The following is a 56,693-nucleotide window of genomic DNA, read 5'->3' as shown; positions in this document are numbered from 1 at the left end:
TTCTTGCCCCAGAAATGCAGCATGAAACGGCGAGTAAGCGTGTGACTTCCCGTTTTACTCGTTCTCATTACAAACACTTCAACTTGAATGACGATTTCTCGCAAGCTATCTTCAATCGTTATCTCGAACTGCTCGACTACAACCGCAATATCTTTACTCAGAGCGATATTGATTCCTTTCATACGTGGTCGACACAACTTGATGATCAACTCAAGGCTGGCAATAACCAAATTGCATTTGATGTTTATAACTTATCAATGCAAAAGCGCTTTGAGCGTTTTCAATATGCGCTTTCTCTGCTCGACAAAGAAATTACATTTGAAGCCGATGAATCGATGGAACTTGATCGCTCAAAAGCAGCTTGGCCGAAAGATAAAACCGAGCTCGATAAGTTATGGCAGCAACGTGTCAAATATGATGCACTGAACTTAAAGCTTACGGGTAAAGAGTGGCCGGAAATTAAAGAAACGCTAGGCAAGCGTTATAATAACGCGATCAAACGTCTGTCTCAGACCCACAGCGAAGATGTATTTCAGCTTTATATGAATGCTTTTGCGCGTGAAGTTGATCCGCATACTAGTTATCTCTCTCCACGTAATGCCGAGCAGTTCCAATCAGAAATGAATCTTTCATTGGAAGGGATTGGTGCTGTACTGCAAATGACCGACGACTACACCATCATTCGTTCGTTAGTTGCGGGTGGTCCTGCCTCAAATAGCAAGCAGTTGGGTGAAGGCGATCGTATCATTGGTGTGGGCCAAGATGGCAAAGAGATGGTTGATGTTATCGGCTGGCGTCTAGATGATGTCGTACAACTGATCAAAGGCCCGAAAGGCACTAAGGTGAAGTTGCAAGTTTTGCCGGAAGGTAAAGACGCTAAAAGTCACGTTGTCACTATTGTTCGAGACAAAATTCGTTTAGAAGATCGAGCGGTTAAATCAAAAATCATCGAGAAAAATGGCAAGAAAATCGGCGTGCTTGAAGTCCCTAGCTTCTATGTCGGTTTAGCGCAAGACACGGACAAATTGCTGACTGAACTGAAGCAGAAAAAAGTGGATGGCGTGATCGTCGATTTGCGTAATAACGGTGGGGGTGCATTAACGGAAGCGACGGCATTATCCGGCTTATTTATTGAAAGCGGCCCGGTTGTACAAGTTCGCGATAGCTATGGACGAGTAAACGTTAATAGTGACACTGATGGAAAAATCAGTTATCAGGGTCCTATGACGGTATTGGTGAATCGCTACAGCGCATCAGCCTCAGAAATTTTTGCAGCGGCAATGCAAGATTATGGACGAGCGATCATTGTTGGCGAAAACTCATTCGGTAAGGGAACGGTTCAACAGCATCGCTCGTTGAATCATATCTACGACTTGTTTGATAAAGAATTAGGCTACGTTCAATATACGATTCAGAAATTTTATCGCATTGATGGTGGTAGTACGCAGAATAAAGGTGTTGTGCCTGATATTGCGTTACCCACTGCGATTGAAGCAAAAGATACCGGTGAGAGCGTTGAACCTAATGCACTTCCTTGGGATCAAATTGAGCGAGCTAAATACGACAAGTTACAAGCTAATGAAAAACTGATTGCTAAGTTATCTGCACAGCATCAAGCTCGTATTGCCAACGATATGGAGTTCGGCTTCATTAACGAGGATATTGCAAAGTATAAAGCGGAGAAAGATGACAACACAATTTCTCTCAATGAATCTGTGCGTAAGCAAGAAAGTGACAAGGCAGATGAATTGCGTTTGGCGCGGATTAACATGCGACAAGCCGCCAACGGTTTGAAGCCCTATAAAACCTTGCAAGATGTGCCTAAAGATTATGAAACTCCAGATGTTTATTTAGAAGAAGCAGTGGCGATCACTGTTGATATGCTAAATTAGCAACCAGTATCAATGAAAAGCGAGCCTTAGTGCTCGCTTTTTTGATCTTATTTAAACCAAATAAATAACGTGATACAGATCAAACATTTCGCTTTATCGTACAACCGGTTCTAAGCTTAAGAAAAAAGCGAGGAGCGTGTTATGAAATGGATAAGCATCATTTTTACCTGCATTGTTCTTATCAGCACCAGTGCGGCACAAAGTCAAAGTAGTGGTACGCAGACTCATCAAGACTTAACTCAGTTTGATCTCCCTTTTTTACTTGGTGATTGGTACCTACTTAACCCCAATCCTGACACTTCTTCCGATGATTTTCGTTCTATTAAACTGACCTTGGAATCGAATTATCGTTTCAAGATCGATATTCAAAAGAAAAATTATAATGTGGAGCACTGGGAAGGTGAATTTGACGCCAGCGATAACAGCTTGATTTTGGGGCTTAATTCATCGCAACCTCAAGTTTATCAATACCAAGTGAACCACAACATGCTCAACTTAAACGGCATTATGTTCACTAAAGCTTTACCAAATGCGTTGGCAGGGGTGTGGTCTAGCAAACGGATATTTGGTGAAGATGCGATAGCAACCGACATTAACCAACTTGATCTCGTTTTACAGCCGGATTTTGTATTTATGTTCAGAGTAAGTGGTGCTAATGGTAACGAATCGATCCATAAAGGGGTGTACTACACAGAAGGTGATCATTTGGTGCTCCTTTATGAAGACGGAGAACATGATACCCGCTATACGCTTGTTAGCGATATGTTAACTTTAGAAGTGGAGAATGGTTCCATGTCGGCTGTTTTAGCGCGAGTAAATCCGTAGTCTTGCAATCTTCTATCATAAGAAAGGTAATGAGTGAAATCTGTTGATATATGGGTAAATTGTCAGCGAAATAACGGGGTATTTGTCTTAAATGCCTCGTTTTTCGGTTTGAGGGGTTGTTATTAATGATAACAAGCCTTAGATCTATAGCCATCTTACTGAATGTTTATCAAAAACGTCACATTTCACTCCGTCAACAAGGATTACGACATGGCTCATACACCCCAAGCCAAGTATCGCAAAGATTATCAATCTCCATCACATACCATTACGGATCTCGAATTAACATTCGATCTCTTTGATACCAACACCACAGTGACTGCCGTTTCTCACGTTAAGCAGCAAAAAGAGAATAACCAATTGGTGCTGGATGGTGAAAACCTTGAGCTGAAATCGCTCAAAGTGAATGGCACCGAATGGCAAGATTTTCAGCTGCTTGAAAGCGGGCTCTCGATCTCATCATTACCTCAAGAGTTTGAATTGGAGATCGTGACACTGATTAACCCTGAAGCGAATACCGCACTAGAAGGGTTATACAAATCGGGTGGTGCGTTCTGTACTCAGTGTGAAGCAGAAGGTTTCCGTCGCATCACTTATTTCCTCGATCGTCCAGACGTTCTTGCAAAATACACAACGACCGTGATTGCTGACAAAAAAGATTACCCATTTTTATTAAGTAACGGTAACCGTATCGAACATGGCGATCTTACAGAAGGGCGTCATTGGGTGAAGTGGCAAGATCCACATCCGAAACCTGCTTACTTATTTGCTCTCGTTGCGGGTGATTTTGACGTATTACGTGATCAATATAAAACCAAGTCCGGCCGTGATGTTGCCCTCGAGATTTTTGTTGATAAAGGTAACCTCGACCGAGCTTCTCATGCGATGACATCACTTATCAACGCAATGAAGTGGGACGAAGAACGCTTCGGCTTAGAGTATGATCTCGACATCTACATGATCGTTGCCGTTGACTTTTTCAACATGGGTGCGATGGAGAATAAAGGGCTCAACATTTTTAACTCTAAGTTTGTGCTAGCCAATGAAAAAACCGCTACCGATACTGATTATTTAGGTATTGAAGCGGTGATTGGCCACGAATATTTCCATAACTGGACTGGTAACCGCGTCACTTGTCGTGATTGGTTCCAATTAAGCTTAAAAGAAGGCCTAACGGTATTCCGTGACCAAGAATTTTCGTCTGATTTAGGGTCGAGAGCCGTGAATCGCATTAATAATGTGCGCATTATTCGCGGGCCACAATTTGCTGAAGATGCCAGCCCAATGTCACACCCAATTCGTCCCGATAAAGTGATAGAAATGAATAACTTCTATACATTAACTGTCTATGAAAAAGGCAGTGAAGTGATTCGTATGATGCATACGTTATTGGGTGAAACGAATTTCCAAAAAGGGATGAAGCTCTATTTTGAGCGTCATGACGGCACTGCCGCTACCTGCGAAGATTTCGTAGCAGCGATGGAAGATGCTTCTGGCGTCGATCTTACCCAATTCCGTTTATGGTATAGCCAATCTGGTACACCGATTGTTTCAGTGAGCACTGAATATGACGCACAACAGAAAACCTATGCCTTAACCGTAGAGCAAACAACCGAACCAACGCACGAGCAAAAAGAGAAAGCAGCGCTGCATATTCCTTTTGATGTTGAGTTATACACCGCTCATGGTGATGTAATTGAGTTACAGTGTAACGGAAAGCGAATCTCTAATGTACTGAACGTAACACAGGCTAAGCAGACCTTCGTGTTTGAAAATGTGCCAGAGAAACCGATCCCTTCCTTGTTGCGCGAATTTTCAGCACCAGTGAAACTGGAGTATGACTACAGTGATGATGAGCTGATCTTCTTGATGGTCAATGCTCGTAACGAATTTGCTCGCTGGGATGCAGGCCAAATGTTGTTAGCCAAATATATCCGTAGCAATGTGTTTGGAGTGCAGTCGGGTAAGGCGGCGGATTTGCCTGAATCGGTAGTTGATGCATTCCGTGGTGTGTTACTGAGTGAGGCTCTAGAGCCTGCTTTTATTGCGGAAATGCTCTCATTACCTAGCCATAATGAGGTTTCAGGTTGGTATAAACGTGTGGATGTTGATGCAATAGCGACCGTACTTAAAGCGATGAAAGTACAGCTTGCTAACGCATTGCAAGACGAGCTCAATGCGGTTTACCACAGTTTAAAACAGACAGAATACAGCATTGAACACAGTGCAATTGGTGAACGAGCATTGCGCAATACTTGCCTTGCTTATTTAGCTTATACCGACCAAGGCAATGACTTGGTGCTGGCTCAGTATCACAGTGCCAACAACATGACTGACACCATCGCCGCTATGAGCGCTGCGAATAGTGCGCAGCTTATGTGCCGTCAAGCACTGATGGATGATTACAGCAATAAATGGAAACACGATGGATTGGTGATGGATAAATGGTTTGCACTGCAAGGGACTAACCCCGCGCCAAGTGTTTTGGATACCATTCAACAAACCATGAAACATGAAGCATTTAGCTTAAAAAATCCAAATCGTACTCGCAGTTTAATTGGTTCATTCCTCAGCGCAAACCCAGTTAATTTCCATGCAAAATCGGGTGAGGGATACCGTTTTGTAGGGCAGATACTGCGTGAACTCAATAATAGTAACCCCCAAGTTGCGTCGCGTTTAATTGATCCTTTACTTAAATTCAGGCTCTACGATGAAACTCGTCAAGCAATGATGAAATCGGAGTTGGAGACTTTGAAGTCAATGGATAATTTAGCTCGGGATCTCTTTGAAAAAGTAACAAAAGCGCTCGAATCTTAAGGATCTTAACTCTACTAAGAGCGAGGTGACAGATAGGTCTCCTCGCTCTATTTTGGTTAACGGCTATGAAGCAATACTATTTTACTCTCAATATTTCTTATCAAACTTACTTAGCGCACTATTCTGGCGTAGCAAGCTCTGTACAAGTCTACACAGATCAAGGTTTACGCCTTCAGCTACCCGCGTCTCGATTTCGTCCATTTCTTAGCCAAATTGGAGTAAAAGGTCGATTTCGGCTGACAACTGACCAAAATAACAAGTTTGTAAAGTTAGAAACTCTGTGAGCTGCTGATTTTCTAGATATTTAAATAGGAATCTTAATCACATTCTCAAACATTTCACCTCAGACCTGCCCTAAAACTGTTAACTATTTGTCAATAAAGCTTTTACAATAAAGCAAGCATTACCAATGGTAAGCGCTATGCTTACCGCATACCCTACAAAAATAATAATCTTGGAGTCTACTATGACTGCGCGTGAAACTTTAGTGCCAGTTCTGCTTGAAAAAGTGTACAAACTGATTCAAGACAAACTCGATCTTGCTCATCAACCGCTCGTGACCCAACTTGCTCAACATCTATTTAGTAACATTTCGAAAGATGATCTGACTGAACGTAATGAATCTGACTTATATGGTGCGATAGTTAGCCTATGGCACCATATTAACGAGAAAAACCCAGAGGAGCGCTCAGTGCGGGTATTTAACCCGACAGTAAGCCGCCAAGGTTGGCAGTCAACGCACACGATTGTTGAAATAGTAATCCCTGATAGTCCGTTTCTTGTGGACTCCATTAAAATGGCGCTCAGCCGTTTGGATTTATCGTCACACCTCATGCTCAATGGTCCAACGCAAATCTCGCGCACCGATAACGGTGTTATTACTTCGGTAAACCAAGGTGAGGGTGTTCTGCAATCTCTTTTTCATATTGAAGTCGACCGCCTTAGCAGCAAAGAAGCGATGACACAGTTGAAAAATGAGTTGCTTAGTATTCTGAGCGATACAGCTTTAGTGGTGCAAGACTGGCAACCAATGTCAGAAAAACTGGTGCAAGTGATTGCGCAATTAGAGACACAAAAAGAGTTCATTCCTGTAGAAAGTGATCGTTACGAAGAAACCATCAAATTCTTAAAGTGGATGGGAAATCATAATTTCACTTTCATGGGGTACAAAGAATACGACCTCGTGACAGTCGAAGGCGATACTGAACTGAGACCAACAGCAGAAAAAGGGCTGGGTTTATTTTCTGATTCAAAACGTGTGCGCAGCGTAAAATTATCTGACTTTCCTGATTCCGCGCGCCTTGAAGCCAAAAAGCCTTTTTTATTGATTGTCACTAAAGGCAATACCCAATCACGTATCCACCGCCCAGCTTATACCGATTATATCGGCGTTAAAAAGTTCGACAAGGCAGGTAAAGTGATCGGTGAACATCGTTTCACTGGTCTATATACCTCGGCGGTATATAACCAAAGTGTCGAAACTATTCCGCTGATCCGCGAAAAAGTAGAACGTATCCTAAAAGCCAGCGGTTATCGTGCAGGCTCGTATTCCTATAAAGCGCTGCACAATATTCTAGAAAACTATCCTCGTGATGAGTTACTGCAAGCACGTGAAGAAGAGATGTTAGAAGTTGGGATGGGCGTAGTGCAAATGCAAGATAGGGATTTGCTGCGTCTGTTTGTTCGTAAAGACCCGTTTGGTCGTTTCTTCAGTTGCATGGTCTATGTGACCAAAGAGCGCTATAACACCGAGCTTCGCCGCCAAACGCAACGAATTTTCAAACAGTACTTTGGTTGTGAGCAAGATGTTGAGTTCACCACTTATTTTTCAGAAAGCCCATTGGCAAGAACACACTACATCGTACGTGTTGATAATAACAATATGGATGTCGATGTAAAAACGGTAGAGCAGAATTTAATGGAAGCATCATCAACTTGGGATGATCGTTTATCAGATGCGATCGTAGCAAACTTTGGAGAGAGTAAAGGACTGCCATTATCGAAAGAATACATGCGCGCATTCCCTCGTTCTTACAAAGAAGACATGATGCCGGGTTCAGCGGTGGATGATATCCAGCGATTGGAAGCCTTAGATGAAGAGCACAAACTCGGCATGTTGTTCTATCGCCCACAAGAAGAAGCGGCCGATTCAAAAGCGGTGCGCTTAAAACTCTATCACCGTGACGAGCCAATCCATCTTTCTGATGTGATGCCGATGTTGGAAAACTTAGGGCTGAGGGTGATCGGAGAGTCACCTTATGAAGTACGCAAGTTAAATGGACAAACGTATTGGATCTTAGATTTCTCAATGCTGCATAAGAGCGATAAGAGTGTCGATCTTCGAGAAGCGAGAGATCGTTTTCAACAAGCATTTGCGGCTATTTGGGCTGGTGAATTAGAGAGTGATGGCTTCAACCGACTAGTACTCGGTGCTTCATTAACGGGGCGCGAAGTATCGATTCTTCGTGCTTATGCGCGTTACATGCGCCAAGTGGGTTTCCCATTCAGTCAACAATATATTGAAGATACACTCAGCCATTATCCAGATGTAGCAAAAGGGCTGGTGGAACTATTCTTAAAGCGGTTTGATCCTAAACACAAAGGGGCTCAAAAAGGGCAAACGGATCTTATTAACGCTATTACTGAAGAGTTAGATCGTGTTGATAGCTTGGATGATGATCGTATTATTCGTCGTTATATGGAGATGATCAGTGCAACGATCCGTACTAACTACTTCCAGCTGGATGAAAACAATCAGATCAAACCTTGGCTTTCTTTAAAAATGAAACCGAAAGAGATTTCTGAAATTCCAGCTCCTGTGCCGGCTTTCGAAATCTTCGTTTATGCGCCTGATATTGAAGGTGTTCATTTACGTGGTGGTAAAATAGCACGTGGCGGATTACGTTGGTCTGATCGCCAAGAAGATTTCCGTACCGAGATTCTAGGGTTAGTGAAAGCGCAACAGGTAAAAAATACCGTTATTGTTCCTGTGGGAGCAAAAGGTGGTTTTGTGTGTAAGAAACAGCACATGTTTACCACGCGTGATGAGATCTTTGCCGAGGGACAACGCTGCTATAAACGTTTTATTCGTGCATTACTCGATGTTTCCGACAATATTATTGAAGGCGAAGTCGTTCCACCTAAAAATGTCGTTCGTCATGATGAAGATGACCCTTACTTAGTTGTAGCCGCGGATAAAGGGACAGCAACATTTTCCGATTTGGCTAACTCAGTGTCAGCAGAATACAATTTCTGGCTAGGTGACGCTTTTGCTTCTGGTGGTTCAAATGGTTACGACCATAAAGCCATGGGGATTACAGCAAAAGGGGGATGGGAGTCAGTCAAGCGCCACTTCCGTGAGATGGGCATTAACTGCCAAACCACAGATTTCACAGCGATTGGCATCGGCGATATGGCTGGAGATGTGTTCGGTAATGGGATGCTGCTGTCTAAACACATCTGTTTGCAAGCAGCGTTTAACCATTTGCATATTTTCATCGATCCAACACCAAATTCAGCAAAAAGTTGGGAAGAGCGCAATCGCTTATTCAACACGCCACGATCTAGCTGGGAAGATTACAACGCAAAGTTGATCTCAAAAGGTGGTGGCATCTTCTCTCGCAAAGCGAAATCGATCACCTTAACGCCTGAAATTCAAAAAATGATCGGCACTAAGAAGGCTTCTGTTGCGCCTAATGAGCTGATTAAAATGATTTTGAAAATGGAAGTGGATCTTCTGTGGAACGGAGGCATCGGCACCTATGTTAAATCATCGAAAGAGAGCCATTCTGATGTAGGTGACCGTGCTAACGATGCTCTAAGAATTGATGGACGCGATCTTCGTACAAAAGTGATCGGTGAAGGTGGTAACTTAGGTATGACTCAACTTGGACGTGTTGAGTATGCATTAACTGGTGGTCGTGTTAATACCGACTTTGTTGATAACGTTGGCGGCGTCGATTGCTCGGATAATGAAGTTAATATTAAGATCTTCTTGAATGGCTTGGTGGCGAATGGTGATCTTACCGTCAAACAACGTAATCAGATCTTAGAGTCGATGGAAGACGAAGTAGGAGGCATCGTTATTGAAGATGCTTACGCTCAATCTGAAGCTATTTCTGTCACTGAGCAACAGGGTGTATCGTTAGTTAAAGAGCAAATTCGTTTCATCCATGCTATGGAAAAAGCAGGGCACCTTGACCGAGCATTGGAATATATTCCAGATGATGAAACTTTGCTTGAGCGTGAGAAGCAGGGATTTGCATTAACCCGTCCGGAGCTATCGGTATTAGTGGCATACGGCAAAATGGTGTTGAAAGAGGAATTGGCTTGTGAAGAGATTTCACACGATGAATTCCATTCACAGCAGTTGATCAACTATTTCCCTACTGAGTTACGTCGTAACTATTCTCAGCACATGCAACAGCATCCACTTCGTGCAGAGATCATTGCTACGGCTCTGGCCAATCAGATGGTGAACGAAATGGGATGTAATTTCGTGACCCGTCTGCAAGAAGAGACTGGTGCGAATGTTGTCGATATTGCCAATGCTTACACTGCGGCAAGAGAAATCTATGGTTTAGGCCGTGTTCTTGAGCAGGTTCGTTTACTCGACAATAAAGCAGAAGCCGATGCACAGTACGATGTGATTTTCTTAGTACGCCGAACCTTACGCCGCTTATCTCGTTGGTTGCTGCGTAATCGTTCAGGCAAACAATCGGCCAAAGATTTGATTGCGCTTTATCAAACTGACGTCAATGCCGTTTCCGCTGAACTAGATAATATGCTCGTTGCTGAAGAGGTTGCAGAGCATAATGCCATGGCTCAAGTCTGGATTGATAAAGGCATTAACTCAGAACTGGCGAATTACGTTGCTCGTTTATCAAGCCTGTACTCAGCACTGGATATATCTACAGTGGCACGTGATAAAGGTAAGACTGTTGCTCAGACAGCTAAGCTTTACTTTAACTTAGGTGATCGTTTATCACTGCACTGGTTCTTAAAACAGATTAACGGTCAAGCGGTGGATAACAATTGGCAAGCACTAGCTCGCGCTGCATTCCGTGAAGATTTAGACTGGCAGCAGCGTCAACTCACTGCGCAAGTATTGAATTGTACTTGTGCACCAGAAGAACTCGATGTAATGAAAGCACTGGATGAATGGATTGCTAGTAATGAAGTATCCTTAATGCGCTGGGAGAGTATCCTCAACGAATTTAAAGTTGGTGCAGTACATGAATTTGCAAAATTCTCAGTAGCATTAAGAGAATTAGTACTTTTAAATTTGAATTGTGCGGCAAATGAGTAAATAATAATGCCCCGTTTATACGGGGCTTTTTATTTCGGAGGCACAATGCTCTACCGCTTAGCCAGGACTGGCTTTTTTCAACTTGATGCCGAAAAGGCACATGATCTCGCCATTGAAAACTTTAAACGTTTCACAGGCACTCCTCTTGATCTCTTCTATCGTCAACACTTACCCAATCGCCCAGTCGAATGCATGGGTTTAACTTTTAGAAACCCTGTAGGTTTGGCCGCTGGCCTAGATAAAAATGGGGAATGCATAGAAGCTTTTGGTGCAATGGGGTTTGGTTTTGTCGAAGTTGGTACCGTGACTCCACGTCCTCAATCTGGTAACGATAAACCGCGTTTATTCCGTTTGATCCAAGCGGAAGGTATTATCAATCGAATGGGCTTTAACAACTTAGGTGTCGACAACCTGGTTGAGAACGTTAAGAAAGCTAAATATGACGGCATTATCGGTATCAACATTGGAAAGAATAAAGATACACCGATTGAAAATGGGGCAGATGACTATCTTATTTGTATGGAGAAAGTTTACCCATATGCTGGTTACATAGCAGTGAACATTTCATCCCCCAACACTCCTGGGTTACGAACGTTACAATATGGTGAGGCATTGGATGATTTGCTTGCCGTACTGAAAGCGAAGCAATCTGAATTGGCTAAGCTGCATAATAAATACGTTCCGTTAACATTAAAGATCGCTCCCGATCTTTCTGATGACGAACTTAAACAAATTTGCCAATCGTTACTCAAGCATAATATTGATGGCGTTATCGCGACTAATACCACATTGGATCGGTCGCTGGTGGAAGGTATGAAATTCGCGAATGAAGCGGGTGGGTTAAGTGGCCGTCCTGTTCAATCAAGAAGTACTGAAGTGATTAAGTGCTTGTACCAAGAGTTGGGTGATAAGCTGCCCATTATTGGAGTGGGTGGTATTGATTCTTGTATCGCTGCAAAAGAAAAAATGTTGGCGGGCGCGAAACTAGTACAAGTCTATTCAGGATTCATTTACCACGGCCCAGGCTTAGTGAGAGATATTGTCAAGAACCTGTAAATAAGTGCGATTTAAAGGTATTTACTCAGAAAAATAAAAAGTGACTGGGTCAAAGTAAGAGGGAATGAGTTATTCATTTCCTCTTTTTTTTTATATTTCTGTTCTTAAAATTACATTCACTAGCTGGCAAAGGTAATTAAGCGTTTTACCTAATAGTTTGATAATTCATTAAAATTAGAGAGTGGAACGATGCTTAAACCAAGTGACAAATGGAGTTGGTATTATTCAGATAGCGAAAGCTGCCTGATGTTGTACCTTGGTGATGAGATGGTTTTTAAGACCAATCTTTACCGTAATCTGCTCGTCGATTGTGCTTTTGCTGAGAATCATTTTTCAGTCGATGATGCGAGTGCTTTCCAAACCTACAAAGAGCAAATTGCCTATTTAGGTTTAAGTGAGCCAAGACAAGCCGAATTAGCACTCTATTGTGTTGCCGCTAAGCGTTTTCATAAACCTGTCCAGCCTAAAAGTTGGTTTTTTGATCATCAAGGCTACGGTTTTGAACCGAGTGAAGGTGACATTGTTCGGTTGGTCAACGGCTACAGCCAAGGTTATTTCATCGTACTTGAGGTAGGGGACTGCGCTAGTCTTTGCGCCTTAGTCGATTTGGATGCGTTCATACTGAATGGTTCCAAACAGCTGGAATTCGGACAGGTCATTAAGGTTATGCATGACCGTATGGCTTGCGCCAATCATATTTTTCTCGAAGAGCACGTTGCTCTTGTGAGTTAACTTTTCCCTAATAGCACAACGTTTCGTTCCTTTGTTTCATTTCCCATCGGCTTAATAGCCGATTTTTTTTGCCTAGAGCTTTTCCCCAACTCAATCCTATCCGTCTGAATTCGATCTTAAATGTGAGATTTGTTCAGGATTCTGATGTTTTTTTCTTTAAAAGTGACGTTATAAACAGTGTCTACATTGCTAGAAATGGCCGACATATTCCCATTTTTAGCTCATTTGTAATTAATTTACACTGCAAAAATCAATCTGGTATAGTCCAATTTTGCAGTGAATAAATACTCACTTATCCCGTAGACCTTGCTATATCTAGTGAGATGTTTTTGCAATGCTCGAAGCTTGTCTATTTGTAAAATTGGCGAGTAGTTAAGCAATTGAATGGTTGAGAAGGTGAAAGAGACACTTTGTTTTACTCAAGCGTGGGATTGTCAGGTATAATGCGTGGTCATTTTTATCAGTAAAAGAGCAGTATGAACCAATATCTAGCGGTTACCTCAAACGGTCTTGAGAACCTATTAGTTGAAGAACTAACCAAATTAGGGATTACGGACGCAAAACCCGTGCAGGCCGGGGTAAAATTTAAAGCGTCGAAAGAGCAGATTTATCGCTGTTGTTTGTGGAGCCGTCTAGCATCAAGATTTGTTCGCGTCCTCTCTGAATTTACCTGCCAAAATGATATGGATCTTTACTTGTCAGCAAGTTCAGTGAGCTGGGTTAATCATTTTCATAGTTCGAAAAAGTTTGTTGTCGACTTCAACGGCACAAATAACGAAATCCGCAACAGTCAGTACGGCGCGATGAAAGTAAAGGATGCGGTTGTCGACTGTTTCACCAAAAAGAACTTACCGCGCCCTTCGATCGATAAAGATCATGCAGATCTTCGTATCCATGTACGCTTGCATAAAGATAAAGCCATTTTAGGGATTGATATGGTGGGCGGTGGTTTACATCAGCGCGGTTACCGTACCGAAGCGGGGCGAGCACCACTTCGTGAAACATTAGCAGCGGCTATTATTTTGCGTAGTGGATGGAGTGAAACGAAGCCACTGCTCGACCCAATGTGTGGTTCTGGTACTTTGCTCATTGAGGCGGCCATGATGGCTGCTGGTATGGCCCCTAGTCTCAAGCGTCCAAAGTGGAGTTTCGAAGCTTTAGAGGATTTTGATGCAGAACTATGGGCGCAAATAAAATCAGAGGCCAATGTTCAAGCAAGACGTGGTGTCAAGAAAGTTGACTGTAAGTTCTTTGGTTTTGATAACGATGCACGAGTGCTGCAAACCGCGAAAGATAACGCTCGCCGCGCAGGGGTTGAAGAACTGATTACCTTCCAGCTAGGTGATGCGGCACTGATCAAACGTCCTGAAGGGTTTGAGGATGGTGTAGTTATCTGTAATCCACCCTATGGTGAACGTTTAGGTACACATCCTGGTTTGATTGCTTTATACACGGCATTTGGTGGGCAATTAAAGGCTGAATTTGGCGGTTGCCAAGCGTCGATTTTCTCAAGCTCTGACGAATTACTCAGTTGTTTGCGTATGCGCGCTGAAAAGCAGTTTAAGTTAAATAACGGTGCGTTACCTTGTCACCAAAAGAACTACTCAATTTCATTGCGCACGGTAGAGCCGGGAGCGTCTATTTCTCAAGAATCGGTGATTGCTCCTGATTTTTCGAATCGTTTAAAGAAAAATATTGCGAAAATTGGTAAGTGGGCGAAACGTGAATCACTCGATTGCTATCGTATTTATGACGCTGATTTGCCTGAATACAATGTTGCGATCGATGTTTATCTCGACCACCTAGTGATCCAAGAATACGCCGCACCTAAGGATATTCCAGAAGAAAAGGCGAAACGCCGTTTAACAGATATCATTCGTGCCGCGATTCAAGTCACCGGAACAGAAGCAAATAAAGTGGTACTCAAAGTTCGTGAAAAACAGAAAGGGCGCTCTCAATATCAAAAATTAGGGCAAATTTCTGAGACAATGGAAGTGAACGAGTATGGCGTTAAACTGATTGTCAATTTACATGATTATCTCGATACGGGTTTATTCCTTGATCATAAATTGACGCGTCGTCGCTTAGGGCAAATGGCAAAGGGTAAAGACTTCCTCAATCTATTTGCTTACACTGGCTCTGCAACCGTTCATGCCGCTTGCGGTGGAGCAAAATCAACCATGACGGTTGATATGTCTAAAACCTATTTAGAATGGGCTAAAGACAACTTAAAGCTCAACGGTCAAGTTGGACACCAGCATCGCTTTGAACAAGCCGACTGTGTGCAATGGCTAGAGACTGCAAAAGAACAATTTGATTTGATATTTATCGATCCGCCGACATTCTCAAATTCCAAACGTATGGAACACACATTTGATGTACAACGCGATCATATTAAGTTGATGGAAAATTTAAAACGTATCCTACGTCCAGAAGGTACGATTGTGTTTTCAAACAATAAACGACATTTTAAAATGGATTTAGAAGCGCTAGCTGAGCTTGGTTTAGTTGCTCAAAATATTTCAGCGCAAACATTGCCACTGGATTTTGAACGCAATAAGCAGATCCACAACTGCTGGACCATTTCCCATGCACGCAGTGAATAGGGAATGAAGTTGTTCACGCTTTACAGTACTGAAGGATGCCATCTCTGTGAGATGGCATTTCAGCTTGTTCAGCAGGCAAACATTGCTGAACAAGTACAACTTGTTGATATTGCATTTGATGATGCGCTCTTCTCTCGTTACGGGGTCACCATTCCGGTTCTTAAATACCAAGAATCCGAACTGAGCTGGCCCTTTGACCAACAAACATTACTTCATTGGTTAGAAAATAATGGCATTAATTACCATCCATAACGGTCAATTAGCATTTGGGGACCACCCATTACTCGATCATGCAGATTTCGCATTGCAAGAAAATGAACGAGTTTGTCTCGTCGGCCGGAACGGTGCAGGCAAGTCGACTATGATGAAAGTTCTTGCGAGAGAAATCATCATGGACGACGGAAAAATGCAGATAGAACAAGATGTTGTTGTTTCTCGATTAGAACAAGATCCGCCTAGAGATGAAGCCGGCACCGTTTTTGATTATGTTGCTGGTGGATTAGCGGAAGTTGGTGAGTATCTAAAGATCTATCAAGATCTTTTGGATCTCATCGTTGTCGATCCAAGTGAAAGTAATATCAATAAGTTATCTCGCATTCAAGAGCAGCTAGAGCATACAGGGGCATGGCGTTTTGAAGAACGTATTCAAAATGTTCTGGCGGCGTTGAAACTGGATGGCCACACCAAACTAACGGATTTATCCGGTGGATGGCAGCGTAAAGCGGCTCTTGCAAGAGCACTAGTGTGTGATCCTGATGTCCTTTTGCTTGATGAACCGACTAACCACCTTGATGTAACCACCATCGAATGGCTCGAAGGCTTTTTGAAAGATTTTAGAGGCTCGATCATCTTTGTATCGCATGACCGGACGTTCATCCACTCAATGGCGACACGCATTGTTGATCTTGACCGCGGTAAACTCAGCTCGTTTCCTGGTGATTATGATCAGTACCTTGTCGCCAAGGAAGAAGCCTTGCGCGTAGAAGAGATGCAAAATGCCGAGTTTGATAAGAAATTGGCCCAAGAAGAAGTTTGGATTCGCCAAGGCATCAAAGCGCGTCGTACTCGTAACGAAGGGCGTGTAAGAGCACTCAAGAAGCTAAGAGAAGAGCGTAATGATCGCCGTGAGGTACAGGGCAAAGCAAACTTGCAAATCGATGACGCTGCGCGTTCAGGAAAAATTGTCTTCGAAGCGAAGGATATTAGCTATAGCATTGATGGCAAAAACATTGTCTCGAACTTCAGTTTCAATATCATGCGTGGTGATCGCATTGCACTTATTGGCCCTAACGGATGCGGTAAAAGTACGCTGCTGAAACTGCTGTTGGGTGATTTACAACCTCAGAGTGGCAAATTACATTGCGGTACCAAACTTGAAGTTGCTTATTTTGATCAGTACCGTGAGATCCTCGATCCTGAGAAGTCGGTAATTGACAACTTAGCTGACGGAAAACAAGAAGTGATGGTGGCTGGGCGCCCACGGCACGCATTAAGCTACTTACAAGATTTCTTGTTTGCCCCTAAACGTGCGAGAACGCCAGTAAAAGCGCTATCTGGTGGTGAGAAAAACAGACTGTTGCTTGCTCGTATTTTCCTCAAACCGAATAATTTATTGATTTTAGATGAACCAACCAACGATTTAGATATCGAAACTTTGGAACTTTTAGAAGATTTGCTTGCCAATTACCAAGGCACATTGCTGCTTGTCAGCCACGATCGTCAATTTGTTGATAATACTGTAACAACGAGTTGGATTTTTGAAGGCGATGGCAAAATTGAAGAATTTGTTGGAGGCTATCACGATGCTCAGCAACAAAGAGCTCAGGTTTTGCAGTCACGAGTTGCTGAAAATGTCAGCAATAAAGAAAAAGTGGTTGAGGAAACTCTCAAAACAGCGCCAATTAAGACAAAACCTAAAAAGTTATCTTATAAACTGCAGCGAGAAATGGATGAGTTGCCCGCAATGTTAGAGCAACTTGAGAATGATATTGAAATGCTTCAACAGCAAGTGAACGATCCTGAGTTTTTCATGCAATCAGCAGACAAAACACAGCCCGTTTTAGATAAGTTAACTGCGAAAGACCAGGAGCTTGAAATTGCTTTCGAGCGCTGGGAAGAGCTCGAAGCAATGCAACAGGAAAGTTAGAGATTATTAATGAGTAGTAAAACATTTAAAATCACCGTAATTGCGGCCAGTATTCTGGCTGCCACTCAAGCTCATGCTGCACTTTACCAAATTGTAGAAGTGACACCCGGTAACTTAGTCGCTAATGAATATTATGGAAGGGCAATACAAAAAGATAACCTTTCAGCAAATCCTCTTGGATGTTTTACGGCCGGAAATAGCTGTAATGCTTTTGCGCTCGGTGGCGATACGCTCAATGGTTCTGATGGCATTTCCTATCGTGATGAAGTGCCATTCAAAATGGATAATCGTTTTGTTTATCAGGATATTGATGATCTCAAAAACTATTGCTCTAACGAACTCGGTTATTCTACTTGTGAGGCATGGGCTGATAAGCAATGGCATGGTTTTGAGTACAACAATGTTGAAACTGGCGGTTTGAAACGTGAGCGTGATGCTTGGGATAATGGTAGTTATCTACAAAATGCAGCGGCCTTTGTTAATTCATCGCAAGTTGTTTTGACTTTTGGCTCTATTGCAAATACTCAGAATACCGTTTTAACTGGGTTAGACGGTACTTCTGCTTTTGGTATTACGAGCAGCGGTTACACACAGTCTGGAAGTAATTACGCTCTAGGCTACCGTCAACGTGGTTTTTATAATGGCAATATTTTAAATCCACCAACAGACACCACAATTGTCAAAGACACAAATAATAAAATTGTTGAAAAAATGGGCCGGACGTTCGCTTATGATGTATTCAGTGATGGTACTCATAAGTTTGTGGTTGGTAGTTCATCAGTTAGCCCTTATTTAACGGGTAATGGTGATGATGATAACAAAGACTACAATGGCGATGTTAACACTTGTGTGAGTGATGGTCTCGATCCACAGTTAACTCGTCAGTGTCAAAATTTTGCATTTGCAACGCAAGCTTATATGTGGGATACAGCATCTACATCGACGGGTTACCGCGTAACAGGGTGGGTCGGTGATGTTGAAGCAAACCGTAGCGGATACTCTGCACAAGCAAGTGTAAGAGGCGCTGCTATTCCTACATCTGGCAGTTACGCTAACAAGCCGGTTATGGCTGGTTTTAATACCTATCGCGATGATAATGTGTTTAGAATGCAAGCAACAGTATTCTATCCTAATGCAAGTTACGACGTAACAACCCCTAAGCATGATATGTGGAGTAGTAAGGTTATTACTGGTACAGAACTGAAAGTGGATGGAGATGTGATTTACTCTAACTCATTAGCGACAGATATTAATAACCATTTAATCGTGATCGGTGAAACAAAACGCAAAGGCGATAAACCTGAAAGCGGCGCAGCAGCAAACCGTATTTTCGTGGCAGATGCTAATAGCGGAACACCTGTAGCTAACTATCTATCAGGTGGAATTTTCTTTACTGGTGCTGGCGGTGAAGCGAAAGCGATCAACAATTTCAATGAAATTGTCGGTCAAATCGATGCAGAAAAAGGTCGTGAAGATGGAGGCAAACAACGTCGTCATCGTGGCTTTATCTATCCTTTCAACGGTACAGGGAGTAATGCAGCAAGAATGGCATTATTCCAGAACCAAGGTTGGTGGCTAGATGATCTAACCAACGGTGGGGCTTACTCACAACATAATAACCAGTTCCGTATTTTTGAAGCCTCAGATATCAACGATGATGGTGTGATTGCAGCAAGTGCATTTAAATGTACTGGTGGCTATGACGATTTCTCCCATAACTCATACTGTACTTCTGGAGGTGAAAGCGTTGTCGCGATTAAACTGATCCCGATTGCTGCCGCGGCGGCTAGCGATATTGAAATCCGTAGCACGGCACTTCCACCCGTTGAACGTAAAGGCGGTAGTATGGGGTGGATTACTCTGACACTACTTGCTCTCTTTAGGTTCCGCAGAAAATAATTAAATAGTGTAAAGAATGGCGCAAGTTCACAATTTAGAATCTGCGCCTTTTTTGTAACTTGAGAAAGTCGAATTTTTGAGCAATTCTTAATTGTGGCGTAACAGATATGCCATGTAGATTTAATAGTTGTATGTAAGACACAAGTTACTGTATGAGGACTACACTATGATGAAGAGACAAAAGCGTGATCGCCTTGAAAGAGCACAGTCTCATGGGTATAAAGCTGGCTTAAACGGACGTTCCGTAGAGGCTTGCCCTTATCAACAAACGGACGCTCGTTCATATTGGCTAGGTGGTTGGCGCGATGCCAGAGATGACAAACAAGCTGGTCTCTACAAATAAACTCCCACATACATGCAAAAGGATTTAAGCCCCGGAAGGGGCTTTTTAGTATTCAAGCCACACTAAAGCACTATAACTAAGTATTTTTGATGAGAAAAAGCGACTCTATGAGTCGCTTATGAATAGTTTAACGTCATTAAAAAGCAGAAGTATCTTGGAAAAGACCTACTTTTAAGTCCTTTGCAACGTAAATCTCTTTGCCATCGACAAGAACGCGACCATCAGCTAGGCCCATTACAAGTTTACGGTTAACAACCCGTTTCATCGTGATTTCGTAAGTTACTTTTTTTGCTGTTGGTAGGATCTGACCTGTGAACTTAACTTCACCAACACCTAATGCCCGGCCTTTTCCTTTGCCACCAACCCAGCCAAGGAAGAAACCAACCAATTGCCACATCGCATCTAAACCTAAACAGCCAGGCATTACAGGATCGCCAGGGAAATGGCAATCGAAGAACCATAGATCAGGAGTAATATCTAACTCAGCAAGAATAAGGCCTTTACCATACTCGCCCTCGGTTTCTGACATTTTGGTGATGCGGTCCATCATCAACATATTTGGCGCTGGCAATTGAGGGTAGCCAGGCCCAAAAAGCTCACCTTGGTTAGAGGCTAGTAAGTCTTCACGATTATATGAATCTCGTTTATTCTGCATTATCAGTTACTCCAATTTTTGATAGGGTGCATATTAGGGAACACGTGTACGCTAAACAACTCCGATCAGTGCTACACAAACCAGTTTTTAATGCGCTCTGCAATACTGTGTGATTGGTCATGCCTTTCAAAGTTTTCAATACGTTGAGCAATTTTATTAATGATGCTTTCTTCGTCATCGCCTCTGAATGACGCACCCATAAGGATCGGTACGGCTTCATCAACTGTAGCGACTGGCCAAATATGAAATTCATCATTTTTAATGCTATTGACTACATCTTTATGAAGCGCAAGATGTTTTAGATTTGTTCTTGGTAGAATGACGCCTTGTCCACCCGTGAATCCCTGATGCTTACACACATGGTAGAAGCCTTCAATTTTTTCGTTTAGCCCGCCAACAGCTTGGACTCGCCCGAATTGATCAACCGCACCTGTCACAGCGATTTGTTGGTTAATGGGATGTTCAGATAAAGCGCTTACTAAAGAACATAACTCGGCTAGTGATGCACTGTCGCCATCCACTTCGCTGTATGATTGTTCGAAGACAACCGAAGCAGAATAGGGAAGCGGTGCGTCAAGGTTCATTGAACTGCTTACAAAGGCTTGCATTATCATCATGCCTTTTGCATGCAAATTACCACCGAGCTCGGCTTTGCGTTCGACATCGGTAATATCACCGTCACCAAAGTGCACAACGCATGAAATACGAGCTGGTTCACCATAGGAAAGAGGATGGCCAGCAACATCGATCACCGTTAATCCATTAACTTGGCCGACTTGTTCGCCTTGAGTTTCAATAATGACTTGTCCATCAAGTATGTCGTCGAGTGCTCGTTGCTGCAGATAAGACTCTCGATAATAGCGTTTGTCTAAGGCACTTTCGATATGAGATTTAGTAATCGGATACTGATTTGACTCTAAGGCCGCTTCTTCTATGAGTGTTCTGTGCCATATTACACATAACGGTGTGTAATGTTGATCTTCCGTGAAACGGGCACCTGCGGTCATAAGAGCAGGAATGGCATCTTCAGTCAGTGTAGGGAGTTGGTATTCTTCAGATATCCAACGTAAATAAGCGAGATAGGTCAATATCGACTGTTCATCAATTTTCAGGTCCAACTCTAATTCGGTGTAGAAACAAAAGCTTGAGCGGACGTCTGCATCCAAATAGTCGACATCGGCTAACTGGTTCCTATCACCTAAAATGATCAGTTTGACCTCATATCTTTTAGAGATTGGTGAGGGGTGTGGTGATTTAGCATCACAATTAATGGGGCTTACATCTTCGCCTAATACTGCCGCTTTTAATAATGGCCACATTTTAGGATTAGCCAACAGCATATTAGCGGAGATCAGAAGATAACCACCATTGGCTTTATCCAATAAACCAGGAATTTCGCTGGTGATAAGCCCATTTTCAGCGCGGTATTGGCCAAAGATAGTCTCCATATCGAGGGACTCCGTACAAATAACGTGCGAGTTTGGCTTTATTACTTGAAGTTTTTGACTGACTAATTGACGATAGATTGAGTTATCTGGCGCGTTGATCAACATCACTCGTGTAAAACCTTTCAATTGAACAAACTGCTGAATAGCGGTTGCTAGTCTGGGCTGTGTGTCGAGTAATGTTACCGGAGATAGACTAGGGTACTGAGCTAGTTGCGAGTGGAATTGATCATACTGAGGTGTGACTGAACGCCAAATATTTTGAGTCATTGAAATCTAGTGTTTATTAAAAGAAGCCAGATTATATAGAAAAATAGCAATGTCTAACAGCTCCATTATTATGCTTGATCTTGTTCGCTTTTTTGAATCCAAAAATTGAACTCTGAACGATGGTGGGTTACGCTGTCACCCTAACTTGGCATGGATTTTACGTTATGAAATATCAACAGCTTGAAAATTTGGAATCGGGTTGGAAGTGGCAATACTTAATTAATAAGTGGAAGGATGGCGAAACAATCACTCGTTATGTAGACAAAAGTGAAGCTCTAGCTGCAATTGAACAGTTAAAAAAAATAGAGCATGAACCCAATCTGGTTCTTGGGTGGATTGATCAGCACATGTCACTTGAACTGAGTAATAAACTCAAGCAAGCAATTAGAGCCAAACGCAAACGCCACTTTAATGCCGAGCAACTACACACCAGAAAGAAATCTATCGATCTCGATTATCGAGTGTGGGAAAAACTATCATATCGAGCCAATGAGCTTGGTTGCACTTTGTCTGACGCGATTGAATACCTGTTAAGTGAAGCATCTCGTAGCGAAAAAGCGAGTAGAACCGTCTCAAGTTTAAAAGAAGATTTAAGTAAATTACTGTCTGAATAAGAAAGGAGATAAAAATGTTGTATGTCATTCTGGCTGCTGCTGCAGTTATCTTTTGGTTAGTCGCTGTTGATCGGCCTATATTGAGAGTTAAATTCAAAGATGGTGTCGTAGCACAAGTTAAAGGTCATTTCCCTCCAAGTTTTAAACATAATGTGACTGAGATTGCTGAAAAGACAGATTTGAGCGGCGAACTGAAAGTTTACCAGCAGAGAACGGGTGTTAAGTTGGTTTTTTCTAAAGACGTACCTAAAAAAATTCAACAGCGTATTCGCAATGTTTTTCCTCATCAGGGATTTCATACAAAAGAGCAACGAACCAAGAAGTCACATTGAGTCTGCCATTCTTAAGTTACAGATTGTTTTCATTAAAAAACGAACATCGTCGAAACGATTAACTTTACACATCGTCCATTTATAACTCGCTGATATCATGATGGAAGTCTCTGTAAAGGTTCTCGACGATGAAAAAAATCTGTGTAGTTATCATTTCGTTAGTGATAGTAGTTTTCTGTTCAAAGGGTTATGCCGACGATTCAGAAAGTAATCCTGTCGCGAAATCAATAAAACAGCAAACGCTGAAAGCTCTTAAAAAATATAGATCTAAGCTTGATGGATATTGTGACGTGATGATCGAAATGAAGCATGTTCAAAGTTATGCAGAAATTGTAGGCGTTGGGACAAACGGTGATTACCAAATCTGCGCGAAAGCAAAATCTAAAATCAAGATAGGCAAAAAATTTAAATATAAAGTTCCAGAGAAATACATACGGATACAAATCAATGCAGCAGAGTTATGAGTAAGGTGTGATTTCACTGTGAAGTGGAAATTTGGATGTATGGTTTCAATTGCTATGATGGTTTATAAATCAAAGTGCGTATTATTTTGGCTTATGTGAAATCAATTTCTCTACTGAGTCAATAATCAGTATGCATTAAATAGACAGTATTTTAAGTACATCACAAACAACTAATATATATAAAACGCGATACTTAATGTCTATTGTCACCAAAACCCATGAAAAATATGATTTTTGTTCCATTAATGAAAATGAGAACAAGATCACATGAAAAAATCAGTCAGGGACGAACTTTACTGCCACGACCTTTATAAAAACCAAATTATCGACATTATGCTGTGGCATTTTGACGATCACAAAGAGGCAGCGGAATACTTCGGAGTTCACCCTAATACCGTTAAGAACTGGCAGAAAAACCACTCTTGGCCGCTTTCGGTTGTCCGTTTGCTTTTGATTAAGCATAGGGGCTATTTGCCAACGGGTAAGGCTTGGAGGGGCTTTAAAATACGTGGGGATGTGCTGTTTACGCCGTCAGGTCGCCAGTTGTCTGCGTATGACCTTCAGGAACTCGATATTCGTATGGAAATCGGCTCGAATGTGATCGAGTTCAGACGTAAAAAAAAGAGGTTTGTGACGAGTAGGCGCAAACGTAGCCGGGCTTTGATTCGGCCAACCTAAAAAGCGGCCCATCTTGATTCCTGTTACACTTATCAAAATCTTGATTTATGTTACAACAAACAAAGCCCACATGATGTGGGCTTTTGAGTCAGTGCAGTTGTTATTTGCGCTTGGTGGGCTTTTTCTTGGCTTTTAGAATGGTGCCGCCTTTGCCCCAACGGTAACCCTTTTTTAGTGTTCCGTTCGCTTTGAGTGCTTCTTTTTTAGTTGCCATCTTTTTTCTTTCCTTGTTCTAACAGTGTGATTCGTAGGTTGTGATTGGTTGTTACTTTGGTTAGCTGCCACGCTAGCCACAAACTTATGATTGTGTCGGGCGTGATTGTCCATCCTGATAAGAAGGTAAAGTCCATTATTTACCTCTGAATTTGTGTGAGAAAAATTCGAGTAGGTAACGCAGCATTGAGCGCATTCCGAGCGTGTCGATGACGATTGCCCCGATGACATACCAATACGGCTCTGGTATTTGCTGCAAGCTTTGGAAGCCTGCGTGAACGTATTGCGCGTAATCGGGTATGAAACACAAGATAATGGGGATGAAGAAGATGAATAGAAATTCGTCTTTGTAGCCGCGCTCTTTGATGCTTAGCTCATCGAGGTTCGCGGCTTTTTCATCACCTGATTGTAAGCGTTCCATTTGTTTGTCGTGGCTCGCTTGTTTCATTTCGTCTTGTCGTTTTAGCTCGTTGGCTTTGTTTTGGTTATGTTGTTTGTAGGCGTCGATTCCACCTGTTACCAAACTGACGATTGCACCTATCATATTGTTTCCTCTGTGAGAGGGCGTCCTACTAGGTGACGGTACTGTACTTTCATTGGTCGCCCTTTGGTGCCAAAGAGTTTGTACAGTAGGGGCTGATAGTCGCCTATTTTCCAGAATACGCGCTCCGCTTCTTGGGTTAGGGTGTAATCCCAATTGAGGTGGTGTTCTTGGATGACTAGGGGCGTCAGCTCTACGGGTTTATGGCCGTTCATGGCGGCTGTTATGTCACTGAGTAAATCGCCTGCGGGTTTAGTCGCGTCTTTGGCCGCATTGTCTAGGGTTTCGACGGCTTTGGCTGCAAAGGTGCGAACGATGAAGTAAATGACCGTGATAGCGATAAGGGCTATCACGGCTGTGCGGTTGATGTTGATTGAGCTAATCATGGATACATGCTCTTTTTCAGCTCAATGTGTGGACCATCTTTGATGGATGTCCAATCACCACCCCACACGATGGGAATATCTAACTGGTTGGCCGCCTGCTTAAAGGCATCTGCTACGGCTTTGTAGTATTTCCATTCCCATGTGCCTTTGCCATTTTCGTCATAAACCATGAAGTCGACGGCGTGGCCTGTTTGGTGGCGACTCTTCGCGTTTATTCCGTCAGCATTGCTTTTGCCTGACGCGAATAGGGCGCGCTGTTCTTCTGCCGAACGCACGCCACTGGTAATGGCGAAATCATACGGCGATAGAAGTAAGGCGAGGCTAACGACATTTTTAAGGTCTTCATGAACCCCTGCCATTTTCGCTTTACTTCGCGCTGATAACGCCCATTTGCTTAATGTTTTGTTGTCTCGCATAAGAAAAATCCCTATTAGTGCGAAAAGAATTAAGATCAAGTGGATTGGTTTCATAGTTAGGCCGTTGGCATTTCTATGATGTCAGCAGGTTCGATTAGGCCTTGTTCCTCGGCCTTGTCGATTCCCCATTGAAACCAAAAGCGGTGACCACGGGGAACTGTCCACTGAGCACCCGTTTTGGGGTGGTTTGCGATAACTGCGGTTTTTTCTTGGTTTTCGTATTTCATTGGTCAAAGTCCTTACGGTCGGGCGTCTAGGGTTAGGTTATCAACAAAAATAGCCGTGTCGGACTTAACCAATTGAATCCCTCTTATGTTTGACGTTACCCCTACAGCACCGTTAATCCCTGAAAATGACAAAGCGGGTACTTTGTGAAACTCCCTTATAAATACATTGTGAACCGTATTACCTGAGTACTCAGATATGTAGGTGTGAAATCGTCCTGAATATTTAAAATAAAAAGGTAAACATGGAAACAATTCATCGCTCGATTGTTGATAAACAGGCTTAACCTGACTATCCGCGGCCAAAATGCGGCTGAATTTTGAGTTTAAGCCACTGATTTCAATCTCAATATATTCACCCACACCTGCAGCGTTTTTATCGGCGACACCATTTACCTTGATGACGGGCGAGCCGCTAATCACGTCTAGGTTTGTGCGAATAAGGCGATCACTTTCTAGCGTGTTGGGGATGAGTTGCAGTATGGAGCCACTGACTAAACGGAAACCGTCTGGCTCAATGTAAACCTCACAACCTGCTGGGCCTGCTTTCCATCCATCACAGAAATAATCGCCTGCTGCAATGACACCGTCCGGCTCGTTTGCTTGGTTGATTTTGCCCCGTGGGTTGATCAACAAGTTTTCAGCTATCGCATGACGTGGGGGAACGTAACCAAATTGCATTACAATTCCTCCCCAACGTAGAGCACATCACCAACCGTTCCGACCAACGTCACCAGATTGGAAGCGGGGAACGGCACAACTGCACCCGCTGCCACGCGCAAGAAACCTTGCACGACAATTTCACCTTGATTGGTTTCCGGTGCTTGCAGAATTAAGCCTTTGCGTCCTGCTTTGGCTGCAATGGTTTTATTTGCCACATCAAAAGAGACCTCAGGCAATCCGTTGATGACAGTGTCTTTACTTTCCACGGTCTGAACGGCTGGCAAGTTGTTCACTTCAAACTGAGTTGGAAAATTACTCACTTCAAATGAAGCAGGAAAATTACTCACCTGAAACGAAGCAGGGAAGTTACCAACATTGACCGACTGATTTAGGGCAATACTCATTGCAGGCATCGAGTTGATGTCTACGGGCATTTGTATTGCTACCGGAAGCGTTAGACTGGTTGATGCAATATTGATGGACGAACCAACCCCCGCAGATGCGGCGGTAAAGGCGTCAAAACCTGCTTCAATTTCCACGCTGTTGTTCGCGCTCGATGTGTTGTACACATCCAAACGTGTGAACTGCTTAGTGGGGTCATTTCGGCCAATATCGTAGGTTTCACCAAAACCAAGTTTGATTTGGTCGTTGCTTGGATAGAAAGTGATAAGAACGGGCGCGCTACACGCCCGAATATAGACATAGCGGCCCTCTATCTCCATTGATATGCGCTTGTGCGGCAAAATCAAAGACATTAGTTTGAACTCCTAAATAGTGAACCGATAACCACCACAACGATAACAATCGTAATGGCAGTTAATACCCCTTTGAGCATGGTCTTACTGGCTTCGGCAATTTCGGCTTGTCCACCTGTTTGCACGTTCTTAGCCAGTTGGCCGATTGCTTCAATTTGTTCGCGGTTTTGCTCGGCTTGCTGCAATGTCAAATCATTGAGGCTTTGCATGTGCTTATCCGTCAAATCACTGACTGCACCCAAAGATTCACCGATAACATTCTCACCAAACGCAAGTGAACCGGTTAACGCCATATCCGCAAAAGAGAGCGATTCCTTGCCCAACTCAAAGGCCGCATTAATGGCCCCGTGGTCAGTGGTGGTAACGGTGTTCCCGTTGCCCATAATCGCCACGCCTTCGTTATCACCTTGCAACGCATAGTTGTTGGTATTGACAACGGTGGAGTTGCTACTGGCACTAGATGAACTACTGCGCCCCATGCTCACCCCCTACAGCCATACGATAGACACGCTCACTTTCGCGAAACGGTAGGCCCATCAAACCGACAAGGGCAGGGCGTTGCGTATGGAAGCGTATCGAGTAACACCCGATTTGCTCCGCTTGCTCAACCACGCGCTGTGACGTTTCTTTTAGCCCCTCACCAACCGCCGCAACGACAACCATTTCAAGCCCGTTGACATCACGCTCGATACGAACCACATAAAGCGTATTTTTGATTTGCCAGATGTGGGACAAACCGCGCTTGATTTCGCCCAAAACCGCCTTGGAATACTCACCAAGGGCAGGCGTTAACTGCTGCGCCATTTCTGGGCTATATTCTTTATTTACGATTTCGAGTTGCATAGAAAAACGCCCCAATTATGAGCAAGGTGACGATGACGACGGCGACACCTAGCCCTGTGGTATTGGTCTCGTTACGGCTCCCAATACCACCGAAATTCATAGAGCCTTGCGAGTTGGAAGAGCCAGATTGTGCTGGCCCTGCGCCAGCACTGATTCCCCCTGCACCGCCTGAGATACCGCCTAGTAGTCCCAACATAGTTACTTACCTCGGCTTAGCGACATGACCAACACGGATAAGATGATCACAAACGTCAGCCCGATAACGCCCCAACCCCAAACAGGCACACCGCCATATTTTTGGTTAGGTAGGGCGACCAAGGTTTCACCGTTGGACTGTTGGCCTTTGACGGGTTCAGCTTCACGAAAATCGTTAGGGTCGCCCGTGTTTTGAGGCACGTTTGACATGTAATCCCATTTTGATTTTTCGGTTTCGTTTTTTGATTTTTCAATCTCAACGTAAGCCCCTAGGCCATCTTTGATAAAATCAGTCCAAGACATGTGCGCCCCCTTATGCTGTAGGCAGAGGCTTAACCATCCGCACGCCTTCAATCAATACAGGGAAATCCCCCGCATTGGTCTTTTTCACGCGATAGACAAGGTCACCACCTGGGGCGTATTGATGGAACACACCGAGCGCACCAAAACCCTGCTGAACTGGGTCAAACACAAACGTGTCCGCAATTGGAGTACGTTTAAAGCGTTGCAAATCTTCGTTGAAGTCTGCCGCTGTGCCTTTGGTGTAAGTCGTACCGTCGATTTTGATTTCTAGCTCTTCAATATCTGCGCCGGACATAAAGATGCGGCGTACAAAGAAATCAGATTCCGATGGAACCGAAATATCGTTGTAACCACCGCGCGCGGCTTTCATTGACGTAGAAATGATCTCAGGTAAGAAATAACGCTCTGGTTGTGCTGGCATCGTTAACGCGCTAGCGGTCAGAACGGGGGAGGCCACGCCTGCTTTGAGTTTGACGTAGCATTTCCATGTATCGGTGATTTTGGTCACCATCTCGCCAAGGAATTGCCCTTCAAGGCTTGTCATTGACGGGTCACCGAAATAGATACAAATGCGGTTGTCATTCCAGTGGATGCCTGCTTCAGTCGCTAAGTCTTTTAGCTCTTGAGGCGTCACAAAGATATGAGGCTTACCGTTCAGCTTGAACTGGATGTATTCAATATCGGTTAAGTTCAAGTTGTGGCCGATTTCCACCATGTAGTAAGTCGGGCCAACGGGGATGGTTAGGATAGCTTCCTTACCTGCGAGAACGTTGTCCCAACGGTCAATACTCTGGCGGCGTGGAAGTTGGTTAGACATCAGTGCACGAATGGCGGCTTTTAACTGTGACATTAGATACCTGCCTTATCTGTGATTTTCTTGACTGAGCTATTTTTCTTAGCAAAGCCAATCGCAACGAGAACAATAACGACGACTAACGCCGTACCGCCCCATGCTTTTAGGTTTTTCTTATTCACGTTTGAATCCTCTGTTTGTGAATAGTGGGAGAGCCTTAACCCTAACTAAACAGCACCGGAACTCGTCAACGACAGGAACAAAAAAGCACCGGAATGTCCGGTGCTTTTGGTGGTCAATGGAAAGCAATTAGCCGTAGTTCACACCGACAAAACGCCCCCAATCATCAATACGTTTGATTTTACCGCCTACCCGTAGCTGCGGTGTTCCCTCGCGCCAGATGTCTGATTTAGCGCCATTGAAATCAATTTTACCGGAGCACACAACGCCACTACCGGAACGCCACTGGAAGAACTGGAGCTTTTCGCGTGGAATGAGATCAATATCAACGCCCAACTTACGCGAAATATAAACCGCATCATCATCAGTGTTGTGCATACACACATGGATAAATGAGCAGTTATTCATGACTGACTTATCCACTTCTTGGCCGCGCTGTACCGTTGCCAGAATAAGCGGCTCATACGCTAAGCCCTGATTCACCAAACGGCCCCATGCGCCTGCGGCTTTTGCGGTGCCCGTTACGGCGGCTAACTCTTCGCAAATAATCACACAGGGAGCCTGACGGTTAAAGTTAAATGCCACTTCGCAAAACAGCTCAAACATTTTCGGGTCAGAATGAATGAACGCAATGCGGCCGTCTCCGGTAGTGCTTCGAGCCGCTTCCAGAAACTCTTCCGGTGAAGTGCAGGCAGTAAAGCCCATTTGAAAGGCGTATTCGCCTTTTGGATCCCATCCAATCACACGCTTACGCTTTTCCGCTATGCGCTTAATCAGTACCGATTTACCGGAACGTGACACGCCTATGGCTAGAATCATTTGTCCATCATTACGCTGCATCTTCTTGGTGCTCCTGTGTTGGCCCTTGCTCGGTGGCTTGCTGTTTGGCGGTGTACTCTTCCATTATCTTTCCACCCAAACCCCACGCCGCAAACGCAAGGCTGATATACATGCCGTTTTCAGAAAGGAACTGCGGTAAACCGCCTTTAGGGTAGTGGTGCATAATGACCGGAGATAACGCCTCGACGAACTCATCAATTGCATCGTCACAGGCAGTCAGCCCGACCATTTTACGCACCGCCATTTTACTGAGCTTCGACACGCTTTGATTCGTCGCCACAATGCCGTGGCGCAAAAGCTCCGGTGTCACTTCGGGGTCATCTTTCCATTTCTCAAGTGTGGCAAGCTCAATATCAACCTCTTGCATCCTTGATAATGTTTCCGGTGATGCAATGCGTTCCGGCTGCATGGTTTCCGGTACTTGCTCCGGTGCTCCGTCTTCGTCAAAGGCATCATCATTGGCCGCGACCAATTTATACTTAACCGCTATTTGAGCGTACTCACGCTCCACCGTTTCCGGTGATATATCGACTTGATTCATGGCTTAATCCGCATCCATAAGTGTTGTAAAACCAGTTTTTAAGGGCTTTTTTTCCGGTGGGTTTCCGGTGCTCTCGATTTGCTCGCAGGTGCCTAGAATAGGCAGCTCCTCCGGTGCTTTTGCCGCATCCACCATCGCTTTTAACATCGCTTGGCCGGAACGAGTTTGATAAGAGAGCACACCGCAGTGTTCGCAGTTCATATCAAGGGCCGTTCTTGCGCCGCCACGCGATCGAATTTCCGCCACATTCGCGCAAGTTGGGCAGGCCACCTTAACCAATACCTTAGCCATTCGCGCCCCCTTCCAAACCTTGGTGCAAGTGCTGATTGACAAGCTGCTGCGCCAATTCCAGATGCAACTGCTCAAAGCTTTTGCGAAAGCTGCGTTCTTGGGCGCGTAGCTCTAGGTATTGCGGCATCACGCTAAACGTCTCCATCAGCCCGTCTAAATCGGGCATATCGGCCATAGGGTTAAATTTGGCTAACATGCCTTTCTTTTTCGGTTGGAGTGCCTCTACTCCGGCTAACATGCCTTTCTCTAAGGCTTCCATTTGGTCAAACAGTGCATCAAGGTGCTGTTTGCACTTGTGTAGCTCAATATAGATAACTTGAATGCTTTTCGTCGGTGCGGTTCCTTACTGAACGAATACGGGGTCATTGGCGGCGGCCAACGGAATAAAGTGATCGAGTATTTGAGCGTTAAGGGCATGTTGTTCATGCGCAAGTTGACCAGCAATGCGAACAAAGCTGCAAAGCTGCGGAAGTGGGATAGGTTGGGTAATATTGGGGTGCGTGACCGCATGACGGCACAACGCTAGCTTATTCAGCTGCTTTTGGTGCGGTTTTAGACTAGCCATAGCTTGTTTTCCTTAACTGACGTTTTAGAAACAAGCCGAGAAGTGTTCTGAATCTATCGGGTTAAATAGTATACGGGGTTGAGGGTGCTTTCAATGCAGGGATGTTAAAAAGGTCGCATAAGCGACCTAATGACTTATTTGGTGAAAAAGGACACCAATTTAGCAATGCCTACGCCAGCTAGGCCAACAAGATAGATGATACTGATAGTATTGGATAATGATTTAGCATCTATGGTTCCATCGGCCACTTTGACCATCATATCCGCCCACGTATCCAAATTAGTGGTAAGTTTTTCTGCAATATCATCAGGAAGAGGGATGTTATTAACTTGAAGAATCGCCACCATAGAGACAAAAGCTGTGCGCTTATTGCCATCGTTGAAGGCATGGCCGCGGGCAATAGCAACGGCATAATGTGCCGCCAAATCAAACGGCGTAGTAATGTCATTGCTGTAAGAATAAATACTTTTCACGCGACCAATAACGGCCTCAACCTTATCAGCATGAGTACCATGAAGCCCGGGTTCGTTGGCAAGGATGTCATCATGAATTTCAATGACATCCTCCACCTCTAGAAAGAGTAGCTCACTCATCGGTCAGCTAACTCTTTGATTGTTTTCTCATGCACTTTCAATACTTTTTTAACCGCTTTACGAACGGCCGCTTTAGGTGCACGAGTGAAGATAACTTCTTCGTTTTTGCTTTCTTCGATTGCTTTCTCAAGCTCTTTTCTTAATGCGTTGGACATGATTATGACCTCCAATAGCGATATGCTCACCTAAAAACAAATGGTGTTTACCATGTATACATAATTATAGCGACATAAGCATTAAAAAAAACTCATAGCGAGCATAAGTACTTAGCTTTTTCACCCCTCTTAAATCGCACCCCTTACCTTGCTAAGCCATCGCGAAGCGATATAAACGACCTATATCCTCAAAGCGTTTGTTGAAGCCATTCGACCGTGTTGGAGTGCTTCAGCGCAATAAGGCCGCAGCTCGCTTGCGAGCTAGATAGGCCGCTTCATTTATCCCCATAATCCCCGATTTTGAGGGGATTAACTATAAGTTCTTTTGAATTGATTAATTAAGAGAAAAGGTAATGCGCTATTTACCCCGAGGTATGCAATAAACCCCAAAACTCCCTATGCATTAACAAATAATAACGACACCGCGACAGGGGCGACCTGTGGATATTTTTGGCGTAATTGGGGCGTATCTGTGGGTTAAAACGACTTGAACACAGTTCATTGGTCAATAAATAGACAGGGTTTTGCTTGGGGGTTCGCGTTCGGCTCCGGAGCTAACCGGATGAGGAAGAAACTAAGCGGAGAATCCGCAGGATTTGAGCCGCGCATTGACCATACGGTCAAGTTCGCGATCATTTAATAGGAGGTGTTCACCGCGCTTTTTCATGCGGTTAAAGATGATTTGAACGGCTCTTGAGCGGTCTGTAATCTTAGCAATCGTGCGCTTTAAACAGCCCTGAGAGATGTTTTTAACTCGACGCTCTATTGTGCCTTCCCAAAGCGTATTACGCACCGTCAACAGACGTTCGTGCAGGCTCCACCCCGTATCCGCATACGCTTTCTCATCAGCGTCTTTAAACGCTTTTTCAAGCTTCATGCCTGCGGTTGGCCCTGCCAGATAACCGAAATCGTCCTCAACCTTGTAAACTTGGTTGTAGGGCAATCCCTCATCATCAAAAACAAGTCCGGCTTTCTTATCCGTTGGCTCTTTATCACCTGAGAACGCAGGGGAAATCACGCGCATTTTAACCAGCAATTCGAGCAAACGAGAGACGGTTGATTGGTCAACGCCTATCACTTCGGCTATTTGGCCCTGAGTGCCATTACTTGAAAACGTGCGCGTTTCAAGGCACACATTGGCGGCAATCCAAAGACAAAGACTATTGAAGTTATTGCGGCGGTTTTGTTTTACGAATGTTTCAATGCCATGCTCTTTCTTTAGGCGATTGATAATAGACGGGTGGGAGAGTGCGCCATGCTTCATGAATACACGGAATACATCAGATTTACCCTTGTGTAGATAAGGCTGCTTACCATTGGCCACCGCTTTTGCAGCGACCTTGTTATACTTGGTAATCAGTTCGATGTAATCCGGCTTGCTCATGGTAAGTTATGCCGCCTCAATTAAGCATTTGATGCGGTAAAGCTCATTCAACGCGCCACGGTAATAGTTTGCGGCCATATCTTTGGCGTGATGAGGTAATGATGTGTTTGATTTATCTTCAGCGCTTTGGCTTTCTAGAGCGGTAGTACGCTTGTCTAGAATCTCAATGATTTGCTGTTTTGATAGGTTTGGTTTTGGCATGGTAATAATCCTTTTCTAGTCAAGAAATCCCCGTCCAACTTATCGCCATCTATCAAGGGGGGCGTCCCTTAACACCGTCAACGTGTTCGACTCACTCGGGTGTATAAGGGACAATTCTTGATAGATGTCGGAACCATCTCGGCTTGGACGTAGTCATTTAAGATCATTTACTAATTGCTGTCACTAGTTAGACTGACACGCAACACATCATCTATGCTAGCAAAAGGAGGTAGAAAACATGATAACTACTGTAGACCTATTAAACCGTTTAAGAGTTGAAAAACAGTTACTTAGCGACAGGCACGTAGCAAGATATTTAGATATATCGGCTGCTAGTGTTAATAGATGGCGCAACGGCGGCACAATGAGCGACGAACACGCTGTAATTATTGCCGATATGTTGGAGTTAGATGTTGATTTTGTTCTGTTAGCAATCATTGCAGAACGATCTAAAAATAATCGTGCAATTCATGCTTTAGAGCGACTAACTGAAGATAGGAAAATTGCTTAAAATTGGTAGGCAAAAAGTAAAGGTAACTTATTGATTAAGCTGTGAAAGTTGCCTTTCTTTTTTGCCTGTCTTGGTGCGCATTATGTATATTATGTTAAATTGCAAATGATCATATTTTAGTGTACGAATATTTCTTTCCTCTTTTCTATCTATCCTCATGACATTAAACATAATCAGTATTTACCATAAAATACCTAATAGCTAGTCTGATAATCGAAGATTTCATTCTAGTTATTATTTATGCTGAGCAATCCAAGAACCAGATTGGGTTCATGTTTTATTTTTGTAAGAGTTTATATCGAGGATCTTTTTCCAATTATCTTGAAAGTTATAGGTTTATTGGGTGAATTTGGTTGGATTATCCAGTGGTCGGAATGTTGAATAAGTGTTCCATTTGTATGTATTTTTAGTTCAGGAATTCGTGGCCCAATTATGTATTGATTTGGGTTTTTATCATCTTTAATCACTATAATTTCCTGTTCATTTACAAATACAGAACAATTTGGTGTTGGAGTGCAGCTTGTCATGTCGACGTTTTGATAAGAAAAAGTCCTCCAGAAAAAAGCGACCAAAAGAATGAGTAATGTGATTAGTATTTGAGCAAACCTGTGTTTTGTAAGCTTTTCTGAAGCCATGATGCTTCCTTCCTCGTGTAACAAACTTCAAAGTTTTGAAATAAAAGGCCAAATCCTGAACAACTGTAAGGTTACTACTCTGTCATTGAATTGTTAATTGCAGTATAGTTGACGGTTGAAAATGCCACTTTTTTTTAAAGTCAGCAATAGATAGTAACGTTCTGATAAAGCAGTATTTCTATTGTGGATTTGGGGGGCATTACGACATGTGTCGTGTTGGAAGTAAAGTGTAGTTAATTAGAAATTGGAAGCATGCAAATGAGCCAAGAAAAGCAGCTTGAACAAAACTACAACTATACAGTTGTTCGGCAATTTACCTTAGTGACTATTCTCTGGGGTATTGTTGGTATGGCTGTAGGTGTTTTGATTGCCGCTCAATTAGTTTGGCCACAGCTAAACTTTGATACGCCGTGGTTGACGTACAGTCGCTTACGTCCTCTGCATACTAATGCGGTTATTTTTGCGTTTGGTACAAGTGCCCTCTTTGCAACATCTTATTATGTTGTTCAGCGTACTTGTCAAACTCGTCTATTTGGTGGTCCTCTTGTGCCCTTCACCTTTTGGGGATGGCAAGCCATTATTTTATCTGCAGCAATAACTTTACCTTTGGGTTATACCTCCGGTAAAGAATACGCGGAATTAGAATGGCCAATTGATATCGCCATTGCTCTTGTATGGGTATCTTATGCGATAGTGTTTTTTGGAACACTCGTCAAACGTAAGACGGCACATATCTATGTGGCAAACTGGTTCTTCGGAGCTTTTATCCTTACTGTTGCTGTATTACATATTGTAAATAGCATGGCAATCCCTGTTTCTATGGGTAAATCGTATTCAGTTTACGCTGGGGCGGTGGATGCTATGGTTCAGTGGTGGTATGGTCATAATGCGGTGGGTTTCCTGCTTACTGCCGGCTTCCTTGGTATGATGTATTACTTTGTACCAAAACAAGCTGAACGCCCTGTTTATTCATACCGTTTATCGATTGTTCACTTTTGGGCTTTGATCTCTCTTTACATTTGGGCTGGTCCGCACCATTTACACTACACTGCTCTGCCTGACTGGACTCAGTCACTTGGCATGGTGATGTCGTTGGTGTTGTTTGCTCCTTCATGGGGCGGGATGATTAACGGGATTATGACGTTATCTGGTGCTTGGCATAAACTGCGCTATGACCCAATCTTACGATTCCTCATCGTTTCATTGTCATTCTACGGAATGTCTACGTTTGAAGGACCAATGATGTCGATTAAGACAGTTAACGCACTGTCACACTACACCGACTGGACTATTGGTCACGTGCATTCTGGAGCTCTAGGTTGGGTGGCAATGGTGTCGATTGGTTCGGTATACCATTTAATCCCTCGCCTATTTAACCAAGAGCGTATGTACTCTGTTGGTCTAATCAATGCTCACTTCTGGTTAGCGACTATTGGTACGGTGCTCTACATCGTTGCGATGTGGATTTCAGGTGTTATGCAGGGCCTGATGTGGCGTGCTGTTAACTCTGACGGTACGTTAACGTACAGTTTTGTTGAGTCTGTCCAAGCCTCTTACCCATTCTATACCGTTCGATTCATTGGTGGATTTATCTTCTTAGCAGGTATGTTCCTGATGGCTTACAACACGTATAAAACGGTTTTTGCACCAGATAATAGCTTAAAAGCTATTCCTCAACCGGCATAAGGAGATGAAAGAATGAGTTCTAATAATCGCCATGAAATCATCGAACGTAATGTCGGTTTACTGGCTATTTTCATTATTTTTGCCATCAGTTGGGGAGCCTTGGTTGAAATCACGCCATTGATTTTCCAAAAGCAAACTACTGAGCCTGTTGAAAATCTTAAGCCCTACACTGCGCTGCAACTTGAAGGCCGTGATATCTATATTCGCGAAGGTTGTAACGTTTGCCATAGCCAAATGATTCGCCCATTCCGTTCCGAAACGGAGCGTTATGGTCATTATTCGGTGGCTGGTGAAAGTGTTTGGGAGCATCCATTTGTGTGGGGTTCGAAGCGGACTGGGCCTGATTTGGCTCGTGTTGGTGGTCGTTATTCTGATGAATGGCATCGAGTTCACTTGACTAATCCTCGCGAACTGGTTCCTGAATCAAACATGCCCGGTTTTCCTTGGCTAGCAAAAAATGTGTTGGACGGCAAGCTTACGCAAAGCAAACTTGAATTATTCCGTAATCAGTTTGGTGTGCCGTATACCGATGAACAAATCGCGAATGCAGCAAAAGATGTCGAAGGGAAATCAGAAATGGATGCAATCATTTCTTATCTTCAATCTCTTGGTCACGCAATGAAGTAAGGGGTAGTTATGGATATCGGTACTATTCACAGTATTTGGACCATAGTGCTGTTCGTCTGTTTTATAGGCGTAGTGTGGTGGGCCTATGGCAAAAACCGTAAAGCTCGTTTCGATGAAGCGGCTAACCTCATTTTTGCCGATGAACAGCCCAAATCCTCTAAGGAACAAGGAGTGACTAAACAATGACGACATTTTGGAGTCTATGGGTCATCATCATTACGGTGGGAACTTTGCTGGGCTGTGCGATTCTGCTCGTTTGGTGTTTAAAAGACAAAATGGGAGTGGAAGAAGGCTCGGATATGGGCCATGAATACGATGGTATTCGTGAGCTCAACAACCCTCTGCCTAAATGGTGGACCTATCTTTTTATTAGTACGTTTATTTTTGCCGCTATCTATCTGACCCTCTATCCTGGGTTAGGTAGTTTTAAGGGCGTACTTGGTTGGCAAAGTTCAGATCAAACCATTCGCTCTCTTGATGAGTCCAAAGCCTCGATTGCAAATGCGCAAAACAATAAAGTGTTAGTACAGTATGCAAAAGAGTTAGATGACGCAAACACCTACTTTGGTGAAGCATTTAAACGCTTAGCTTATACTGGCGGCGGTTCGGATTTACGCCCTATTCCTGAAATTGCAGCAGATTCTGATGCATTGAAGGTTGGTCAGCGTTTATTCTTACAAAACTGCTCTCAGTGTCATGGTTCTGACGCTCGTGGTCAAAAAGGCTTTCCGAATCTAACCGATAATGCTTGGTTATATGGTGGTGAACCAGAAGCGATTGTGACCACTATCCGACATGGTCGTATTGGACAAATGCCAGCTTGGAAAGATGTCCTCGGTGAGCAAGGTGTGAAGGAAGTGGTGAGTTATACCCTAAGCCTTTCTGGGCGTTCTGTGAACGTTCGAGAAGCGGAAGCAGGTAAAGCTCGCTTCGTCGTTTGCGCCGCTTGTCATGGTACGGATGGTAAAGGTAACCCTGCGTTTGGAGCACCTGATCTTACTGATAACGATTGGTTATTTGGTGACTCAAGAGCCGATGTTACTCAAACGGTCATGCATGGCCGATCAGGTGTTATGCCTGCTTGGAATGACATTCTCGGTGAAGATAAAGTTCAACTGGTTGCTGCTTACGTGTGGAGTTTAAGCAATACAGAGAACTAATTGCACAACAAAGGCAGCTCTTTATTAGGGCTGTCTTTCTTCTCTTTTTAATAAGCCTTCTTTATTTTGTTGTTGAGAACTTTTTTATGGTAACTCCTTGGTATAAACAATTCTGGCCGTGGTTTCTGATCATCTTACCGTTAACTGTGGTGATATGGACGATTGCAACGGTTATCGTCTTTTCTCAGAATTCAGTGTCATTGGTGACAGAGGATTACTACAAAAAAGGCAAAGGCATTAATATTGATCTATCAAAAATTAACGAAGCGAAAGCATTAAAGCTCAGCTCGGAAGTCTACTCTGAGGGTAATGATATTATCTTCAAATTTAATAAAGGTGAGCTTGAACACTACCCCGCGATTAAAATGATGTTTGCTCATCGGACACTGCCAGACCGTGATTTCACACAACTTGTCGCATCGGATGCACAAGGTATATATCGCATTACTCTGCCTGCCCCGTTACAAGGCCCTTGGTTCATCGAACTCACTCCTCACAATGAGGAGTGGTTAATCCAAGGTCGAGTAACGTTTCCAATGCCAACTTCTACTCAATTAATGAATTAAACTATGTGCAAAGCGTGTTACCACTGTGGTGAAGATGTACCAGCCAACACGGATTATAAAGTTGATATTCTAGGTGAAAGCAGAGATATGTGTTGTCCCGGTTGTGAAACCGTGGCTAAAACCATTGTAGAGAGTGGCCTAGTATCTTATTACCAATACCGAACAACCACTGCAGATAAAGTGGAGCTTGTGCCAGAGCAGCTCAAAGCACTCATTCATTATGATAATGATGATGTACAAGCAGAGTTCGTTCGTAACGACAACGAAACGTCCGAAGTGACGTTATCGTTAGAAGGTGTTTCCTGTGCGGCTTGTGCTTGGTTAATTGAAAAACAACTCTCTCATAAAAATGGGGTAATTTCGATAAGGGTCAATACCACTACCAACCGTGCTTTACTCAGTTGGGATAAGACACAAACACGACTCAGTGAATTACTCTCCACTATTCATAAATTAGGTTATAAGGCTGCCCCTTTTGAAGCAGACGCACATGAGGCAGCCTACCATCAATCAATGAAGCAATATCTTTATCGCTTGGGTATTGCAGGCCTAGCCACCATGCAAGTGATGATGCTTGCTGTGGCGCTCTATCTTGAGGTCTTCGGTGATCTTGATTCTGAGTTTCGCAATTATTTTCGTTGGGTTAGCTTGATCTTTGCAACCCCCGTACTTTTATACTCTGCCCTTCCCTTTTACCTCAATGCTTGGCGAAGCATTAGAGGCAGAACATTAGGTATGGATGTCCCTGTTTCTATTGCTCTTATTTTTGCGTACGTTGCGAGTCTGATAGCGACAGTGACTGAACAAGGCGAAGTCTTTTTTGAATCCATTTCAATGTTTACCTTTTTCTTATTGGTTGGACGATTTTTAGAGATGCGGGCGCGTAGAAAAGCCGCGGCGGCTAGCGGCAATTTACTGAAATTGATCCCTGCGGTTGCAACTACGTTGGATGGCAGTCAAGTGCCTGTAAAAACTCTAGCTCTTGGTGATCGAATTCGCGTGTTGCCTGGAGAACACGTCCCTGCTGATGGTCGAGTGTTGAATGGGCGTATTCATATTAATGAATCAATGTTGACCGGTGAATCAGTACCAGTTGTCAAAACAGTCGGTGATGCTGTTTTTGCTGGTACATTAAATGGCGATGAATCTTTCGAGTTGGAAGTCACTGCATCTAAAGCGGATTCCGTTATTTCCAATATTGTTAGACTGCAAGATGAAGCTCAAATGTCTAAGCCTAAGATTGCAGAAATTGCTGATATTGTCGCGAGATATTTTGTGGCTGTAATTTTGATTATTGCAGCAGCCACTTGGTTTTATTGGCACCAGACAAAACCTGAAGATGCATTTTGGATCATGTTAGCGGTCTTAGTGGCAACCTGCCCGTGCGCGCTTTCTCTTGCCACCCCCACAGCCATCACTTGCGCTACATCACGAATGGGTGACTTTGGTATTTTATTGAGAAAAAACCATGTCTTTGAAACACTTTGCAAAGTTAACCATTTGATTATTGATAAAACGGGAACGTTGACCCGTGGTGATATCGAAATTAGTGACGTTGAGTTGCATGGTGATATAGACGAAAACCATTGTTTGGCGCTAGCCGCTGCTTTGGAGCATCATGCCAATCACCCCATTGCCAGAGCGTTTGCGCAATATCGTAATGACGAGTTTCGTGTTGAGCATGTGCAGAATATGATTGGGTCTGGTATTCAAGGTAAATATTTAGGCGGCGATGTTCGTATCGGCAGCGCCGAATTTGTTTTGAACGACATCAGTGACGATCGAGCAAATCGTATTTGTCTGTCGCTCAACGGGCAACACATTGCGACCTTCACGTACCGCGATCCTATCCGTAGTGAAGCGAAACAATTTATCGATCGTTTCCATCAGGAAGGAATTAAGATCACGCTATTAACGGGTGACTCTCAACTTAATGCACAAAGTGTGGCCGCCGAAATGGACATCGATATTGTCGTATCGAATGCCAAACCAGAAGATAAACTGAGTTACTTAAAGTCGTTACCAGATGATGATATCACCATGATGATTGGCGATGGCATTAATGATGCGCCAACGCTTGCTGGTGCGCACTTATCAGTCGCTATGGGTGGTGGAACCGATGTCGCAAAAGCATCCGCTGATATGGTTTTACTTGGTGATAAACTCGACAGATTATTGGAAGCCAGAAGCTTAGCGTTAAAAGCTCGCAAAATCATTCGGGAAAATTTAGCGTGGTCACTTGGATACAATATTATTGTTTTGCCACTCGCCGTTGCGGGGCTGGTTGCTCCTTACATTGCCGTTGTGGGCATGTCGGCGAGTTCGATTATTGTGGTATCTAATTCTCTTCGACTACTCAAAAAGAGGGATAAGTAGATGGAAAGTCTTTATATATTGATCCCCATAGCGATCGTTTTGGTTACGATCGCCGTCATCATCTTTTTATGGGCAGTAAAGAGCGAACAGTTTGAAGATTTAGAACGCCAAGGACACAATATTTTGTTTGATGAAGATGAACTTACCTCATCAAAAGAAGAGAAAAAATGACCGCAGATTGGATTGGTGCTTTCTTTATCGGTTTACTTGGAGCTGGCCACTGTATGGGAATGTGTGGCGGAATTGCTTCTCTTTTGACCTTAGGTGAAAAACGCAGTGATCGACTCCCAATACTGCTTGTTTTTTACAACCTTGGGCGTATTGCCAGCTATATGCTGTTTGGCGGTTTATTAGGAGGCCTCGCCGCCTCGCTATCCGAATTCTCTACACTTAATCATGCGTTGATTTGGTTGAGGCTCATTGCGGCAGGCCTAATGATTGTACTTGGATTATATGTTGGGCGTTGGTGGTTTGGTCTGTTGAAGCTGGAGAAGGTTGGGCAAAAAATCTGGAGTTTTATTTCGCCTTTTGGGCAATCATTGCTCCCGCTTAGGAAAACGTGGTTCGCTCTCCCTTTTGGGTTTATCTGGGGATGGTTACCTTGTGGGCTAGTTTACTCGGTACTGACTTGGTCTGTGGTGTCCGGTAGTGCGCTGTCTGGGGCACTGGTTATGACCTCTTTTGGTTTGGGAACCTTACCTGCGATGCTTCTTGTTGGTTACGGAGCGACCCGTTTGAAGAACATTCAACAATCATTCATATTTCGTCATTTTGCTGCGATTTTTATCATACTCTATGGTCTATACACGGGTTATGGAGCAGTGAGTATTTTATCATCTACGTGGTAGCTGTCTGATTTATGGCATCTTTTTTCGCTATCCTTTAGGGGTAATGGGTGCTAAAATATTGATGTACATCAAAAAGTGAAAGGTTGTTATGATTTCTGATAAGCCAGCGGCAAAGCGCATTCAATCTGGTGGTTGTGCAATTCACTGTCAAGATTGCAGCATTAGCCAGCTTTGTATTCCTTTTACTCTCAATGAATCTGAACTTGATCAACTTGATCAAATTATTGAGCGTAAAAAACCTATCCAAAAGGGCCAAGAGCTATTTAAAGCTGGTGACGACCTTAAGTCTCTCTACGCTATTCGCTCAGGTACAATTAAAAGTTATACCATTACTGAGCAAGGTGATGAACAAATCACTGCGTTTCATTTAGCGGGTGATTTAGTTGGTTTTGACGCGATCACTGATGATTCTCATCCTAGCTTTGCTCAGGCTCTAGAAACATCAATGGTATGCGAAATACCCTACGAAATTCTTGATGATCTTTCGGGTAAAATGCCTAAGTTACGTCAACAAATTATGCGCTTGATGAGTAATGAAATTAAGGGCGACCAAGAGATGATTCTTCTGCTATCTAAAAAGAATGCAGAAGAAAGATTGGCGGCTTTTCTTTATAACTTGTCGACTCGTTTCTCTCAGCGCGGCTTTAGCCCTAGAGAGTTTCGTCTGACAATGACTCGTGGTGATATCGGTAACTACCTTGGTCTTACTGTTGAAACGATCAGTCGTCTACTCGGCCGTTTTCAGAAGTCTGAAATCCTTAGCGTTAAAGGCAAATACATCACAATCCTTGACCATGACCAACTGATGGAACTGGCAGGCGTATCTAAAGAAACTAAGTAACTTCAATGAGGTAGCTCTTAAATGAGCTACGTCATACTTCTGTTAAAAACTCTCTTTTTTTCTAAAATTCTCGCTGGTTATGAGCTAAAGTAACTCTAACGCCCTCCTCCATAATTAAGGAGTCGATATGAGTATTTATAGCAAGATTCTGGTGGTTGCTGACATCAACCACGATGAACAACCCGCCCTTGCCAGAGCCATACAGTTAGCGCAGCAAAGCACGTCTTCTAGCCACATTACATTTTTTCTATCTATTTATGATTTCTCTTATGACATGACGTCGATGCTCTCTGTTGATGAACGTGATGCTATGCGACGTGGTGTTATCCATCAGCGCGAGCAATGGATGAGGAAAGTAGCTGAATCGTATATTGATAGTTCGATTCAATTTGAAGTAAAAGTGGTGTGGCATAACCGCCCTTATGAAGCGATTATTGCTGAGATATTTTACGGAGAACATGACATTCTGATCAAAGGGACGCGCAAGCATGATGTCCTGGAATCCGTTATTTTTACACCGACAGATTGGCACTTATTGCGTAAATGCCCAACTCCAGTGCTATTGGTTAAAAATTCAGATTGGCCACAGAATGCGAATATAATCGCTTCGGTACATGTGGGGTCAGAAAATCCGGCTCATATTGATTTAAATGATTGCATGGTTGAACAACTAAAAAGCCTCACCACTCGTTTAGGTGCGACGCCTTATCTGGTGAATTCATACCCTATTACGCCTGCGAATATTACCATTGAGTTGCCCGAGTTTGATCCAATGACCTACACTGATGCTGTTCGTGGTCACCACTTGATGGCAATGAAAGCATTGCGACAAAAGCATGGTATAGATGAATCGCAAACACTTGTAGAGCAAGGCTTGCCTGAAGACGTCATTCCTCAAGCTGCTGAAAAGCTCAATGCGGCGATGGTTATTCTTGGTACGACGGGGCGTACAGGGTTATCTGCGGTATTTATTGGCAACACGGCAGAACAAGTCATTGATAAAATTAACTGTGATGTTTTAGCATTAAAGCCGCATGGCTACGTGAGCCCTTTAGATCCTAAAACCTCTATTTAAAATAGCCTGATCTATCATCGATCCCCCTTGTCATAGGCGAGGGGGATTTTTTATCTTCCTTACTTGTTAGATCTGGCATCTGCGCTATTTATCCGTATCATACGCACTCTATTTTGTTTTAAAGATTAAAGACCAGACACTGATGACTGAGCAAATTCAAGAGCGCACCAAAGCTCAACAATATAATTTCAATAAACTTCAGAAGCGTATCCGTCGTAATACGGGTCAAGCCATTGCTGACTTTAATATGATTGAAGATGGCGACCGTATTATGGTATGTCTTTCTGGCGGTAAAGATAGCTTTACCATGCTGGATATTCTAATGAGCCTTCAGAAAAGTGCCCCTGTTAGCTTTGAGCTTATTGCCGTGAATCTTGATCAAAAACAGCCCGGATTTCCTGAACACATTCTGCCGCAGTACTTAGAGCAGCTAGGCGTTGAATATAAAATTGTCGAAGAAGACACGTATTCTATTGTTCAAGATAAGATCCCTGAAGGGAAAACCACCTGCTCACTTTGTTCACGCTTACGCCGCGGCATTTTGTACCGTACAGCCAAAGAACTCGGTGCGACGAAAATTGCGTTAGGCCATCACCGTGACGACATTCTAGAAACGCTATTTTTGAACATGTTTTATGGTGGAAAGATCAAAGGAATGCCACCTAAACTTGTGTCTGATAACGGTGAACATGTGGTAATTCGCCCTCTAGCCTACTGTCGTGAAAAAGACATTATCAAATATGCGAACATGCGAGAGTATCCGATTATTCCATGTAATCTATGTGGCTCTCAGCCAAACATGCAACGTCAAAACATTAAGCAAATGCTAAATGGCTGGGATAAACAGTTCCCTGGGCGCATCGAGACCATGTTTAGTGCAATGCAAAATGTAGTGCCTAGCCATTTGGCTGATTTCAAGTTGTTTGACTTTAAGTCGATTAACCGTGATTCAGGCGTTATTAATGGTGGCGACATTGGTTTTGATAAAGAAGAGATGCCAATCCTAGCGCTCGAAGATGAGGATAGCGTGATGGAGTTTGATCCTAGTTTGAAGTTGGATGTCACCAATCTTTGATATTCCTACAAAGATAAAACGAGTAAGGGCTGCGAATGCAGCCCTATTGATATTAGCCCAACATGTCTAATGTTTCGCTTTGGGAAGATAAGGTAACACGCGAACCGTTTCTTGTGGTAACTGCATCGATCCACCTTCACCCAGTTGACTGAGATCCACTTGGGCTTTGCCATTTTCTATGTTAATGGTTTCGCCGTTACTCAACTGAATGGCCGAATTCAAATTATTGGCAAATTCGAGTGTGACACCAGAAACATCGGGTGTGAACCAACTCGCAAACATCCCGCCGAGCTCTTCCAGTAATTTTTGCATCTGAGGTAATAAGATGGCGACCTGTTGGTAAGATATTTCTCCTTTGAACTGTTCTTTTGCCATAACAACAGTCGAAAAGTCACAACGCATATCTTGAGGAGTATCGACAAACACTAACGGATTCGCTTGCCGTAAATGATCGTCTAAAGGAAGTAGTAGTTCGTGGTTGCTACTGACTTTCAACGCTTCATAGTGCTTTTCTTTTTCCATCCAAGCCTTCTCTATTGGGCAGAGCTGCTTGGTATTGGCATTAAGGAAATAATAAGCGACTTTGACATTGGGGTACTCTTCTTTCACGTTATTTTTCATTGCTGAAAACAACTTGGAGTATGTAAACATATACTCTTGAGCGTTAACGGGAAATGCGTTAGCAAAGCATAACGTTGTCAGTAATAAGGTAAGCGTTCTTTTTTTCATTATTATTCTGTCCAGAAAGGCTGATTGTGACGCATCATAGATTGAAGATCTTGCACATAAGCTTCTCCGCGCTCTGAGTATTTCAGTAAGCCATTAGTCATCTCCATGGCACTGTCGGCACTCAATAAATCGGCATTATTTTTTCTTAATCGAAAACGAATCTCTCGTAAATCATGATAAGCGGAGTTGCGGTTAACATTCATGAAGTAACCGTGGATTGACTCTTGAACAGAACCAAAACTCGCCACTTCGTGAGTCATACCTTCCACTCGTTGCAAAGGTACCAACCCACACCCTACACTGTAACACCATTGACCGAAATAGTTGTTTCCTTCAGTTGCAAAGCGAGAGGTTCCCCAAGCCGATTCATTCGCTGCCTGGGTCAAGACTAACGCTTCGGGTAAAACGTCAACTCGATGCAGCATGTTTTCTAGCCATGCGCTAGTGATGCCTTCTGCAGGAATCGGTACTTCATATCGCTTAGAGAGTTTTTGCGCCTCACTATAGTCACTTTTGGCTATCTGATTGCTTAGATGATGTTGTGCAATCCTCTCTAATATTTCACGCTCTCGCAAAACACGTAAATTTTCCCAAGCTATCCCTGGTTTTAAGAAAGAAAAAAAAGCATGCTTTTTCTCATTCACATCATCGATGGCTGAGAAGTCAGGCGCTTTTCCAACAGCTCTAGCACCTTGCAAAGATGGAATGTCGCTTTTGTAAGTCGTCTCAGTTGAGGTTTGCTTGACGTAATAAACGCTGCAGCTCACAACCACGAGCGAGATGGCGGTAAGTAAGATTATTTTACGCATTGAACACCTGAGAATTTGGATTATTGTCGGATTGATTAGTCGCTATGATCTTTAGTTTGATGCCAAACATATTGCGATAAATAATCCCTTTAGCATGGAAGAAGAAAGGTAATACAAAAATGAAACCTATCCCATAAAAGAGCGCGGCGGCAACGAACATCAGCATGATCACGGAATAAATCACGGCAATAGGAACGATTTTTTTATTGACTGCGCGTAAGGATAATAGCAGTGATTGCATAGGTGGAACCCGTTTTTCGCAGATCAATAAGATGGATTGGCTAAACGCAATACTCAAATACATTGATAGCAATGGGAAAATCATTCCTGCTACACCTTGCAGTAATAAGCTGAATAGCGTTGCTAAAATCACTGGGATGGTGAACTGTAATCCCTTACCCATATGTCTTGGCTGTGTTCTTAACCCAGCGACATGACTCATCGCCATTAAGCTCACGCCAGCATAAATAGGTGCACTAACGACCTCATAGCTAAAATTAGCCACAAAAATAGCTTGTACAATATTGCCTGTGAAAGCTTCTGGTGTTTCTAACGCATCCAAGATTAGTGATGGATCACCCAGTTGCAATTTTAAAGCAATATAGAAGATCGCAAGCTGCACAAATAAAAGAATCACGATGGAAGGAGAAAAGGAGATAAATTGCTTGATCGTACAATCCCATGCCTCTTTGAGCACGGCGTTGACTTTTAGCTCGTAATCTCCCTTGAGCGCATGCTCTACACTACCGCCTAAATTGAAATCTTTTTCAATATCATTATTCATAAAATGTCCTAGGCAACGGAAAAGCAAGTTGCCTGTATTTGGGTCACAAAGTTATTGTCATTATACTGCAATACACTCTAGTCCAAAATCAGAAGCCTAAACTGATCTTGCATTATTATGTGTTTGGTTGATAATTAACCACTTGAAAGCATTGAACAGTTAGTTAGTTCTGTATGGTAATCAATCTTTACTGCTACCTACAAAACTTTTTCTGTATCAATATAAGAAAACGCTTTGAATTCACTCTTTTGGTGATTATGATGCGCGCCTCAATTGTGTATAGCGACAGGTCGTAAGATAGGCATCCCTATAGACCAAGGTGGGAGAAAAACAGACGTTGAACGTAAAAAAATCAGTAGGAAAACCAGTAGTTCGTCTTTCTGGTATCAGTAAAAGTTTCGATGGTAAGGAAATCATTGGCAACCTAAACCTTGATGTTAATCATGGCGAATTCTTAACGATACTTGGTCCTTCTGGCTGTGGTAAAACAACAGTACTAAGAATGATTGCAGGTTTTGAAACCGCAGATCAAGGTTCAATTACTCTTGATAATCAAGATGTTACAAGAGTTCCTGCTGAACAGAGACACGTTAACACCGTCTTTCAAAGCTATGCACTTTTCCCACATATGACAGTATTTGAAAATGTCGCGTTTGGTTTGCGTATGCAAAAAGTGCCAACGACGGACATTGAACCCCGTGTGATGGAAGCACTGCGGATGGTACGTCTCGACGCGATGGCCCAGCGTAAACCAAGTCAACTTTCTGGTGGTCAACAACAACGTATCGCTATCGCGCGTGCCGTTGTTAATAAACCTAAGGTTCTGTTGCTAGACGAATCTTTATCCGCTCTTGACTATAAACTGCGTAAGCAGATGCAAATGGAGCTTAAGCAGCTTCAACGTCAGCTTGGGATCACCTTTATCTTCGTTACGCACGATCAAGAAGAAGCCTTATCAATGTCGGATCGCATTATTGTTATGCGTGAAGGGAAAATTGAGCAAGATGGCTCTCCACGTGAAATTTACGAAGACCCTAAAAACCTATTTGTTGCTCGCTTCATCGGTGAGATCAACGTATTTAATGCTGAAACGATTGAACGAATTGACGATAAGCGTATTCGTGCACATATCGAAGGTGTTGAAGCGGTGGTTTACCACGATCAAAATGTACAACCCGGACACAAACTACAAGTTTTGCTGCGTCCTGAAGATCTTCGCATCGAAGAGATTAAAGAGTCAGAAGAAAAAGGCATTGTTGGGCACGTGACAGAACGTACCTACAAAGGCATGACTCTAGAATCTGTAGTCGAATTGGAAGAATCAGGCATGCGCGTGACGGTTAGCGAATTTTTTAACGAAGATGATCCTGATGTGGACCATTCTCTCGGCCAGAAAGTCGCTATCACTTGGGTTGAAAGCTGGGAGGTAGTACTCGATGATGAGCAAGAAGCTTAATCTTCAAAATGCTATTATCACATTGATTGTTGGGTGGTTAGTGCTGTTTGTGCTAATCCCTAACGTTATGATCATTGGTACTAGCTTTTTGACTCGCGATGAAGCCAACTTAATTGAAATGACCTTCACGCTTGATAACTATACACGCCTATTGGATCCACTTTACGCCAAAGTGCTCATGCACTCTTTCTATATGGCAATTGTGGCTACCCTTCTCTGCTTGGTTATTGGTTATCCATTTGCCTACATTGTCGCAAAAATGCCACAAAAATGGCGTCCAATTATGCTGTTTTTGGTGATTGTTCCTTTTTGGACGAACTCTCTTATTCGTACCTACGGATTAAAAATAGTTCTGGGCACGCAAGGCATCTTAAACCAAGCTTTAATGGCTTTAGACATCATAGACAAACCACTGCGTATTATGTACACCGAGACAGCGGTAATGATTGGCTTGGTTTACATCTTGCTGCCTTTTATGATTCTTCCGCTCTATTCTGCTATTGAAAAATTGGACGATACCTACATTGAAGCCGCGCGAGATCTAGGGGCAAATAAGCTTCAAACTTTGCTCAAGGTAGTATTGCCATTGACCATGCCGGGTATCATCGGGGGCTGCTTATTGGTGTTACTGCCAGCATTAGGTATGTTCTACATTGCTGACTTACTCGGTGGCGCGAAAAACCTGCTGATTGGTAACGTGATTAAGAGCCAAGTATTGAATGCTCGTGATTGGCCATTCGGCGCCGCGACCAGCATTGCCTTGACTCTGGCGATGGCTGTAATGCTTTATGCATACTATCGTGCTGGTAAGTTATTGAATAAGAAAGTGGAGCTAGACTAATGGGCAAAACAGTTAGATTTAGCTTTATGAGTTTAGTGTATGTATTTCTATACCTACCGATCATAGTGCTGATTGTAAACTCATTTAATGACAACAAATTTGGTATTAAATGGGGCGGTTTCACTACGAAGTGGTACCACGCTCTAGTTGCAAACGACAGCTTAGTTCAGGCCGCATGGCACTCGCTGAATGTAGCGGTTTTTTCAGCCACAGCAGCGACGCTGATTGGCAGTTTAACTGCTGTAGCCCTTTTTCGTTATCAATTTAAAGGTAAACGTGCAGTTAATGGTATGTTGTTTGTTGTGATGATGTCCCCAGATATTGTCATGGCAATTTCGCTACTTGCGCTATTCTTAGTGTTAGGTGCTCAGCTAGGTTTTCTTACTTTGTTGATTGCACACATTACATTCTGCTTACCTTTCGTTGTTGTGACTGTTTACAGTCGCCTCAACGGATTTGATGTAAAGATGCTCGAAGCTGCCAAAGATCTCGGTGCTGGCGAATGGGTGATTTTGACCAAAATCATTTTGCCATTAGCGAAACCGGCGGTTGCGGCTGGTTGGTTGCTGAGCTTCACACTGTCATTAGATGATGTGATCATTAGCTCGTTTGTAACCGGCCCTACTTACGAGATTTTACCATTGAAGATTTATTCTATGGTTAAAGTTGGCATTTCCCCAGAAGTTAACGCTCTGGCGACCGTGATGTTAGTTGTCTCATTGGCTCTAGTAATCACATCACAGTTGTTAGCAAGGGAAAAAGTGAAGTAGAATCGACATCTTGTAATACATTACACGAAACAGAATGACAAATCGTCATTCTGTTTTTCTATCTAACGCCTAAAAATAGGCAACGTTTGGTTTGGAGCTAACGTCAATGAAAAAATGGGCTACTCTATTAGCTGGTAGTGCATGTGCGCTTTCTTTGTTCTCTGGAGCAGTAACAGCGGATGAAAACAAGGAACTAGTATTCATGAACTGGGGGCCGTACATTAACAGTGGTCTTCTAGAGCAGTTTACGAAAGAGACCGGCATCAAGGTCATTTATTCAACTTATGAATCGAATGAAACCCTGTATGCAAAGCTAAAAACTCACAACCAAGGTTATGATCTTGTTGTTCCATCCACCTACTTCGTTTCTAAAATGCGCGATGAAGGTATGTTACAAAAGATTGATAAGTCTAAATTAAGCAACTTTAAAAACCTTGATAACAACTATTTGAATAAACCTTACGATCCAAATAATGATTATTCAATTCCACACGTGGTTGCTATCACTGGGCTTGCGGTTAATACCGATATGTATGATCCCAATGATTTCCAAAGCTGGGGTGACCTATGGAACCCAGAGTTGAAAGGCCAGCTAATGTTGATGGATGATACTCGTGAGGTATTCCACATTGCCCTTCGTAAGTTAGGTTACTCAGGTAACACTACGGATGAAAAGCAAATTGATGAGGCCTACGCTGAGCTGCAAAAACTAATGCCCAATGTATTGGTATTTAACTCAGATAACCCTGCCGCTCCTTACCTCTCTGGTGAAGTTGGCTTAGGTATGCTTTGGAATGGCTCTGCAGCAGCGGCGCAAAAAGAAGGCTTGCCAATTAAGCTTGTTTTCCCTAAAGAAGGCGGTATTGGTTGGGTTGACAACTTTGCTATCAGTTCTGGTGCCAAAAACGTAGAAGCCGCACATATGATGATCGACTTCTTGCTACGTCCAGAAATTGCAGAACAAATTTCTCGCGACACGGGTTATTTAACTGGCGTGAAAGCGTCTAATGAGAAATTTAAAGACAGCCCTGCTCTTTTCCCATCTCAAGATGATTTAGATCGTGTTGAATGGCAATCTGCCGTTGGTGAAAAAACTGTGCAGTATGAAGATTACTTTATGAAGTTAAAAGCGGGTCAATAATTCCGCAAAAAGTATGAAATAGGCAGCACTAGCTGCCTATTTTCGTTAAAACTGGTATACTTTGCACTTTCGTATCACGCACCCTTGCCTAGTTAAGCTTTGGCACCGACTAAAATGGAAACGTAATGAAAAGCACACTGTATGCTGGCGCTATTTGCGCAGCAACTCTATTCACTACGCCTGCAATGGCTGCAGATCAAGAGCTTTATTTTTACAACTGGTCTGAATATATCCCCCACGACGTTCTCGAAGATTTCACCAAAGAGACAGGAATTAAAGTCATTTACTCAACCTATGAGTCTAATGAAAGCATGTATGCCAAGTTAAAGACTCAAGGTTCCGGCTACGATCTTGTCGTGCCATCCACCTACTTTGTTTCTAAAATGCGTAAAGAAGGCATGTTGCAGGAGATTGACCACGCTAAGCTTTCTCATTTTGCTGATCTTGATTCTAACTATCTCAATAAATCGTTCGACCCAAACAACAAATTTTCTATCCCTTATATCTGGGGCGCAACGGGGATTGGTATTAATACCGATATGCTTGATAAATCACTGATCAAAAACTGGGGCGACTTATGGGATGCCAAGTGGGAAGGTCAGTTGATGATGATGGACGATGCTCGTGAGGTGTTCCATATTGCACTGAGTAAGCTTGGTTACTCACCTAATACGACGGATCCTGACGAAATTAAAGCGGCCTATGAAGAGCTTAAAAAACTGATTCCAAACGTGTTAGTGTTCAACTCCGACTTTCCCGCAAACCCTTTTTTAGCGGGTGAAGTTTCTTTAGGTATGTTATGGAATGGCTCGGCGTATATGGCCCGCCAAGAAGGTGCTTCAATTGACATTATTTGGCCAGAAAAAGGCGCGATTTTCTGGATGGATAGCATATCCATTCCGGCCGGAGCCAAAAACGTTGATGCGGCTCATAAGATGATTGATTTCTTATTGCGCCCTGAGAATGCAGCAAAAATCGCATTAGAAATTGGTTACCCAACTCCCGTTAAAACAGCCTATTCACTGTTACCCAAATCTTTCGCCAATGATCCTAATATCTTCCCTCCACAATCTGTTATGGACAGCGGGTTTTGGCAAGATGAGGTGGGAGAAGCGAATGTGTTGTACGACGAATACTTCCAGAAGCTCAAAGTAAATAATTGATCATATTCAATGTTTAGATAACACGCCTACTCTAGGCGTGTTTCTTTTTTGGCATTTCTAACCCTAATATCTCTTCCACTAACCGCGGAACTTCAATACTGGCTTTACCGTAGCGTTTTTCCTCAAACTCACTTTCAACGGCACTCGGTTCTAAGTTGATCTCAATGGTGTGCGCACCATGCATTCTGGCATCATGAACAAAGCCTGCAGCAGGATAAACAACGCCCGATGTACCGATAGAGATAAAAAGATCAGCCGTCTCGAGTGCTGAATAAATATCGCCCATGCGCAGTGGCATTTCGCCAAACCAAACAATATGAGGTCGCATTTGAGCTGGAATTTGACAGCAATGACAAAGCTCTCCGCTCAGAATGTCGTCTTTATGCTCTATTACTTGGTTAGAAACGCTGCAGCGTGCTTTAAGCAGCTCACCGTGCATATGAATCACCTGTTTGCTACCCCCCCGCTCATGAAGGTTATCGATATTCTGCGTAATAATCGTTACGTTTCCCTCTAGCTCTTGCTCTAATTTACCAAGCGCGATGTGGGCGGCATTAGGTTGTATTGATTCAGATTGGAGTTTTCGACGACGCTGATTATAGAAATCCTGTACGAGATCGGGATCACGTGCGAAACCTTCAGGGGTCGCGACATCCTCTATTTTATGGTTTTCCCATAACCCATCTTGAGCACGAAATGTTTTGATGCCTGATTCCGCTGAAATGCCTGCCCCCGTGAGGATCACGATATTCTTGTAAGGGAAATTCATACTATGTCCTTATTGCACGCTTTTTTGCTAGCTTAGCACCGATGCAATAACAACAGTAGTTTTGAGGGTTAGACCATAGTATAAAATGGCCATTGATTGCTTATTTTCTGTGACATAAACCGAGCTATGAAATAGACCGAAGTACCCCGCGACTTCGGTCTATATGTAATCAATCTTCGTTAATGGCGGAGATTTTATGAATAGCCAAATCCGCGCCGTTAAATTCGTCTTCTTCAGATAAACGCAATCCAGTCAATACATTGAGAGAGCCATAAACGATTGCGGCACCTAATACTGCCACTGAAATACCCAATAAGGTTCCTAGTAGTTGAACGGCGAGGCTGACACCACCTAGGCCGCCGAGTGATGATTGGCCAAAAATACCAGCGGCAATCCCGCCCCATGCACCACAAACACCATGTAATGGCCATACACCTAATACATCGTCTATTCTAGTTCGGTTTTGTAGTTGAGTGAACAACCAAACAAATAAAGCACCCGCTACCACTCCCGTCACTAAGGCACCCAGTGGGTGCATCAAGTCCGATCCTGCACACACCGCGACTAATCCCGCTAGAGGACCATTGTGGATAAAGCCAGGGTCATTTTTTCCGACAATTAACGCTGCTAAAATACCACCAGTCATGGCCATTAAAGAGTTCATCGCGACTAATCCACTAATTCCATTTAATGTTTGCGCTGACATGACGTTAAAACCAAACCAGCCCACACAAAGAATCCACGCGCCCAATGCTAGGAACGGAATGTTGGATGGAGCAAAGTTGGTGTGCTTTCCTGCACGTACTCTTCCCTTACGCATTCCTAGAAACATGACGGCGATGAGTGCAATCCATCCGCCGACCGCATGCACGACCACAGAACCAGCGAAATCGTGAAAAGCAGCACCGAATTGAGCTTCAAACCAGCTTTGCACGCCATAATTGCCATTCCAAATCATTCCCTCAAACAGCGGATAAACAAACCCAACGGTGAAAAAAGTAGCAATGAGAATGGGGTAAAACCGAGCGCGCTCGGCAATGCCTCCAGAAACGATAGCAGGAATAGCGGCGGCAAACGTCAATAGAAAAAAGAACTTAACTAGATGATAGCCGTTCCCTTGGGCAAGGGTTTGTGCATCAGCAAAGAAATGAGCGCCGTAGGCTATCCAGTAACCGATAAAAAAATAGGCGATCGTAGAAATACCGAAATCGGCGAGAATTTTTACCAGCGCGTTCACTTGGTTCTTTTTACGCACAGTCCCCACCTCAAGAAAGGCAAATCCGGCGTGCATTAAAAACACCATGATTGCACCGAGCAGCAAAAATAGCGTATCAGAACTTTGAGTCAGGGCTTGTACGGCACCTTGAACCTGACTTACGGTTTGAGTCATCTTAGCGATTCTCCATTGAAATGTTGTGCACCAATCCTGTGCTACTTGATTATTTTCTCACCAATATAGTGAGTTATTGGTATTGAACAGCCTTAAAGCAAAATACATTCCAAAATAAACAAATGAATCAATAACTTTTCAATATCAAATAACTTATTGAAATAGAGTGAATTATATAAATATCAAGGGAGTTGTTGCATGATGGAAGAATAAACGCATTCATAAGAAGCGCACCAAATTGGAACATGTGCTCCATTTCAATGCACTCTATTTTTGGCTCGTTCCAGATTGCAGGCATTAAAAAGGCCTCCCGCAGGAAGCCTTTTCTTAAGAGTAAACCGTGGATCAGTTTACGCCACGAGATTTCAAGAATTCAGCATAAGTGCCTTTGAAATCGGTCAGTTTGTTATCACGAATTTCAATGATGCGCGTTGCCAGTGAATCCACAAATACGCGGTCGTGAGATACGAAGAACAGAGTCCCTTTGTAGTTCTCCAACGCCGTGTTGAGCGATTCGATCGATTCCATGTCCATGTGGTTGGTTGGCTCATCCATCAACAGCATGTTTGGCTTATGCATCATTAGTTTACCAAGCAACATACGACCTTGTTCACCACCAGAGATGACCTTAACAGATTTCTTGATGTCATCTTGGCCAAACAACATGCGCCCTAAGAAGCTGCGGATCACTTGCTCGTCATCCCCTTCTTGACGCCATTGGCTCATCCAGTCAAACAGGTTCATATCTTCGGCAAAATCGTGCGCGTGATCTTGAGCGTAGTAACCAATATTTGCGTTTTCAGACCATTTATAGCTGCCGCTACGAGGCTCAAGTACACCTGCTAAGGTGTTAAGCAGTGTCGTTTTACCGACGCCGTTTTCACCAATGATCGCTACGCGTTCGCCCACTTCAAAAATGGCGTTGAAGTTACTGAACAGATCGTTTTCAAAACCTTGGCTAAGGTTTTCAACTTCTAACGCGTTGCGGAACAACTCTTTCGATTGTTCAAAACGAATGAAAGGGTTTTGGCGGCTAGACGCTTTAACTTCGTCCAATTGGATCTTGTCAATCTGCTTAGCTCGTGACGTCGCTTGCTTCGCTTTAGATGCGTTCGCAGAAAAGCGTGCAACGAAAGTTTGCAGTTCAGCAATCTGTGCTTTCTTCTTGGCATTATCAGAGAGCAGACGAGCACGCGCTTGCGATGCCGCTGTCATGTACTCGTCATAGTTACCCGCGTAAAGACGTAGTTCACCATAATCCAAGTCAGCCATATGTG

63 protein-coding genes (2 of these 63 cut by a window edge) are annotated in these 56,693 nt (G+C 43.3%); 33 read left to right on the top strand and 30 right to left on the bottom strand.

Annotated features, from left to right (window positions below):
* The 12 genes from prc to rmf all read left to right on the top strand — a co-directional run.
* A protein-coding gene (gene prc, locus AACQ75_RS06580) for a carboxy terminal-processing peptidase (protein ID WP_017041969.1) crosses the window boundary here: on the top strand, positions 1–1,892 show its 3' portion. The gene continues 103 nt to the left of window position 1, outside the view; only the last 1,892 of its 1,995 coding nucleotides appear in the window; its start codon lies off the left edge, out of view; the stop codon is at positions 1,890–1,892.
* Positions 1,893–2,033: 141 nt separating this feature from the next.
* Positions 2,034–2,717, top strand: coding sequence for a hypothetical protein (locus AACQ75_RS06575; RefSeq protein WP_013856914.1), 684 nt, complete (start codon positions 2,034–2,036; stop codon positions 2,715–2,717).
* Between the two features lie 210 nt (positions 2,718–2,927).
* Complete coding sequence (pepN, locus tag AACQ75_RS06570; RefSeq protein ID WP_170888447.1) at positions 2,928–5,534, top strand: aminopeptidase N; 2,607 nt, start codon at positions 2,928–2,930, stop codon at positions 5,532–5,534.
* A 65-nt stretch (positions 5,535–5,599) separates the two neighbouring features.
* A complete protein-coding gene (locus AACQ75_RS06565) occupies positions 5,600–5,818 on the top strand; it encodes a DUF2835 domain-containing protein (RefSeq protein ID WP_013856912.1) in 219 nt (72 codons plus the stop codon).
* 182 nt (positions 5,819–6,000) lie between these two features.
* Positions 6,001–10,842: an NAD-glutamate dehydrogenase gene (locus AACQ75_RS06560; protein WP_170888446.1), complete on the top strand. Its 4,842-nt coding sequence runs from the start codon at positions 6,001–6,003 to the stop codon at positions 10,840–10,842.
* Positions 10,843–10,887: 45 nt separating this feature from the next.
* The gene (gene pyrD, locus AACQ75_RS06555; protein ID WP_017044698.1) at positions 10,888–11,898 is read left to right on the top strand and encodes a quinone-dependent dihydroorotate dehydrogenase; all 1,011 of its coding nucleotides are present in this window, start codon (positions 10,888–10,890) and stop codon (positions 11,896–11,898) included.
* Positions 11,899–12,087: 189 nt separating this feature from the next.
* A complete protein-coding gene (locus tag AACQ75_RS06550; RefSeq protein ID WP_170888445.1) occupies positions 12,088–12,630 on the top strand; it encodes a cell division protein ZapC in 543 nt (180 codons plus the stop codon).
* 476 nt (positions 12,631–13,106) lie between these two features.
* Entirely contained in the window at positions 13,107–15,236 is a 2,130-nt protein-coding gene (gene rlmKL / locus AACQ75_RS06545) for a bifunctional 23S rRNA (guanine(2069)-N(7))-methyltransferase RlmK/23S rRNA (guanine(2445)-N(2))-methyltransferase RlmL (RefSeq protein WP_170888444.1), read from the top strand.
* Positions 15,237–15,239: 3 nt separating this feature from the next.
* Positions 15,240–15,488: a glutaredoxin family protein gene (locus AACQ75_RS06540; protein WP_013856908.1), complete on the top strand. Its 249-nt coding sequence runs from the start codon at positions 15,240–15,242 to the stop codon at positions 15,486–15,488.
* On the top strand, positions 15,466–17,382 hold the full coding sequence (locus tag AACQ75_RS06535) for an ABC transporter ATP-binding protein (RefSeq protein WP_170888443.1): 1,917 nt from the start codon (positions 15,466–15,468) through the stop codon (positions 17,380–17,382). The genes AACQ75_RS06540 and AACQ75_RS06535 overlap by 23 nt, the downstream gene beginning before the upstream one ends.
* A gap of 9 nt (positions 17,383–17,391) precedes the next feature.
* The gene (locus AACQ75_RS06530) at positions 17,392–19,281 is read left to right on the top strand and encodes a DUF3466 family protein (protein ID WP_170888442.1); all 1,890 of its coding nucleotides are present in this window, start codon (positions 17,392–17,394) and stop codon (positions 19,279–19,281) included.
* A 169-nt stretch (positions 19,282–19,450) separates the two neighbouring features.
* On the top strand, positions 19,451–19,624 hold the full coding sequence (gene rmf, locus AACQ75_RS06525; protein WP_010320553.1) for a ribosome modulation factor: 174 nt from the start codon (positions 19,451–19,453) through the stop codon (positions 19,622–19,624).
* 136 nt (positions 19,625–19,760) lie between these two features.
* Here the strand turns inward: rmf and fabA are convergent, their stop codons facing one another.
* Together fabA and AACQ75_RS06515 are read right to left on the bottom strand one after the other, a co-directional pair.
* Complete coding sequence (gene fabA, locus AACQ75_RS06520) at positions 19,761–20,279, bottom strand: bifunctional 3-hydroxydecanoyl-ACP dehydratase/trans-2-decenoyl-ACP isomerase (RefSeq protein ID WP_170888441.1); 519 nt, start codon at positions 20,277–20,279, stop codon at positions 19,761–19,763.
* 71 nt (positions 20,280–20,350) lie between these two features.
* The gene (locus tag AACQ75_RS06515; protein WP_170888440.1) at positions 20,351–21,994 is read right to left on the bottom strand and encodes a S16 family serine protease; all 1,644 of its coding nucleotides are present in this window, start codon (positions 21,992–21,994) and stop codon (positions 20,351–20,353) included.
* A 164-nt stretch (positions 21,995–22,158) separates the two neighbouring features.
* On the opposite strand from AACQ75_RS06515, the gene matP reads away from it, so the two are divergent.
* The 4 genes from matP to AACQ75_RS06495 all read left to right on the top strand — a co-directional run bounded on the left by matP (position 22,159) and on the right by AACQ75_RS06495 (position 24,082).
* On the top strand, positions 22,159–22,608 hold the full coding sequence (matP, locus tag AACQ75_RS06510; RefSeq protein ID WP_026027109.1) for a macrodomain Ter protein MatP: 450 nt from the start codon (positions 22,159–22,161) through the stop codon (positions 22,606–22,608).
* Between the two features lie 14 nt (positions 22,609–22,622).
* The gene (locus tag AACQ75_RS06505) at positions 22,623–22,940 is read left to right on the top strand and encodes a DUF3634 family protein (protein ID WP_013856901.1); all 318 of its coding nucleotides are present in this window, start codon (positions 22,623–22,625) and stop codon (positions 22,938–22,940) included.
* Between the two features lie 128 nt (positions 22,941–23,068).
* Positions 23,069–23,404 carry a hypothetical protein gene (locus AACQ75_RS06500; RefSeq protein ID WP_013856900.1) on the top strand — a complete coding sequence of 112 codons (336 nt, stop codon included), beginning with the start codon at positions 23,069–23,071 and terminating at the stop codon, positions 23,402–23,404.
* Positions 23,405–23,671: 267 nt separating this feature from the next.
* The gene (locus tag AACQ75_RS06495) at positions 23,672–24,082 is read left to right on the top strand and encodes a DUF3653 domain-containing protein (protein WP_094129169.1); all 411 of its coding nucleotides are present in this window, start codon (positions 23,672–23,674) and stop codon (positions 24,080–24,082) included.
* 349 nt (positions 24,083–24,431) lie between these two features.
* Here the strand turns inward: AACQ75_RS06495 and AACQ75_RS06490 are convergent, their stop codons facing one another.
* From AACQ75_RS06490 to AACQ75_RS06390, 21 genes are all read right to left on the bottom strand, one after another.
* The gene (locus tag AACQ75_RS06490; protein ID WP_170888439.1) at positions 24,432–24,839 is read right to left on the bottom strand and encodes a hypothetical protein; all 408 of its coding nucleotides are present in this window, start codon (positions 24,837–24,839) and stop codon (positions 24,432–24,434) included.
* A complete protein-coding gene (locus tag AACQ75_RS06485) occupies positions 24,836–25,222 on the bottom strand; it encodes a hypothetical protein (protein ID WP_094129176.1) in 387 nt (128 codons plus the stop codon). Before AACQ75_RS06485 ends, AACQ75_RS06490 begins: the two co-directional genes overlap by 4 nt.
* Positions 25,219–25,638: a M15 family metallopeptidase gene (locus tag AACQ75_RS06480; protein WP_094129179.1), complete on the bottom strand. Its 420-nt coding sequence runs from the start codon at positions 25,636–25,638 to the stop codon at positions 25,219–25,221. The genes AACQ75_RS06485 and AACQ75_RS06480 overlap by 4 nt, the downstream gene beginning before the upstream one ends.
* A 56-nt stretch (positions 25,639–25,694) precedes the next feature.
* Positions 25,695–25,865, bottom strand: a complete 171-nt coding sequence (locus AACQ75_RS06475; protein WP_170888438.1) for a hypothetical protein — start codon at positions 25,863–25,865, stop codon at positions 25,695–25,697.
* A gap of 12 nt (positions 25,866–25,877) precedes the next feature.
* Positions 25,878–26,543, bottom strand: coding sequence for a hypothetical protein (locus AACQ75_RS06470; RefSeq protein WP_170888437.1), 666 nt, complete (start codon positions 26,541–26,543; stop codon positions 25,878–25,880).
* Positions 26,543–27,280 (bottom strand): hypothetical protein, encoded by a 738-nt coding sequence (locus AACQ75_RS06465; protein ID WP_170888436.1) that lies wholly within the window; start codon positions 27,278–27,280, stop codon positions 26,543–26,545. Before AACQ75_RS06465 ends, AACQ75_RS06470 begins: the two co-directional genes overlap by 1 nt.
* A complete protein-coding gene (locus AACQ75_RS06460; protein ID WP_170888435.1) occupies positions 27,280–27,759 on the bottom strand; it encodes a hypothetical protein in 480 nt (159 codons plus the stop codon). The genes AACQ75_RS06465 and AACQ75_RS06460 overlap by 1 nt, the downstream gene beginning before the upstream one ends.
* Positions 27,746–28,123: a hypothetical protein gene (locus AACQ75_RS06455; protein ID WP_094129191.1), complete on the bottom strand. Its 378-nt coding sequence runs from the start codon at positions 28,121–28,123 to the stop codon at positions 27,746–27,748. Before AACQ75_RS06455 ends, AACQ75_RS06460 begins: the two co-directional genes overlap by 14 nt.
* Complete coding sequence (locus tag AACQ75_RS06450; protein WP_094129194.1) at positions 28,101–28,319, bottom strand: hypothetical protein; 219 nt, start codon at positions 28,317–28,319, stop codon at positions 28,101–28,103. The genes AACQ75_RS06455 and AACQ75_RS06450 overlap by 23 nt, the downstream gene beginning before the upstream one ends.
* A gap of 2 nt (positions 28,320–28,321) precedes the next feature.
* Positions 28,322–28,621 (bottom strand): hypothetical protein, encoded by a 300-nt coding sequence (locus AACQ75_RS06445; RefSeq protein ID WP_094129197.1) that lies wholly within the window; start codon positions 28,619–28,621, stop codon positions 28,322–28,324.
* A 10-nt stretch (positions 28,622–28,631) separates the two neighbouring features.
* On the bottom strand, positions 28,632–29,471 hold the full coding sequence (locus AACQ75_RS06440; RefSeq protein WP_094129200.1) for a major capsid protein P2: 840 nt from the start codon (positions 29,469–29,471) through the stop codon (positions 28,632–28,634).
* Positions 29,471–29,596, bottom strand: coding sequence for a hypothetical protein (locus tag AACQ75_RS06435; protein ID WP_255211886.1), 126 nt, complete (start codon positions 29,594–29,596; stop codon positions 29,471–29,473). Before AACQ75_RS06435 ends, AACQ75_RS06440 begins: the two co-directional genes overlap by 1 nt.
* 127 nt (positions 29,597–29,723) lie before the next feature.
* The gene (locus AACQ75_RS06430) at positions 29,724–30,434 is read right to left on the bottom strand and encodes a hypothetical protein (protein ID WP_170888434.1); all 711 of its coding nucleotides are present in this window, start codon (positions 30,432–30,434) and stop codon (positions 29,724–29,726) included.
* Positions 30,424–30,975, bottom strand: coding sequence for a hypothetical protein (locus AACQ75_RS06425; RefSeq protein WP_170888433.1), 552 nt, complete (start codon positions 30,973–30,975; stop codon positions 30,424–30,426). Before AACQ75_RS06425 ends, AACQ75_RS06430 begins: the two co-directional genes overlap by 11 nt.
* A 3-nt stretch (positions 30,976–30,978) precedes the next feature.
* Positions 30,979–31,266 carry a hypothetical protein gene (locus tag AACQ75_RS06420; protein WP_094129209.1) on the bottom strand — a complete coding sequence of 96 codons (288 nt, stop codon included), beginning with the start codon at positions 31,264–31,266 and terminating at the stop codon, positions 30,979–30,981.
* Positions 31,259–31,504, bottom strand: coding sequence for a hypothetical protein (locus tag AACQ75_RS06415; RefSeq protein ID WP_339605551.1), 246 nt, complete (start codon positions 31,502–31,504; stop codon positions 31,259–31,261). The genes AACQ75_RS06420 and AACQ75_RS06415 overlap by 8 nt, the downstream gene beginning before the upstream one ends.
* 105 nt (positions 31,505–31,609) lie before the next feature.
* Positions 31,610–31,831, bottom strand: a complete 222-nt coding sequence (locus tag AACQ75_RS06410; protein WP_170888431.1) for a hypothetical protein — start codon at positions 31,829–31,831, stop codon at positions 31,610–31,612.
* Positions 31,832–31,965: 134 nt separating this feature from the next.
* Positions 31,966–32,424 (bottom strand): type II toxin-antitoxin system death-on-curing family toxin, encoded by a 459-nt coding sequence (locus tag AACQ75_RS06405; protein WP_170888430.1) that lies wholly within the window; start codon positions 32,422–32,424, stop codon positions 31,966–31,968.
* Complete coding sequence (locus tag AACQ75_RS06400) at positions 32,421–32,579, bottom strand: hypothetical protein (protein WP_170888429.1); 159 nt, start codon at positions 32,577–32,579, stop codon at positions 32,421–32,423. The genes AACQ75_RS06405 and AACQ75_RS06400 overlap by 4 nt, the downstream gene beginning before the upstream one ends.
* Before the next feature lie 574 nt (positions 32,580–33,153).
* Positions 33,154–33,963: a MarR family transcriptional regulator gene (locus AACQ75_RS06395; protein ID WP_170888428.1), complete on the bottom strand. Its 810-nt coding sequence runs from the start codon at positions 33,961–33,963 to the stop codon at positions 33,154–33,156.
* Between the two features lie 6 nt (positions 33,964–33,969).
* On the bottom strand, positions 33,970–34,164 hold the full coding sequence (locus tag AACQ75_RS06390) for a hypothetical protein (RefSeq protein ID WP_170888427.1): 195 nt from the start codon (positions 34,162–34,164) through the stop codon (positions 33,970–33,972).
* A 238-nt stretch (positions 34,165–34,402) separates the two neighbouring features.
* Here AACQ75_RS06390 and AACQ75_RS06385 point away from each other — a divergent pair, with 238 nt between their 5' ends.
* Positions 34,403–34,675: a hypothetical protein gene (locus AACQ75_RS06385; protein ID WP_170888426.1), complete on the top strand. Its 273-nt coding sequence runs from the start codon at positions 34,403–34,405 to the stop codon at positions 34,673–34,675.
* Positions 34,676–34,968: 293 nt separating this feature from the next.
* On the opposite strand, the gene AACQ75_RS06380 is transcribed toward AACQ75_RS06385, so the two are convergent.
* Positions 34,969–35,310, bottom strand: coding sequence for a hypothetical protein (locus tag AACQ75_RS06380; protein ID WP_088732413.1), 342 nt, complete (start codon positions 35,308–35,310; stop codon positions 34,969–34,971).
* Between the two features lie 258 nt (positions 35,311–35,568).
* Here AACQ75_RS06380 and ccoN point away from each other — a divergent pair, with 258 nt between their 5' ends.
* The 11 genes from ccoN (at position 35,569) to ttcA (ending at position 45,564) form a co-directional block, all read left to right on the top strand.
* Positions 35,569–36,996 carry a cytochrome-c oxidase, cbb3-type subunit I gene (gene ccoN / locus AACQ75_RS06375; protein ID WP_026027333.1) on the top strand — a complete coding sequence of 476 codons (1,428 nt, stop codon included), beginning with the start codon at positions 35,569–35,571 and terminating at the stop codon, positions 36,994–36,996.
* A 12-nt stretch (positions 36,997–37,008) separates the two neighbouring features.
* Positions 37,009–37,623 (top strand): cytochrome-c oxidase, cbb3-type subunit II, encoded by a 615-nt coding sequence (gene ccoO / locus AACQ75_RS06370; protein ID WP_013856896.1) that lies wholly within the window; start codon positions 37,009–37,011, stop codon positions 37,621–37,623.
* Between the two features lie 9 nt (positions 37,624–37,632).
* On the top strand, positions 37,633–37,809 hold the full coding sequence (locus AACQ75_RS06365; RefSeq protein WP_010320252.1) for a CcoQ/FixQ family Cbb3-type cytochrome c oxidase assembly chaperone: 177 nt from the start codon (positions 37,633–37,635) through the stop codon (positions 37,807–37,809).
* Positions 37,806–38,783, top strand: a complete 978-nt coding sequence (gene ccoP / locus AACQ75_RS06360) for a cytochrome-c oxidase, cbb3-type subunit III (RefSeq protein ID WP_013856895.1) — start codon at positions 37,806–37,808, stop codon at positions 38,781–38,783. Before AACQ75_RS06365 ends, ccoP begins: the two co-directional genes overlap by 4 nt.
* 86 nt (positions 38,784–38,869) lie before the next feature.
* Positions 38,870–39,349, top strand: a complete 480-nt coding sequence (locus AACQ75_RS06355) for a FixH family protein (protein ID WP_017042885.1) — start codon at positions 38,870–38,872, stop codon at positions 39,347–39,349.
* A 3-nt stretch (positions 39,350–39,352) separates the two neighbouring features.
* Positions 39,353–41,725, top strand: coding sequence for a heavy metal translocating P-type ATPase (locus AACQ75_RS06350; RefSeq protein ID WP_170888425.1), 2,373 nt, complete (start codon positions 39,353–39,355; stop codon positions 41,723–41,725).
* Positions 41,726–41,896 carry a cbb3-type cytochrome oxidase assembly protein CcoS gene (gene ccoS, locus AACQ75_RS06345; protein ID WP_013856892.1) on the top strand — a complete coding sequence of 57 codons (171 nt, stop codon included), beginning with the start codon at positions 41,726–41,728 and terminating at the stop codon, positions 41,894–41,896.
* Positions 41,893–42,573, top strand: coding sequence for a sulfite exporter TauE/SafE family protein (locus AACQ75_RS06340; protein WP_170888424.1), 681 nt, complete (start codon positions 41,893–41,895; stop codon positions 42,571–42,573). Before ccoS ends, AACQ75_RS06340 begins: the two co-directional genes overlap by 4 nt.
* A gap of 88 nt (positions 42,574–42,661) precedes the next feature.
* Positions 42,662–43,414 carry an FNR family transcription factor gene (locus AACQ75_RS06335; protein ID WP_010320258.1) on the top strand — a complete coding sequence of 251 codons (753 nt, stop codon included), beginning with the start codon at positions 42,662–42,664 and terminating at the stop codon, positions 43,412–43,414.
* A gap of 127 nt (positions 43,415–43,541) precedes the next feature.
* Complete coding sequence (gene uspE, locus AACQ75_RS06330; RefSeq protein WP_094134124.1) at positions 43,542–44,489, top strand: universal stress protein UspE; 948 nt, start codon at positions 43,542–43,544, stop codon at positions 44,487–44,489.
* 142 nt (positions 44,490–44,631) lie between these two features.
* Entirely contained in the window at positions 44,632–45,564 is a 933-nt protein-coding gene (gene ttcA / locus AACQ75_RS06325) for a tRNA 2-thiocytidine(32) synthetase TtcA (RefSeq protein ID WP_013856889.1), read from the top strand.
* Positions 45,565–45,630: 66 nt separating this feature from the next.
* Here ttcA and AACQ75_RS06320 read toward each other — a convergent pair whose 3' ends face one another.
* The 3 genes from AACQ75_RS06320 to AACQ75_RS06310 are packed head-to-tail and all read right to left on the bottom strand — an operon-like array spanning position 45,631 to position 47,886.
* Complete coding sequence (locus tag AACQ75_RS06320; RefSeq protein ID WP_013856888.1) at positions 45,631–46,293, bottom strand: DUF2987 domain-containing protein; 663 nt, start codon at positions 46,291–46,293, stop codon at positions 45,631–45,633.
* 2 nt (positions 46,294–46,295) lie between these two features.
* Positions 46,296–47,102: a glucosaminidase domain-containing protein gene (locus tag AACQ75_RS06315; protein WP_013856887.1), complete on the bottom strand. Its 807-nt coding sequence runs from the start codon at positions 47,100–47,102 to the stop codon at positions 46,296–46,298.
* Entirely contained in the window at positions 47,095–47,886 is a 792-nt protein-coding gene (locus tag AACQ75_RS06310; RefSeq protein ID WP_170888423.1) for a hypothetical protein, read from the bottom strand. The genes AACQ75_RS06315 and AACQ75_RS06310 overlap by 8 nt, the downstream gene beginning before the upstream one ends.
* A gap of 319 nt (positions 47,887–48,205) precedes the next feature.
* Here AACQ75_RS06310 and potA point away from each other — a divergent pair, with 319 nt between their 5' ends.
* The 5 genes from potA to AACQ75_RS06285 all read left to right on the top strand — a co-directional run bounded on the left by potA (position 48,206) and on the right by AACQ75_RS06285 (position 53,257).
* On the top strand, positions 48,206–49,342 hold the full coding sequence (gene potA, locus AACQ75_RS06305; protein ID WP_170888422.1) for a spermidine/putrescine ABC transporter ATP-binding protein PotA: 1,137 nt from the start codon (positions 48,206–48,208) through the stop codon (positions 49,340–49,342).
* Entirely contained in the window at positions 49,326–50,183 is an 858-nt protein-coding gene (gene potB / locus AACQ75_RS06300) for a spermidine/putrescine ABC transporter permease PotB (RefSeq protein ID WP_026027331.1), read from the top strand. Before potA ends, potB begins: the two co-directional genes overlap by 17 nt.
* A complete protein-coding gene (gene potC / locus AACQ75_RS06295) occupies positions 50,183–50,953 on the top strand; it encodes a spermidine/putrescine ABC transporter permease PotC (RefSeq protein WP_013856883.1) in 771 nt (256 codons plus the stop codon). Before potB ends, potC begins: the two co-directional genes overlap by 1 nt.
* Before the next feature lie 106 nt (positions 50,954–51,059).
* Complete coding sequence (locus AACQ75_RS06290; protein ID WP_026027330.1) at positions 51,060–52,094, top strand: extracellular solute-binding protein; 1,035 nt, start codon at positions 51,060–51,062, stop codon at positions 52,092–52,094.
* 125 nt (positions 52,095–52,219) lie between these two features.
* A complete protein-coding gene (locus tag AACQ75_RS06285) occupies positions 52,220–53,257 on the top strand; it encodes an extracellular solute-binding protein (RefSeq protein WP_013856881.1) in 1,038 nt (345 codons plus the stop codon).
* A 31-nt stretch (positions 53,258–53,288) separates the two neighbouring features.
* On the opposite strand, the gene cobB is transcribed toward AACQ75_RS06285, so the two are convergent.
* The 3 genes from cobB to AACQ75_RS06270 form a co-directional block, all read right to left on the bottom strand.
* Positions 53,289–54,026, bottom strand: coding sequence for a Sir2 family NAD+-dependent deacetylase (cobB, locus tag AACQ75_RS06280; protein ID WP_013856880.1), 738 nt, complete (start codon positions 54,024–54,026; stop codon positions 53,289–53,291).
* A gap of 169 nt (positions 54,027–54,195) precedes the next feature.
* Positions 54,196–55,416, bottom strand: coding sequence for an ammonium transporter (locus AACQ75_RS06275; RefSeq protein WP_019281009.1), 1,221 nt, complete (start codon positions 55,414–55,416; stop codon positions 54,196–54,198).
* 345 nt (positions 55,417–55,761) lie between these two features.
* On the bottom strand, positions 55,762–56,693 hold the 3' portion of the coding sequence (locus tag AACQ75_RS06270) for an ABC-F family ATPase (RefSeq protein ID WP_017042874.1). The gene runs 658 nt beyond the window's last position; only the last 932 of its 1,590 coding nucleotides appear in the window; its start codon lies beyond the right edge, outside the window — the gene reads right to left on this strand; its stop codon occupies positions 55,762–55,764.

Origin of the sequence: Vibrio sp. B1-2, from assembly GCF_963888445.1 — a bacterium.
Taxonomy (GTDB): Bacteria; Pseudomonadota; Gammaproteobacteria; order Enterobacterales; family Vibrionaceae; genus Vibrio; species Vibrio anguillarum.
Note: the sequence above shows the minus strand (reverse complement) of the source record. Positions and strands in the feature narration are given on the sequence as shown.

Bases quoted from the DNA above. Each gene is read 5' to 3' on its own strand.
- AACQ75_RS06500 (WP_013856900.1), top strand. From the start codon at position 23,069: ATGAAAAAAATCTGTGTAGTTATCATTTCGTTAGTGATAGTAGTTTTC.
- AACQ75_RS06415 (WP_339605551.1), bottom strand. From the start codon at position 31,504: ATGTTAGCCGGAGTAGAGGCACTCCAACCGAAAAAGAAAGGCATGTTA.
- AACQ75_RS06290 (WP_026027330.1), top strand. From the start codon at position 51,060: ATGAAAAAATGGGCTACTCTATTAGCTGGTAGTGCATGTGCGCTTTCT.
- pyrD (WP_017044698.1), top strand. From the start codon at position 10,888: ATGCTCTACCGCTTAGCCAGGACTGGCTTTTTTCAACTTGATGCCGAA.
- AACQ75_RS06430 (WP_170888434.1), bottom strand. From the start codon at position 30,434: ATGCAGCGTAATGATGGACAAATGATTCTAGCCATAGGCGTGTCACGT.
- potB (WP_026027331.1), top strand. From the start codon at position 49,326: ATGAGCAAGAAGCTTAATCTTCAAAATGCTATTATCACATTGATTGTT.
- AACQ75_RS06460 (WP_170888435.1), bottom strand. From the start codon at position 27,759: ATGGGGCGCAGTAGTTCATCTAGTGCCAGTAGCAACTCCACCGTTGTC.
- AACQ75_RS06335 (WP_010320258.1), top strand. From the start codon at position 42,662: ATGATTTCTGATAAGCCAGCGGCAAAGCGCATTCAATCTGGTGGTTGT.
- ccoP (WP_013856895.1), top strand. From the start codon at position 37,806: ATGACGACATTTTGGAGTCTATGGGTCATCATCATTACGGTGGGAACT.
- AACQ75_RS06420 (WP_094129209.1), bottom strand. From the start codon at position 31,266: ATGGCTAAGGTATTGGTTAAGGTGGCCTGCCCAACTTGCGCGAATGTG.
- AACQ75_RS06385 (WP_170888426.1), top strand. From the start codon at position 34,403: ATGATAACTACTGTAGACCTATTAAACCGTTTAAGAGTTGAAAAACAG.
- AACQ75_RS06310 (WP_170888423.1), bottom strand. From the start codon at position 47,886: ATGAATAATGATATTGAAAAAGATTTCAATTTAGGCGGTAGTGTAGAG.
- AACQ75_RS06495 (WP_094129169.1), top strand. From the start codon at position 23,672: ATGAAAAAATCAGTCAGGGACGAACTTTACTGCCACGACCTTTATAAA.
- AACQ75_RS06285 (WP_013856881.1), top strand. From the start codon at position 52,220: ATGAAAAGCACACTGTATGCTGGCGCTATTTGCGCAGCAACTCTATTC.
- AACQ75_RS06390 (WP_170888427.1), bottom strand. From the start codon at position 34,164: ATGCCAAAACCAAACCTATCAAAACAGCAAATCATTGAGATTCTAGAC.
- rlmKL (WP_170888444.1), top strand. From the start codon at position 13,107: ATGAACCAATATCTAGCGGTTACCTCAAACGGTCTTGAGAACCTATTA.
- AACQ75_RS06450 (WP_094129194.1), bottom strand. From the start codon at position 28,319: ATGTTGGGACTACTAGGCGGTATCTCAGGCGGTGCAGGGGGAATCAGT.
- AACQ75_RS06365 (WP_010320252.1), top strand. From the start codon at position 37,633: ATGGATATCGGTACTATTCACAGTATTTGGACCATAGTGCTGTTCGTC.
- matP (WP_026027109.1), top strand. From the start codon at position 22,159: ATGAAATATCAACAGCTTGAAAATTTGGAATCGGGTTGGAAGTGGCAA.
- AACQ75_RS06455 (WP_094129191.1), bottom strand. From the start codon at position 28,123: ATGCAACTCGAAATCGTAAATAAAGAATATAGCCCAGAAATGGCGCAG.
- AACQ75_RS06465 (WP_170888436.1), bottom strand. From the start codon at position 27,280: ATGTCTTTGATTTTGCCGCACAAGCGCATATCAATGGAGATAGAGGGC.
- ccoS (WP_013856892.1), top strand. From the start codon at position 41,726: ATGGAAAGTCTTTATATATTGATCCCCATAGCGATCGTTTTGGTTACG.
- fabA (WP_170888441.1), bottom strand. From the start codon at position 20,279: ATGCAGAATAAACGAGATTCATATAATCGTGAAGACTTACTAGCCTCT.
- AACQ75_RS06440 (WP_094129200.1), bottom strand. From the start codon at position 29,471: ATGTCACAGTTAAAAGCCGCCATTCGTGCACTGATGTCTAACCAACTT.
- AACQ75_RS06560 (WP_170888446.1), top strand. From the start codon at position 6,001: ATGACTGCGCGTGAAACTTTAGTGCCAGTTCTGCTTGAAAAAGTGTAC.
- AACQ75_RS06350 (WP_170888425.1), top strand. From the start codon at position 39,353: ATGTGCAAAGCGTGTTACCACTGTGGTGAAGATGTACCAGCCAACACG.
- AACQ75_RS06355 (WP_017042885.1), top strand. From the start codon at position 38,870: ATGGTAACTCCTTGGTATAAACAATTCTGGCCGTGGTTTCTGATCATC.
- AACQ75_RS06380 (WP_088732413.1), bottom strand. From the start codon at position 35,310: ATGGCTTCAGAAAAGCTTACAAAACACAGGTTTGCTCAAATACTAATC.
- AACQ75_RS06340 (WP_170888424.1), top strand. From the start codon at position 41,893: ATGACCGCAGATTGGATTGGTGCTTTCTTTATCGGTTTACTTGGAGCT.
- AACQ75_RS06445 (WP_094129197.1), bottom strand. From the start codon at position 28,621: ATGTCTTGGACTGATTTTATCAAAGATGGCCTAGGGGCTTACGTTGAG.
- AACQ75_RS06400 (WP_170888429.1), bottom strand. From the start codon at position 32,579: ATGTCCAACGCATTAAGAAAAGAGCTTGAGAAAGCAATCGAAGAAAGC.
- ccoN (WP_026027333.1), top strand. From the start codon at position 35,569: ATGAGCCAAGAAAAGCAGCTTGAACAAAACTACAACTATACAGTTGTT.
- AACQ75_RS06575 (WP_013856914.1), top strand. From the start codon at position 2,034: ATGAAATGGATAAGCATCATTTTTACCTGCATTGTTCTTATCAGCACC.
- ttcA (WP_013856889.1), top strand. From the start codon at position 44,632: ATGACTGAGCAAATTCAAGAGCGCACCAAAGCTCAACAATATAATTTC.
- AACQ75_RS06565 (WP_013856912.1), top strand. From the start codon at position 5,600: ATGAAGCAATACTATTTTACTCTCAATATTTCTTATCAAACTTACTTA.
- rmf (WP_010320553.1), top strand. From the start codon at position 19,451: ATGAAGAGACAAAAGCGTGATCGCCTTGAAAGAGCACAGTCTCATGGG.
- AACQ75_RS06535 (WP_170888443.1), top strand. From the start codon at position 15,466: ATGGCATTAATTACCATCCATAACGGTCAATTAGCATTTGGGGACCAC.
- AACQ75_RS06490 (WP_170888439.1), bottom strand. From the start codon at position 24,839: ATGATAGGTGCAATCGTCAGTTTGGTAACAGGTGGAATCGACGCCTAC.
- ccoO (WP_013856896.1), top strand. From the start codon at position 37,009: ATGAGTTCTAATAATCGCCATGAAATCATCGAACGTAATGTCGGTTTA.
- cobB (WP_013856880.1), bottom strand. From the start codon at position 54,026: ATGAATTTCCCTTACAAGAATATCGTGATCCTCACGGGGGCAGGCATT.
- AACQ75_RS06540 (WP_013856908.1), top strand. From the start codon at position 15,240: ATGAAGTTGTTCACGCTTTACAGTACTGAAGGATGCCATCTCTGTGAG.
- potC (WP_013856883.1), top strand. From the start codon at position 50,183: ATGGGCAAAACAGTTAGATTTAGCTTTATGAGTTTAGTGTATGTATTT.
- AACQ75_RS06505 (WP_013856901.1), top strand. From the start codon at position 22,623: ATGTTGTATGTCATTCTGGCTGCTGCTGCAGTTATCTTTTGGTTAGTC.
- AACQ75_RS06550 (WP_170888445.1), top strand. From the start codon at position 12,088: ATGCTTAAACCAAGTGACAAATGGAGTTGGTATTATTCAGATAGCGAA.
- AACQ75_RS06410 (WP_170888431.1), bottom strand. From the start codon at position 31,831: ATGGCTAGTCTAAAACCGCACCAAAAGCAGCTGAATAAGCTAGCGTTG.
- AACQ75_RS06405 (WP_170888430.1), bottom strand. From the start codon at position 32,424: ATGAGTGAGCTACTCTTTCTAGAGGTGGAGGATGTCATTGAAATTCAT.
- uspE (WP_094134124.1), top strand. From the start codon at position 43,542: ATGAGTATTTATAGCAAGATTCTGGTGGTTGCTGACATCAACCACGAT.
- AACQ75_RS06485 (WP_094129176.1), bottom strand. From the start codon at position 25,222: ATGATTAGCTCAATCAACATCAACCGCACAGCCGTGATAGCCCTTATC.
- AACQ75_RS06315 (WP_013856887.1), bottom strand. From the start codon at position 47,102: ATGCGTAAAATAATCTTACTTACCGCCATCTCGCTCGTGGTTGTGAGC.
- AACQ75_RS06515 (WP_170888440.1), bottom strand. From the start codon at position 21,994: ATGACTCAAAATATTTGGCGTTCAGTCACACCTCAGTATGATCAATTC.
- AACQ75_RS06480 (WP_094129179.1), bottom strand. From the start codon at position 25,638: ATGCGAGACAACAAAACATTAAGCAAATGGGCGTTATCAGCGCGAAGT.
- AACQ75_RS06470 (WP_170888437.1), bottom strand. From the start codon at position 26,543: ATGCAATTTGGTTACGTTCCCCCACGTCATGCGATAGCTGAAAACTTG.
- AACQ75_RS06425 (WP_170888433.1), bottom strand. From the start codon at position 30,975: ATGAATCAAGTCGATATATCACCGGAAACGGTGGAGCGTGAGTACGCT.
- AACQ75_RS06530 (WP_170888442.1), top strand. From the start codon at position 17,392: ATGAGTAGTAAAACATTTAAAATCACCGTAATTGCGGCCAGTATTCTG.
- AACQ75_RS06275 (WP_019281009.1), bottom strand. From the start codon at position 55,416: ATGACTCAAACCGTAAGTCAGGTTCAAGGTGCCGTACAAGCCCTGACT.
- AACQ75_RS06395 (WP_170888428.1), bottom strand. From the start codon at position 33,963: ATGAGCAAGCCGGATTACATCGAACTGATTACCAAGTATAACAAGGTC.
- AACQ75_RS06475 (WP_170888438.1), bottom strand. From the start codon at position 25,865: ATGAAATACGAAAACCAAGAAAAAACCGCAGTTATCGCAAACCACCCC.
- pepN (WP_170888447.1), top strand. From the start codon at position 2,928: ATGGCTCATACACCCCAAGCCAAGTATCGCAAAGATTATCAATCTCCA.
- AACQ75_RS06320 (WP_013856888.1), bottom strand. From the start codon at position 46,293: ATGAAAAAAAGAACGCTTACCTTATTACTGACAACGTTATGCTTTGCT.